The organism is Paenibacillus antarcticus (assembly GCF_001637225.1).
GTDB classification, from domain to species: Bacteria; Bacillota; Bacilli; order Paenibacillales; family Paenibacillaceae; genus Paenibacillus_AQ; species Paenibacillus_AQ antarcticus.
In genome coordinates this window covers 57672-115342 of sequence record NZ_LVJI01000048.1, presented here as the reverse complement: position 1 = coordinate 115342, position 57671 = coordinate 57672, and the positions used below count along the sequence as shown (strand labels likewise).

The following is a 57671-nucleotide window of genomic DNA, read 5'->3' as shown; positions in this document are numbered from 1 at the left end:
GACAATATTAGGGTTCTGAATAACGAGTAGCAACGAACATTTCACATTGATAGGATTGCGGAGGGAAAGGTCTATGTATAATGTGTTGTTGGTGGATGATGATGAACTTGATTTGGAAGGAATGAAGAGATTTATTCCGTGGTCTGAACTTGGTATGGAAGTGAAGGGTTGTGTGAATAACGCGTTGTCAGCTTGTGAAATACTTGATCAGCTTGCCATTGATATTCTTGTAAGTGATGTAAATATGCCTTATATGTCAGGACTCGAGTTGGCACGGGTCGCATTGCAGCGCAAGCCAAAGATAAGAATCATATTTGTAAGCGGTTTCCAAGAGTTCAGTTACGTCCAACAAGCGCTATCGCTTAAGGCCTATAGCTATGTGCTGAAGCCTTTGGAGGATCGCGAGCTTATCGCATCTCTAATGAAAGTCAAGCGAGACTTAGACGAGGAACTTAAATATCGTGAAGTAGAAGAAGCGTATCAGGATATGATTCCAATTGCCAAAAGCGATATGCTTCTGCGGCTCTTCGAAGGAGAAGATACGACAGATCGTGAATTTATGGATAAATTAATGAAAACCCATGAACTGAACCGCTTGAACTGGCCCGTTCGCGTTGCTGTCATGGAATTGGATCTGTTGTCGAGAGTAGATGATAATGCTACATCCAGGCTTGAAGGATCCAGAATATTTCTGAAGCAGCTTCATGAAGCTGCGAATCGAGGGGGGGGCGTTCCCTATTGTAAGCTGAGTCCTCAGCGAATCGCATTACTTCTGGAAGCGAATGGGATTGAAGATAAGATCACACAGCTGATCGATTCCGTACAGCGGAAACTGTCCGTTACGATCACGACTGGATTGGGATCACCTGTACATACTTCGGAACATCTGTATGAATCATATCGGCAGGCAATTCAGGCTGTTGAAGGCAAGATGTTCCTTGGGAAGGGCGGCATCATTAACTTTGAAGAAGTGAGTGTTGAACCAGCCATGGTGGATTATCGTTTGCTCGATAAACATATGAATGCATTGATGAAAGCTCTTAAAGACTATGAACTTGTTCAAATCTATGACGAACTTGATAATTTATTCTGTGCTGTTAAGAGCTTACGTTCTAAATTCACGGTTCACAACTTGAGCAGTTATATGATATGGAAGTTAGATCAATATTTAAGCGCGATGAACGAGGATCTCTTCCAACTGCTCGATATCGACATCCGCAAACTCGATATGTTGTTACAATTTGAGACGATCAATGATATCCGTAAATGGTTGTTGTATCACGTATTTCAAATATCAGAGAAGCTCCATCAGAAGAATAGTACGAATGACAGTCAATTTATCCGCAATGTGGTGAAGACGATCAAAGAACGGATGAGTGAAAATATTACGGTCAAGGATATCGCTCAGCATTTTTCATTCTCACCTAGCTATTTTGGATTTCTAGTTCGGGAGAAATCAGGACATACGTTCAACGAACTACTTGTGCAGCTGCGCATGGAGAAAGCCTGTGAACTTCTTGAATTACCAGGGATGAAAATTTACGAGATTTCGGATCAGGTAGGCTACCGTTACTTGCCTTATTTCAGCAGGCAATTCAAAGAGAAGTTCGGCATGACGCCACTTGAATATCGGAAGAAAGAGAAGTAGCAGTGGAGGTAAAGATGAGACTGGGCTGGAGAAAAGGAAAACATCTTGGTTATATTCCAATTGGATATAAGTTGATGATGTCCTATCTAGTATTTATTATTGTACTTGTAACTGTTAATGGATATGTTTCCCACTCCATGTACGATTCTTCTATGCGTAAGCAGACAAGTAGCAATATTCAAAGCACATTGGTCCAAATTCGAGACAATGTAGCCTATAAAAGCGATGATATGGTACGCATTTCATCAACTCTATATGACGATGAAAATTTTATAGAGAACTTGATGTTGAAAACCGATAATCGCATGGATACCAATTTGCGCTTCAAAAACGTGATCATACCGAAGATAGCGAGCGCATCGAAGTCGATCGGCATTGATTTAAGGCTTTTCTTGTATGTGAAGAATGAGACGATACCTGAGCATTATTATAATTATGAACGAAATAATTATATCTACGAACGGGAATCTTCTTACACTAGTCAACAAACATATAATATTTATCATATGACCCGTATTGAACAGCAGACGTGGTACGATTTGCTTCCAGATGAGGAATACGGCATTACGAAGTTATGGGCCGAAGTGGAGGATGATGAACATAGTAACCGTATTTCTATGATTCGCCGAATTGTAGATTTACAGAACCCGCTAAACGTAACGGAAGTGGGTGTGATGAGGTTCAGCGTGCGTAGAGATGAGTTTTTTGAAAGTGTGGATTATCAAAAGCTTGGCGAAGGAGCGATGCTGATCGTTAAAGACCGCACGGGACGTGTCATCTATGCCTCAGACGAAGAGCGGCATGATGCTAGGAATGATTTCGAACAGAATGCTACTTTATCCCAAGAGGATTTCCACCCAGAGGGGGAATACTTGACGCTAAAAGAGTATTTACCACAGCAAGATTGGACCATTGTCGCGTATGTTCCTTTAACGACGATTCAACAAGAAGCTCTACGTGTGCGAGCATACATTATAGGTATATGTATCTTGTGTTCTATTTTGTTTACTTTTATGGGCATATTTATGTCGGGTTATTTCTCCAAAAGGATTTCGAAATTCATTTCTGTTCTGAACGCTTTCCGGGAAGGAGATTTGCATAAACGCATATCGTATAAAGGAAAAGATGAATTCTCGCAAATTTCCACGGCGCTAAATAGTATGGGGGAAGATTTTGAAGCTTTGATCAATAAAGTATATTTAACCCAGCTAGAGAAGAAGGAAGCGGAGCTTGAGATGTTGCAGACGCAAATTAATCCTCACTTTCTCTACAACACACTCTCATCCATCAATCAGTTGGCCAAGTTCGGAGAAAATGAGAAGCTGCAGAAGATGGTCGTAGAGCTTGCGAAGTTCTATCGATTAACCCTGAATTCCGGTAGAACAGTAATTCCCGTCTCGTCAGAGGTTGAGCAAGCCAATGCGTATCTGAATATACAAAAGGTTAAATACGGACACCGGCTTGAAGTGACCTTAGATGTTGATGTTGAAGTATGGAAGTATGAGACGATCAAGCTTATTCTCCAACCCTTTATCGAGAATGTACTTAATCATGCTTGGAGTGGCGGTGATCGTATCCATATTCGAATTGTTGCTTTGCTTGAAGGGAACGATATCCTTTATCGCGTGATTGACGACGGTATGGGTATGAGGCAGGAACGTATTATAGAGATTCTAAATACTTCTAGTGAAAGCGAGACCGGATTTGGCATACGAAATATCCATCTGCGCGTACAACTTCAATATGGTGAGGAATACGGTGTGTCTATATTTAGCCGTAAGGGCGTAGGTACTTCTGTCAATATACGTATTCCAGCAAGGAAACGTAGGCTGTTTGTGGAGGAAACTCAAGCGAAGATCGATCATTAGAGAACAATATGCCACATGAGTATTGGAAATGTAAGTCTATTACCATTCGTTATTGCAGATGAAACTCTATAAGACATAGGATTCATCAGATAAACAATAAAAACCACTTCCTAATGAAGTGGTTTTTATTGTTTTGGCGGAGCCAGAGGTTACTTGGTTGCGCTTTGTTTACTTATTGAGTTTTCAGAAGTAATGCGAATACTCGCGAATAAACTCATGAGTATTAACACAAGGTTAAATCCCATGGTTACAATTAATGCTGATTGCATCGTCATTCCAGAAGCTTGACTAACAACTAGGATGGCACCGCCTATACCTATAACCACACCTGGTGTAAAAGAATCCGCAAATTGTAGATTTGCAGAAGTCTCGCCAGCTCCTTCTTCACGAGTATGAGCAAAAGCCACCGCACCGCTCGTTGGATGTGCTAATCCCATTCCGATCCCCGCAATGATTTGCCCAATAACCGCAATGGTAGACGTTACGGTTGGAATCCAAAATACAACTGAAGATCCCAATGTAAGTAGCAGCACACCTAGGACAATTCTTTTATTACGTCCAATACCCTGATCTGACGAATCCCAACGTCCTTGTAGATAAGCAAAGAGACACCAACTGAGTGCGGCACTGGCCACAATTAATCCGGCATTTGCTGGACTAATTCCTTTTACATTTATTAGAGCTAATACTAGGAAATTCTGCGTGCTGACATATGCTGCGAAGAACAGTCCCCTAGTTGCTAGAATAGCTGGCATACCTCTTTGGAATGTAAGAGTTCCCTTAGGTAGTAGCATGCGTAGTGGGTAAGACATTATCGTTAAACCAACAATGCTTAATACAACACCTGTAATCTTAGGTAGCATACCAAGGCCAACCAAGAAAATCCCTGTACCCATTGTTAACAACAAGGCTAACCATGTAGAGGTGGTTCCCTTTCCCTCTTGCGTGCTATGTACCTTTAATTTCCTGAAAGCTGGTAGGCTAAGTAGTGCTGATATAACTACGATTGGTAATATGCCCCAGAAAACAAACCTCCAAGACCACTGTTCAGCAATCAATCCGGCAACATATGGACCAAGCATGGATGGAAGAACATAGGCTGTCCCGAATGCACCGAGTATTTTGGCACGTAATTCATCGGGGTAACTTAAGGAAATGGCAGTGTACACGCAAGTCATCATGGCACCAGCGCCAAGGCCCTGCATCGCTCGTGCGAATATCATCATATACATGTCGCTTGCAGTCGCAGCCACGATCAGCCCCACGATAAACAAAACAAGTGCGTAAGTAAAGGGAGCTGCAGGTCCTAATTTATCAATGATACGACCCACTACCAAAGTGCCAACAATCTGAGCAAGCAGGTAAGTGCTAAATATCCATCCAAATAGTTGAATACCACTCAAATCACCTGCGATGGAAGGGGCGATCGTAGTTACTGCTAAACCTTCGAACCCTACCGCCATCACTGACAGAATAATGCCAATCGATAGTGCAACATAACGCGGACTAAAAATGCTTTGATTGTTAGACATCGGATGTAACCTCCAAGATTGTTTTTTATGTATACTCCATATCCGGATACTTAGTAAACATATTTCTTTATAAAGTTCAAACTACAGCTTGGCTTTGACTTTGTCAACTTTTTTATTTAAAATGTAGAGAGTGCTGTATAGATGTTGTTGTAAAAGGAGGGACCCCATGAGCGGAAATCAAACGAATAAGGATACCTCAACAAAAACACGAAGAGGGATCATTGATCTACTAAAGCAGCAGGGGCGAATGGATGTTAACGCACTTTCCTCAGAGTTTATGCTATCTGGAATGGCTATTCGTCAGCATTTAAATGCATTGAAAGAAGAAGGATTAGTTACTTATGAACAAGAAGCTCGCCCTATGGGGCGGCCAGCAAAGCTATGGAGATTAACTCCTGAGGCTAATCGTTACTTTCCAAGTGGGTATTCGGAATTGTCAGTCAGTCTGATTAATTCAATGAAAGAGGCTTTCGGTACCGAGGGGCTGGACAAGCTGCTGGCTGTTCGGAATAAGAATATGCTAGACCAATATCTTCTGCACACTAGTGACGCATCGGACTTAAGAGAGCAACTTGAGAAACTAGCAGATATTCGAACAAATGAAGGTTATATGGCTGAGGTAACGGATCAAGGTGATGGAAGCCTGTTGTTTATTGAGAAACATTGTCCGATATGTGAAGCTGCTGTTACCTGTGCTGGGTTATGTAAGAATGAGTTGAATCTCTTTCAAACCGTGCTTGGAAATAGTGTTCTTGTCGAACGGGTTGAGCATATTTTGGTGGGCGGAAGAAACTGTGTGTACAGGGTTAGTGAACGAATCAATTAGATACGAAATCTGGCTCTCATGTAGTCGATTCTGAACCGATCAAGTTCGGGTTATTACCACGTCATTGGACGTGTTTTTTTTGTTTATTATGGCATAAAAGCAAATCGTGACTTGTTTAATCTTTTACTATGACACGCAATCCGATTGTGATCTTTGTGCATGGCGGTCCAGGTTGTTCGGAAATTCCATATGTGAGGGAATACCAGGACTTGCTTGAGAAGAATTTTACAATTGTTCATTATGATCAACGCGGGAGCGGGAAGTCATATCATTTTTTTGAGGATTACTCTAATCTGTCAACTGGTCTGCTTGTAGATGACTTATTGGCTCTAACAGATTATGTTGCAGATAAATTCGGGCAAGATTAATTGATGATAATAAGGATTATTTGTTAGGGTTTCTCTTAAATCGGGAGTATAAATTACTTGATGTTATACGCTTTTTCAAAGGGGTTAGTATATCGCAAGATATCCTACTAGCGGAACTATTTGCAAATAATATTACAAGCATTGTAGAACGTTTGGAGATTCCTAGTTATGTTGTTATGGGGAAATATGATTATATGACCCCTGTAAATGCGGCAAAAGCTTACTTTGATGTACTGGAAGCTCCCGTGAAAGAGTTTGTTTTGTTTGAGAAATCGGCTCATTATCCTCAGTTCGAGGAAGAGGAGAAATTCGCTGAGTGGTTGAACGCAACTTGGAATCAAATTAATAAAGTGGGTTATCATAACCCAGCTTATTGTATGTTAACTGGTATATGTAATAATTCTGGAACGGTCACGAAGATATAACCTCTACTTCTTAGAATCTGAATAACTTCAGGTAGCGCTTGGATGGTACCAGTCAGATCTGATCCAACGCCTCCCCCTGCATGTTGAAGAATGATTGAACCTCGTCCGACAGAGGAAAGAATATTCTTTTTCACTTCATTTTTACGAAGTCCTTTCCAATCGAGTGAATCTACATTCCAGTTAACGATTTTGTAGCCTTGTTTCTTGGCCCATTTCAGCTGTTCTTCGGTAATATCTCCATAAGGTGGTCGTATGAGCCTCGGGTTGTAACCAACGATATTATGTATGATCGTATCTGTTGTTACAATCTGCTTCTGAAATTGGGATAAAGGTATCTTTGTGAATAGGGGGTGATCATAGGAATGGTTACCAATGGCATGCCCTTCTCGCTTCATACGAGAGACGAGACCAGGATATTCCTCTGCACGTTTACCAACGACAAAAAAAGTAGCTTTTATGTGATATTTAGAGAGCACATTTAACACAGCTGGAGTGAAGCGTGGATCTGGGACGTCATCGAACGTGAGTGCGATTTTCTTACTTCTGGGTCCTTTGGTAACAATCGTCTCCGGGAATTTACGATAAAGCTGTGATAAGGATAGACCTTTGTTCTTTTGTTGATTTCGATGGGTAGAGTTCACTTCTTTAGTGTGCTGTTTAGATTGTTGTTTATGTAGTACAGGATCGGACGCAACGCATAACTTCGTTAATGTGGGAATGGACGTTCCCAGTATTTCAGTATGAGCTTGGGGGATTCCTCCCAATAGAAGATAGAACATGAAACATAGGGCAATTTTTTTAAGCATGTAAGAGGGGCTCCCTTCGAATCGAAACTGCGATAAACAATCCTTGTTGTTATTTCCGTAGCGTGTTGAAATTATGCTTGCAAAGTTTATAATTTACACTAGAGAGTGTGAAAGGAGAAGATTGATAATGACGGATTTATTTACACCTTACGAACTTAAAGGAATGACGTTGAAAAATAGAATTGTAATGCCGCCGATGTGCCAATACTCGGTTCACGCGGAGGATGGAATTCCGAATTCGTGGCACAAAGTCCATTATGTTAGTCGTGCTGTTGGAGGCGTAGGTCTAATAATTGTTGAAATGACAGGGGTAGATGCCGAAGGTCGTATTACATTTCAAGATACAGGGTTGTGGAATGATGAACAAATCCCTGCACATCAAGAGTTGGTTCAAGATGTTCATCATTATGGCACCAAGATTGGAATTCAGTTAGGTCATGCGGGCAGGAAAGCGCAAGATGCACTTCCACCAGTTGCTCCTTCGTCTATTCCCTTTGACGAACGCTCAAAAACCCCAAGAGCACTTACGACATTAGAAGTGAAAGAACAAGTTCAACTTTTCCAAGATGCTGCTAGACGTGCTGTTGAAGCAGGGTATGACACGATAGAAATTCACGGTGCACACGGGTATTTGATCCATCAATTTCATTCACCACTTACAAATCAGAGAGAAGACGAATATGGAGACGATCTGGCTTTGTTCGGTGAGGAAGTTATAAGGGCTGTGAAGGAAGTAACACCGGGAGATATGCCTATTATTATGCGTGTATCTGCAATCGAGTATGTTGAAGGTGGCTATGATCTAGCGTACTGCGCTAAAGTATGTGAGCGATATCGTGACGCGGGAGTGGACATATTTCATGTATCATCAGGTGGAGAGGGACCTATCGGATCAAATGGTGGGCCTAATGCAGTTCAAGGATATCAAGTCGATTTAGCTGAAGAGTTGCGCTCATTACTTTATGTTCCTGTCATTGCGGTTGGAAGATTGGATTCTTTCGAAGATGCTAATCAAGTGATTGAAGATCATAGAGCGGAACTCGTCGGAATTGGCAGAGGGATGCTGAAAGATCCTTACTGGGCATTACATGCTGCACAGGCATTAAATATCTCAGGACAGATTCCTAAGCCGTATCTAAGAGGATTCTAGTTATTCGAATGCTGAGGTGGGTACAATTAAGTCGATAAGTTACCGATCCGATTAAAGAAATGGTAAATAAACATATTACTGATGTGGATGCGTATGATCCGACTAAAAATGAGCTAATTTTAAAAGAAATAGGGTTGACGGAATGGCTTAAAGTCTCGCCTTCCACTCTGTTGCTGAGCTAACATAATATAAAGTTTGCGATAGAACACCTAGACGCCAAAAAGAGCCTTAGAAGAGATTCTAAAGGCTCTTTTTCAAATTAACTATTAACGGGATTGAAAATTTATAGCTATTTGAAGATAGTATATATTAGTATTTCTCCTTCTTTGGGACCCTCAAGTCCAATGACTTTATCACACCCTGAGAGTATATATCTTGTCTTAATATTAACATCAACTTCTTGATCATCTAAGATTTCAAGTGCATCACAGTGCGTATTTGATTGTTTAGTCTTGTTTGAACCATATACCTCGTGCGTTGAGTAAGTATAACTTATTCTTTTCCCTTGGAACTCAAGATTAGCAATGTTAGGATCGCCTTCATCAGAATAACTAACAATACGTAGTGTACTTTTAATATTTGTATCTATGTCTTTCTTAAATATATCTAGTTTATCTATGTTTAATGGTCCTCCAGGACCTTCAACTACATCTCCATTCTTCTTCGCCTTATCCAGTGAGTATTGACTACATCCGCAAAGTAAGATAAGACACAGCATTATTAGTATTATTTGTCTCATATAATAACCTCCCAAATATAAATTACATGTTATGCATCTTCATCTTCATCTTTATATTAAACGTAAGAAATCAGTATAAGTTATAGTCACAATTACTCGTTAAAGACTCAGCCAGAATACTTACTCATTAACGCTTTGTGGAACTGATAACTATTTATCGTCCACCTTAATACATCCAATAAATGAAACGTCACGGTATAGAAAACCACATCCGTTACGTTTTTTTTGTTGTGCTGTGAAATAGATCACTTATTTTCATAAATTCATAAGCTATCTTTAAGTAACTGGATTGTGGTTGATAGAGGAGGCGTATTCCCATGGGGAAAGTAATATCTAATGAACGTGTAAGCGATCAAGTGTATTTGATGAAGGTAGAGAGCAACGATAAATGTCGTATGGGACAATTCTATATGTTACGTGCGTGGGGGAACTATCCGTTACTCTCACGTCCAATAAGTATATTCAACAAGAGTGATGAAGGCTTAGAGTTTCTTATTCAAGTGGTAGGGGAAGGGACAGCTCTTCTGGCTGCACTTCGTCCGGGAGATCAGGTTTCTGTGGAAGGCCCATTTGGGAATGGATTTCCTGAAACAGAAGGTAGAGTGGCTTTGATTGGTGGGGGAATCGGTATCGCACCACTATATTACTGCGCGCAACAAATCCCGAATGCGGATATCTATCTAGGGTTCAGTAAGGAGCCGTATTTATTAGATCGATTCAGTTCTGTAGCGGGTAACCTTCATACGAATGTGGGGGGGTATATCGTGGACGATGTTGATTTCCATCAGTACGATACGATTCTCACTTGTGGGCCCCATGGCATGATGAGAGCAGTCCAAACGAAACAACAATTAACAGATTGCTCCGCACGAGTCTATGTTTCATTAGAGAATCGCATGGCTTGTGGCATCGGGGCCTGTCTAGTATGTAGCGTATCTTGTATTGACCGTCGTAAAAAAGCTTGTACAGATGGGCCTGTGTTCGCGGCAGAGGAGGTTTTGTTCCATGTTTGATTTAACGTGTCGAGTAGGGAATATTGATTTTAAGAATCCGATCGTGATGGCATCCGGTACGTTTGGGTTCGGAAGAGAATACGGTCAGTTATATGATATTTCAAGGCTTGGTGGTATTAGTGGGAAAGGACTCACCTTACATCCCAAGTCGGGTAACGAAGGCCTTAGAGTATTTGAGACGCCATCTGGCATGTTAAACAGTGTAGGGTTAGAGAATCCAGGAATCCCTTATTTCTTAGAACATGAATGTGAGAATTGGGAGACGTTAGACACGGTAAGAATCGTTAACCTAGGTGGAAACAGTATAGATGAATATGTGCAGGGAGCTATATTGATTCAAGAAGATTATGATAGACGACAAGCAATAGGACGCCAAGCGGTGGATATGATTGAATTGAATATTTCCTGTCCTAACGTAAAAGAAGGCGGTATTGCTTATGGTGTAAAGACATGCGCTGCACGCGAAGTGGTTCGGCAAGTGAGACAAGCAACGACTCTTCCCCTAACGGTTAAGTTATCCCCGGGAGCTGAGAATCTCGTAGAAATGGCCATGATGTGTGAAGATGAAGGGGCAAATGCGCTTTCTCTTATCAATACCATTTCAGGTATGAAAATAGATGTACATCGTCGTTCTAGTGTGTTTCGTAACCTCTATGCAGGACTGTCTGGTCCGGCGATTAAACCGATCGCATTACGAATGGTACATCAAGTGGCTCAACATGTGAATATCCCCATTATGGGCATGGGTGGGATAGTCTGCGCAACGGATGTCATTGAATTCATCATGGCTGGCGCATCCGTAGTTCAAGTTGGAACGTATAATTTCATGAATCTTCGAGCTGGCCAAGATCTCATTGAGGGACTTGAGCAATTCATGCTTGAAGAGAATATAAAATCTTTGGACGAAATACGTGGAATATTATAGAATATAATATAGATCTTGCCGTATAAGAAAGGCTGAAGAAGGATGCACGAATACAATCCTGAAGATATTGTAATATCTGCTGTTCCAATCGGACGGGATGTGATGCTAATTGTCACAGGAGGAGCTGCACATATTGGTGCTGTATCTACGGCATATGTAGGTCCGAGCGGTGAGTTTGAGGTACAAACATCAGAGGTACCAGGGCACAAAGAGCATACCATAAGCGAAGAGTTAGCTCTCAAAGCTGCACGAATACTCGATCGAACTGTAACCGTGGCTATGGGAATTCATTATGATGATATTTCTAAAGAAGAAATCATAGATATCATTGCAATCGTGCACGGTAAGATGGATGATTTTTTAAGAATGAAATCCAAACTTTGAACTTAAATAAGGGAAAATATTTAAAAAAATGAAACATTATTTTTTTTGATGCGTAAACCTTATTATAAAAACAACATTTTCCTAGGAGGAAACAAATTATGTCTATGTTCAAAAGATTACGTGATTTAACGATGTCAAATATTAATAGTATTATCGATAAAGCAGAAGATCCAATTAAAATGACAGACCAGTACATTAGAGATATGCATGAAGATCTTGAGGATGCTGAGAAGGCTGTAGCAGCACAAATTGCGATTGAGAAGAAATTCAAATCACTTTATGAAGAACAAGAAGCACTAGTGGCTAAGCGTGGTCAACAAGCAGCTACGGCAGCGCAAGCTCAGAACATCGATCTTGCTCGTCGTGCTTTGGAAGAGAAGAAAGCAGCCGAAGTGAAAATGGGCGAATACAAGACGAACTATGATCAGAATAAAGCAGCTGCTGATAACTTGCGTGGTAAGCTAGATGAAATGCGCAAGCAATTAACAGAAATGAAAAATAAGCGTGAAACGTTAGTAGCACGTTATAATGCTGCTAAGGCACAGAATGAAATTAACAAAGCAATGACAGGATTCAGTACCGATTCTGCAGCAAGTGGACTTAAACGTATGGAAGATAAGATGATGCAAATGGAAGCACAAGCTGAAGCAAGTAATGAATTAGCTTCAAGTGAGAAATCATTGGATGCTGAGTTCGAAAGCTTAAATAAAGATCAAGCGGTAGAAGATGAATTAGCTGCTCTTATGAAACAATTCGAAAAGAAATAATCTTCTAATCCATTGTGTGAATATGAGGTTTCAACAGGCGAAGGAGCCAATTTATCAAATAGGCCTCCTTCGCTTTTATATGATTAAAATAGGTCTGATGTGTAATTTGATGCGAATGGAGTGGGAGTTTAATGGATTTTGAGTATGTTCTAAGAGTATTAGTCTGGACAGGTGTAGGATCGGTCTTATTGTTTGTACTACTCTATGTAGACTCCTTATTTACGAAATACAAAGATTTCGAAGAGGTTAAGGCAGGAAATATGGCAGTTACTTCACGGATGATGATGAAGCTACTAGCACAAGGATATATCTTATCCGTATCCATCTCTACCTCTAATGTACTATTAGAAGCGATTGTAGTGTCCATTATCTCTTTCCTTGTTCTTCTCGTATTGGAGAGCATCGTACGTGTAGGCTTAAGAGTATGGGCTAAACTCGATCTAGATCTAGGGACACAGCAAGGTAAACTAGGGTATGGTCTATTTGGTGGGATGCTTCACGTTGTAGGTGCTTTAATTATTACTGCTTGTTTGTAAAAGAATAATATAGGTGAGGAGTCATAAAAGATGAGTATGTTTAAACGTATTGGAAACTTATTTAATAAAACAGAACCTCCTATGAAGGAGAAAAGCATGTTAGGGCTTGCACCTGGTGATATATGTGAAGTATCTCTTGTGACATATGAAGTCGTAGGTAGAGTCCACAATCGAAGTCGTAATGCTGTTGTACTTACGTTACAGGATGGTCAGGACCTCGCTTATCTTCATATTGAAGAAAGAGAGAATTTACAGTATGCGTTGTATAAACCCATTGATGGACGGTTAGATAATCCAAATGAGGTTCCAAGTATTATTGATTTGGATGAAAGATCTTTTCATCTTGAGGAAGAATACGAAGGAAATGTGTTAGTGACTGGACGAGCGCCATTTATGCAGGGCGGGGAGCAGCATGTATGGCAGTATCAATCTGATGATAATTTTCTGCTTCGCATTGAATGGCAGAATGGGCGATTCATGATGTATGATGGAGAAAGTATAATATCAGCAGATGTTAAAGTCATCCGCGCAAGCTAGGAGTGGATCATGTGAAGAAACGTTCAGTTCTTTCGATGAAATTATTGATTGTTCTTAGTTTACTTATATCTTTATTGAGTGGTTGTGGATCATCGGGCGATCTATCGAAATCCTATCCGCTTGAATCTGTGAATAAAGAGGGTACAGCAACCTCATACGTATATAGAGCTGTAGGTCAGACGGTACCCGAAGTGGCGAAAGAACTTTCGGATGATCGTAAGCCGGATCAGATCTCACCTGAAGATCCTGAGCGAATGTTCCTTGTTTACGATAAAGAGTGGTATCACTTACAACAGGACCCGGATAAAAAAGAAGATACGCTCATCGAAGTGGATTCCAAAGAATATGTGCAGAAAAACTATGATTCGAGCTTCTTGCAAGGTTATATCGCAGCAAGTATCATTGGCAATCTTTTCGATTCCATAGGTAGAAGTGGCGGTTCTTATCGCGGATATTCCAGTAAAGATGTGTATCAGCCGAAACAGGGTTCGTACCGTCAAGCAACGGTGGATGATAAGAAAATCTCGCCTCCACTTACCGTTGAGAAAAAAGGAGCTATTACTCGACGTGGAACGAGCAATAGTACCACTTCTAATGGTAAAGACGACACCATTTTTAGTAGAGGTACGAACGATTCAACGACGAGTAAGGGTACAATAAAGAGAGGTAGTGATGGAGGCTCAAGTATCTTCGGATCTTCCAGCAGCTCTAATACTTCCAAGAAGTCTATCAGTAAGCCTAAGACAAGGTCTGGTTCAGGTAAGATAAGTAGGCGAAGTAAAAGAAGGTAAAGCGTGAAGACGTTATCAATTATTCTATAGACAGTATACGAAGTGCGTTTTCGTATACTGTCTTTTTTATCTTTTCGTAAAATGATATGTTATTAAAGACTTATATACTTATCGGAGGTTACGACATGACAGATTCTATATATGACTCTTCTAAATTTAAGCGAAAAGCACTTCAGGTAAGTGTCGCTCAATCCATGATTTCGCAATATATAAATGCAGGTGACATCGAAACAGTTAGACTGCAAGAGAGCCACGGAAGAACGTTAGCGCAAGAAATATCAGCACCTCATCCGTATCCGCATTTTCGCCGCTCTGGTATGGATGGGTATGCGATTCGATCTGCAGATACAGATGGATGTAACAGTGATCAACCGATATGGCTCGAAGTGATCGATGAAATTCCTTGTGGTAAGGTATCTGACAAAATAATTATTTCAGGTACAGCCTCACGTATTATGACAGGCGCTCAAGTTCCGGAAGGCGCTGACGCGGTCGTTATGTTTGAAATGACAGAGGTACGGGAAGAAAAGGGTAAATCTATTGTAGGACTGAAACGTAGTATTGAAGTCGGGAAGAATATAACACCCATTGGACTGGAACTTCAGGCAGGAGAATTAATTCTTAGTCCAGGAATTAAGATATCAGCAGGTGAAATATCGGTGTTAGCAACGTTTGGTATTCATCATGTGGCTGTATATCGGAGACCTCGGGTAGCCATTTTCTCAACAGGATCAGAGCTTTTATCGGTAGAGGAACCGCTTCAACCAGGTAAAATTCGTAACAGCAATACATGGATGTTAGCTTCTCAGGTCATCGAGGCAGGTGGAGAACCCGTTATTCTAGATGCCATTATGGATGATTTATCTTTAGCACGAGAGAAAGTGGAATATGCACTGAATCAGTATGATATGGTCGTTACAAGTGGCGGTGTATCGGTAGGTGATTATGATATTATGGGTGACCTCGTACGTGGTGACAGTGTTGAGATGTTGTATAACAAAGTGGCTATGCGTCCAGGTAGTGTGACGACAGCAGCGGTCAAAGAGGGTAAGTTATTATTCGCTCTTTCGGGTAATCCAGGTGCGTGTTTCGTTGGTTGTGAATTATTCGTTCGACCAAGCATAAGAGGAATGATGGGCGATCAGAACCCTTATTTACCGGAGTGGAGCGGGACGCTCGGAGCAGATTATCCTAAGATCAACAGCTTCACTCGTTACGTTCGTGCGAAAGTTGAGATCAGAGACGGCGTCATATATGCGATCCCAAAAGGTGTAGATGAATCAGGTGTGATGATAACCATTAAGGATAGTGATTGCCTCATTGTTGTTCCTCCAGCCCAAGAAGGATTGAAGAGTGGCGCTAAAGTTCGAATGTTAATGTTGAAATAAGCTATTTCCTTGAATTCTCGTAGTTACAATTGATCATGAAAGGGGGCTACCTTCAATCATATTGATAGGTAGCCTTCTTCTATTTGAAAAGGGAATATCTAAGCTTATACTGGGATGACAACAGCGGTATCAAGATTTAATATAGCAGTTCGTGATCCTGTACCGTTAACTCGAAATTCGAGCACGAAGCTTGAACTACCCCTTAACGCTGAACTAGGGAAAGTTAGTGTATAGTATTTATACTTAGATTTGGGAATGTCCTTTAGAGGAATTGTAATACCAGATACTAAGGTACCTAATAGACTAATCTGAAGAATACCTGAATTACTTTGAGAATTAACAGAGAATATTAATTTGTACGAATTGGTTGAGCCTGGTTTTGAAAGAAAAACAAGTTGTGATAATGAAGCACTTCTACCTGGTGGAACTTCATATCGAGCATGTTGTTTACCGAAGTTAGGTTGAATGGTTGATAGAAATACATCGCCAACATCATGCCAAGGGGAAAAACTACTATCTTCAAAACCTGGATTTTGTACTTGAGTGATTTTGGGTAGTGCTTTACGCTTTATTAACCTATTCATTCTATTATTTCTACTTAGCACTCCATCATCTCCCTATCTCTGAATTACTGTAATATATGCATTTATAGTAGGAGTGGTGTTGGTTTCTTATATCGATTTGGCTCAATAGTCTGATTTGAAAGAGTACATGATAATGGCACGAATGAATAAGCAATGTAGATAATCATTACGTTCATATTCCTAAATAGTTCAGCATTCGTCTACGTAATTGTGTATGTAGGCAGTAGGCATGTGGATCATTGGATATTGGATAGGTCAATATATGATCAGATCAAAAGCTATAATAATAATTAGACTTTTATATAAAGGGAGAACAGACGGTATCCTTATTCACTAGGAGATCCGTCTATTTCGTAGATCAATCGATATCGAGTTCTATCATTTTTCTTTCAAAAGGATTGGCATAAAAAATCTGGTTACCTACGATGTGTTGATTAAATGTTTTATCATCGCCCAGCTTTTCTGTTGTAAAGTCATTAAGGTTAATTCGATATAACTTCTTGCTGTATTCGGAATAATTGCTGTAATATAACCAATCGCCGTGCACATTAATATCTCGAGCATCGTGATCTGAGATACTAGTAAGTGACTTTCCGTTTGTGCCAAGTGTGTATAGCTTTTTATTATAATTGAAGTATAACGTATTATCTTTAACATCTACTGCAGTGGAGATAGGACCCTCCAGTATTTTCTTTCTGTTGTTTCCATCAATGTCCATGACAAATAGTTTGCTGAAATAGATCGTGTAATAGATTTTCCCATCTACCACTGCGATACTAGATACTTCATTCTTCTCAAGTAATTGGTTAGATGTTCCGTCTGTCTTCATGCGGTAGAGTGGCATAAACATAGAAGTGCCTTTTATGTAGTATATCCAGTCGCCAACAACAGACATCAAGCGTGGACCTCCCAATCCCATGTCTAACAGATGTACACGGTTAGTCCCGTCTATATCTGATTTATAAATGGTGTTTCCACTTATGTAGTATAACTTTCCGTTAATTATATTTAGGTTAGTAACAAATACATCATCGTTTATTTTGTGCCGATCAGTTCCATCTAACTTTTCCTTATAAAGGGTTCCTTGGTCAAGTGGATTGTTGAAAAATATCCAATCTTCGTAACCTGTATACCAGCCCCCATTATTAAGATTTCCGATAGAGTTACCAAGGATAGCAGGGGATAGAATCGGAGACTCATTCGTAACAATGGATACGTTATTATTGCTGTAATTAATGCTTGCACCAAATGCTTCGGAGATAAATCGAAGGGGCACCAACGTCCTGTTGTCTTTTACAATGGGTGCGGATGTAAGTGTGAATTGTTCTTGATTCTTCTGAACTATCTTAGAGCCTATAGTTAATGTAATCTTGGTGCTGCCCTTTGATAAGATCAACTGGTTATTATTCCTTGTGGCTATTGTGACTCCGAGTTCATCTACTACATATCTTAGAGGAACAAGAACTGTCCCATGATCATTCATTGGCTTTACATCGAATGTGATCATATGGTCATTTACCGCGACAGTGATGAGTGGCTTGTCAGCTGCATTAACGAAACTTGTGTCTGTACCTAACAGGTACAAAGAGGAAAGTAGAACCATGATCCATTTTTTCAAAAATGAGACCTTCTTTCTTAAATTTGTTATGTAATGTCATATTGGTGGTTACCTATGTTAATAAATTGAGGTAGTTGTCGATGTTGCACAATAGTTCAGGTAACAACCTAGATATTACTTTCTAGGCTATAGTAAGACGTTCCAACATATGAGGAAGTTGCATTTATGTATGGATTTCAGCGCAGTTTCAATCAGTTCAGCTAACGAAAGGCTGATGTACTATCATTATCTTTAAACGGACATAGGATAAGATTGTTATTAAATCTAAAGATCGCTAGGAGAGGATTAAATGAGAGTACTACAATCTTCAACCATCAAAAAAGTGGTGCGTAGTGTTAAGAGAATTACAAGATCCACTGCAATGGGTATGTATAGAAAGCAAGTATCCCGGTTCCATAAGAATAAAGCGGGTAATAACATTATCATCACTCAGCGTAATGTCGTTATTGGGACAGATGATACTTGGTTTAATGCAGTGCAAATAGATAGAAATCCGAGTTGGGTTGAGGTGCCTGATGCAAGGTATGTTTGGAGTTCGCGTGATCAGGGCGCTGAAGTTGCTGTGATCTCCAAACAGTTCACACTCTCATCAAGAAGAAGAGTTCGAAATGCTAACCTGTTACTGTCTGTAGATAATTACGCCATCGTGCTTATCAATGGACAATTCGTTGTATATGATACTCCGCAGGCTACGGTGTCTTTCTTTAATCCTGGACGTACTTTTGACGTACGGCGTCTCTTGCGAAGAGGGGAGAATAATATCGTTATTATTGCCTTTAACTTTGGTGGACGTAGAACGATAGATAACCCAGCGGGTGTCGCTGCACAGCTCTCCATTCGCCAATCCTAGCACTAAGTAGTTCAAAATATAGGTAACGATGATGTAGCAAATATAAAAATGGATAGAGCATCAGAACATTTCTGACGACTCTATCCATTTTGTACTTAATATATGATTTCTGTATAGATTAGCTTTATGTTGACTCGGCCCGACGCTCAATCGCTTCAGACATCGTCTTATCGGTTAGATGCGCATATACTTCGGTCGTCTCAGTGGACGCATGACCTAATTGTTCTTTCGTCTTATAGATATCATTCTGAAGATAATAGTCGGTTGCAAAAGAATGGCGTAGTTTATGAACGGTCAGAAAGGGCTTACCAAATCGTGTAGCATATTTGATAATCATAGCCTGAACGGCACGTTTGGTCATTCGTTTACCATCTTGTTGTCCATTCGGTACAGTGAGAAAGAGAGCCTTTTCTTTCTTAGGTGCATGATATCTAACATGTCTAAGACTAAGGTAAAGGGCTAAATCATCCTTCGCTTGTTCACGGAAATAGACGGGTGTTTTGTAAGTCTCATCATTATTACCTTTACGGAATATGTATATCATTTTGTTATTGAAATCTAGATCATCCATGTTCAGATTAATGACCTCAGAGACACGTAGACCTGAATTTAGGATAAGGCTAGCAATACAAGCATCTCGTTCTTTATTCAGCGCATAAGAGTACAAAGCTTGTTTGTTCTTAGCTACGTCTAACCCATACCCTTCAAGAATATATCCTATGAATTCAAGGAGCTCTTCATCTTCAAGAATTTTACCTTTTAGCTTGGCAGCTGTATCTTTGGGTTTGTGAATCCGTTTCACTTCTACTTTGGCCATGATATTTCGTTTCAATAGTGGGTAGAATTCCTCATCCTCCGCAATCTGGCTTAAGTAATGAAATAGCGAACGTAGGGAAGATAGCTTACGAGAGATGGTGACTTTAGCATTGGCACCTTCACGACGAGTTGTCAGATAAAGTCTGTAACTCACGATATTCTCCATACGTAACATTTCCAATTCCGTTAGAGTTATCTTTCTATTATGATCGGCTTCGGAGAGGAGTTCCCCTCTTAACCAATTGAAGAATGTTTCGTAATCTCGAATATATTCTAGTAACGTTGATGGCGACAGATCAGGCAACTTATAATCCATGAATTGCTGCACAAACCAAGGCATGTCAAGAACCTTTTCATCTAGTCGTTTGCGATCGCTTATCTTTTGAACATTCACTGACATTCCCCCTTGCTGGTTAGAACTCTAGTTACTATTTTACCATAGGAAAAGAGAGAAGTCTTAGTCGTATAAAGTGTAGGTTCAAGGGCATATTGCGAGGAGGGAGTAGAAAGTTATATAGTGTAGATATACAAGTATATGCCAATGGAGTGAACCTATGGAAATGAAGTTGGAATTGGTGCCACCAGACCGAAAGGAAGTTATCGACCACTTAATGCAGTTCTATCTATATGACTTCACGAGCTACTTGGATATGGATGTAGCACCCAATGGGAAATTTCATAATTATCCGGATTTGAATTCGTATTGGAATAACAGGGATGGCAGATATGCCTATCTGATTACGGTTACCAATGTACCGGCTGGATTCGCATTAATTGAACAACTTCAGAATTCTCTTGAGGGGGATTATTATATGACGGAATTTTTCATTATGAAAAAATATCGTCGAAGTGGATTAGGTACGTGGGCAGCAAATGAGTTGTTCTCACGTCACAGAGGAAATTGGAAAGTAACTCAAGTAAGTAATAACATCGCGGCGCAAGTGTTTTGGCAAAATGTGATTCGTGCTTACACCGGTGGTGACTTTAGACAAAAGACACGTTCAGACAATGGGCAAATCAGTCAGTATTTCAAATCTTAGTCCGCATGAATGAGATATAGCGTTCTGAAATTTAGCATAGCATTGGAGTGGTTAAATAGAGGTAGGAGCATATTTGGATTTTGGTCGCATAACCTACAAGAAGCTTAATATGTGGGTCATGGGATACTAGACGAATCATGCTAAGGAGGTTACTAGATGGAACAAAGGTTATTTGGACAGACAGGAATGAATGTAAGTACGCTTGGGTTGGGTGGAGCAGCATTTGGTCAGGAACAAGATTTCAAGAGAATAGAAAAGATGTTGCACAATGCATTAGATGTAGGTCTGAATGTGATTGATACCGCCGAATGTTACGCACAAAGTGAAGAATTCATTGGCAAAGCCTTGGCTTCCCGTCGAGATGATTTCTATTTATTTACGAAATGTGGACATGCAGCGGGGTTGGATTATCCTGATTGGGACCCTGTGCTTCTTGAGAAAAGTATTGATAGAAGCTTAAAGAGATTAAATACGGAATATGTCGATGTTATCCACTTACATAGTTGTTCGGAGGAAGTATTACGTCAAGGGGTTGTCATTGAAGTCCTAGAACGTGCTAAGGCTCAAGGTAAAACAAGATTTATTGGTTATAGCGGGGACACCACGGACGCATTATACGCAGTGCAAATGGAGGTTTTCGATAGCCTCATGATTTCTGTGAATATAGCAGATCAAGAGGCGATTGATCTCATCTTACCTGAGGCACAGCGACGTAACATGGGGATTATCGCAAAAAGACCCATTGCCAACGTAGCATGGAGGTATGATACATTACCTGAAACAGCGTATCCTTATGTATATTGGGAACGCCTTCGTGAATTGAATTATGATTTCCTTGACAATATGGAGGAAAGCATAGACATCGCGCTTCGTTTCGCCCTAAGCACTCCTGGTGTAGCTACAGCAATAGTAGGAACGAATCAACCGGATCGCTGGGCACAGAATGCAGAAATTCTTAAGAGTGGACCTCTCGCTCAAGATGTATACGAAGAGATTCGTGCGCGTTGGAAAGAGGTAGAACATGAAGATTGGGTTGGGAGAACGTAACTTAATACGAATAAAGAAAAGGTTGGCCTTTAAGTTTCTGAGGCCAACCTTTTTAACGATTATGTAGATAAAAATCATCATATGAAAAAATTGAATTAGGATGATTTTTTTATTGTTTCGATGTTTTGAATAGCGTCCTAGCTTTATCGAAATTCTTCTTTTGATCTTGGTTAGTAGAATCGGTGAATCCGAAAGTAACTTTTCCTTCGGCTGTTAAGATAATAATATCTTTGGTCTTCCCAGTGTTTTCCTTGGACTGGATTAGAACATAGGATCCTTTTTGACCCTTATCTTCGAAAGGAATAGACTCAACGACTTCTGGATTCACAAAACGGTTTTTTTCTTCGGTAATGAGGGACTGTGCCATTTGAAATAAGGGTTGCATATCAGCATAGATGTCTTCTTGTACGAACTTTTTCTTTTTCTCAATATCTGTCCCATTCAAATAGACCGTTACATACTTCAAGGCTAATGTTTCATCTGAATTTAATTTCTTTGTCTTTTTCTTTTCCTCTTTGATGGGCTGTTTTGTCTCTTTGAATTCTTTTTCTGTTTGTGTTGCTGGAATCGTAGTCGTTGGCTTGTCCACTTTAGATGTGTCTTCAACCTTAGTATTGTTAACTTGGGTCATTGTTTCCTCTGCCTTGTTAGAAGAACAACCGGTTATCAATAGTATTGCGATAAATATAGATGATGCTACTTTAGTATAAGATATCATATAGCCCTCCGTAAAACGTATTTTGACAAAAACTAGTCTATCAGAATTAGGGAAATATATCCATGATGGAATTCGACAATGTATACTACATTTTAAAGGATAGCTCTTATTAAACGCTGGATTGTAAATCTCAAATACCAACCTTTTTAACGACTTTGTTAATAAAAATACAGCATATGAAAAATTCACAACAATAGTACAAAGTTATATATTTAGTAACTCATTCACAGAGATTATCTTTCACATATATCTATCGCAACCTAATTAGAAAAAAGGTATGCTAAATTCGCCAGTCATTCTGGTCAATAGAAAAGTAGTCTCTCATCCGAGGTTCTGATATGACATTAATTGACACTTGAAGGTAAGAACTCTATATTAAATACCACATACAACAAGTAAAGGAGACAGATCATGGGGAAGTGCTGGTGGAACGGAACCATCTATACGATGGAATACGAAGGTCATACGGTAGAAGCGGTATATACTGAGCATGGCTTAGTCGTAGCTACAGGCAGTAAAGAAGAAATCGACGTGATATTTCAAGATCAAATAGATGAAGTCGTTGATCTACAAGGGGGCACGATGTTCCCAGGTTTTGTGGATAGTCATATGCATCTAATCGGACATGGAGAAACCTTTCTTAAGCTTGACCTATCCACAATGAATAGTAGAGTTGAGGTGCTTCAAGCTGTCGCGAAGCGGGTTGCAGTGACGCCAAAAGGTTCTTGGATTATAGCTGAAGGATGGAATGAGAACCGTTGGACAGATAAGAGCCTTATAACGAGAAAACTACTAGATAAAGTTGCCCCCGATCATCCAGTCATGTTAAGACGAATTTGTCGACATGTATTAGTAGTGAATACACGGACCATGGAAGCGGTACAAATAGAGGGAATGCAGTTTATAGATGTAGTGGATGCTTCTTTGGATGATACGGAATTAGGAACAGAGCACGATGGGATTTATAAAGAGAATGATCAAGATCTTATCCTTCATGCTGTTCCCACCGTAACGGAAGCATATCTCCAAGAAGCATTGATTTTGGCCATTCAACATGCCTGGAGTCAGGGATTAGTCGGAGGTCATACCGAAGATTTAAGTTACTATGGGAGTTGCACAAGAACGATACGTGCATTCAATCACGTTATACATGAGAGGTCTATGAAATTCAGAGCACATTTACTTATACATCATATGATTATAGACGAGTGGAGGAAGGATGAATTAGCAGTAAGCATGAAATCGTCATTGTTGGAATTTGGAGCGATGAAGATTTTTGCGGATGGCTCACTAGGAGGTCGGACCGCCCTACTTAGCCGTAACTATGCGGATGACCCTAACACCAATGGAATAGCCATTCATACTGACGAGGAACTTAGTGCATTGGTTCAACAAGCACGAATATATGGATTGCCGATTGCAGTTCATGCCATTGGCGATTTAGCTGCGGAGAAGGTGCTAGATGTTATGGAGCGCTATCCAACATCAGAAGGTACAAGAGATCGATTAATTCATGGACAAGTATTAAGTCAGAATTCGATTGAACGAATTAAGACTTTACCTATCGTGATCGATATTCAACCCACATTCGTCGCATCGGATTACCCATGGGTGATGGATCGTGTAGGGGTAGGGACGGACCTACATATATACGCATGGCAATCGATGCTTGATAATGGTCTGCACTGTGCAGGGGGATCTGATGCACCGATTGAACATATCTCACCGCTTCTAGGAATGTATACAGCTGTAACTAGGACGAGTTCAGAAGATCCAACGCAGACGATCTATCAACCAGATGAGCGTTTAAGTGTGTATGACGCTATTTCCTTGTATACGACAGGGAGTGCTTATGCGAGCGCTCATGAACATGACCGGGGGTTAATACGAGCAGGGTATTGTGCGGATTTCACTGTTATGACAATGGATCCTTTTATGAATACGTCAGCTAAGTGGTTAGAAGAGGGAATAGCTATGACCATAATAGATGAGACTGTCGTGTATAAGAGGGATTAATGTAGCTATGTATTTTCGATCAATTAACTGATTTGAACCAATCGAAATACCAATCGAAATATCCTAAAGAGAACCAAACTCTATAAAATGAACCTAAATAGACGTGTATTCGAAGGTGAAATCTCTAGATTCAGCTGTCAGCTGATCTTGGTTTTTTATGGAACTAACAATATAATTTCATCATATGAAAAATTCACAACAGTAAATTGAAAAAAATATTATCTAGGTCATCTTCATATATCCATCATATTCTGGTATCTATTTGAACAAAGAAAATCATCTTAGATCCACTTCCAAATAACAAGAGGCAGACCCGATTTTATATAGATTAATAAAAATGGAACCCATGAGTATAACAACCTTAGCTACTTCGTCTTTAAATCAAATAGTTCTCTGTCGGCAAATCTAATGAAAGTGGTACTCTTAGATCATTTTCTTATAAACAACCTCAAGACAGGAGAACTCAGAGTTACATGCGGCACGAAATAGATAATATTCAAAAACCACTATGGTAAGTTCTCCATAGTGGTTTTTGAATGATACTATTTCGCCGATCCCGCTACCGACTTCTTCACCTTATTAATCTCTACGTTGAAATACTCTTGTAATTCCGTGAGTTTTCTTGGATCTTCAAGAGAGGCCTTATTCAAAAGAAAACGTTCAAAGAGGTTATCCCATGTAAGAGGTATCTTTTGCAATGTCATCGAACGAATGGAGTTCTTAACCAATCTCCGTTCTTTCGCATTGGAGTATACATCTACGAACTGTTGCGTGTGTGCGAAGTCTAACTTATCGAATATAGCTCGGAATACCTCAGAAGTCATCTTGGCGTCATCTAACGCACGATGTGCAGACCCTGAGGGAGCAATATTAAGATCTAGCAGAGCTCCTTCGACACTAACATCATTTGTGATATTCTTATAGCGTACGAATCCCTTCAATAAATCGAAGTAGTTGGCTGACATCCAGAAAGCGTCGTCCATCTTGTGCATACGCGTATCATATATGATTCTTTTTAAATCCTCGCCACCCCATGTGAAGAGTAGGAAGGATTCGCTCCGATTTAACCAGTTCATAAAGTCAGTGATAACTTTTCGGAATCCAGCAGCTTGATCAATATCTTCTTGAGGAATTCCAGTTTTCTTCTTAATAAAGGAATTTAATTTAGAGAAATATACGGGTTTTATTAATGCAGAGAATTCATCCACATATCGCAATTGTGAGTCCAATCGAACAGCACCGATCTCGATCACTTCCATGGGTAGGTCGCTTGCAAACTTTCGACCATTGAATTCAATATCCAAAATAACATAATCCACAATGGTGCCTCCGTTCTGTAACTTGTTCTATTTTATCAGGGACAATTGGTAGTGTCTATGGTTAATCAGTTATAATCATGAATTGAATGAATAGTAGAAGATACCCCATAACTAATATCATGAATTTAATATGCTCCAATAAATAAACTTGTAAAAGAATTGGATATGTGATAATTTAATAAAGTAACGAATGTAACCGGTTACACATGGAGATGATAAATCTAATGACAACGATTAAAGATATCGCAAGAATAGCTGGCGTATCCGTGGCTACTGTGTCACGAGTTATTAATGAGTCAGGTTATGTCAACACCGATACGCGGAAAAAGGTAGAAGAAGCGATTAAGTTGATGAATTATTCACCTAATGAAGTAGCTCGTTCTTTATACAAAAAAAAATCTAAATTAATCGGCTTGCTATTGCCAGATATAACGAATCCATTCTTTCCCCAATTAGCACGAGGCGTAGAAGATCGGTTACAAGAACATGGCTATCGATTGATATTTGGGAATAGTGATGAGAATGAAGATAAAGAATTGGATTACATTCGAACTTTTGTACAAAATAATGTAATCGGTGTCATTTCATCGACCAATTTCCCAGATAGTGATACTTACCTTAATTTGAACATCCCGATCGTGTTCCTAGATCGTACTTCTAATGAAAGTCCTTCAGTATATGCTGATGGTAGAGAAGGCGGACGTATCGCTGCGCAAGAGATCATAGCGCGTGGAAGTAAACATATTACGATTTTACAGGGACCGGCACACATCAAACCTGCTCAAGATCGTTTTCAGGGAGCGGTAGAAGTATTTGAAGAGTTGGGTATGACATACCATGTGATTCAGACCTCATCCTTTTCCTATATAGAAGCTGGATATTGGGCCAAAATATTGTTCGAACAACATTTAGAAACAGATGGCGTTATTGCAAGTAATGATATTGTGGCGACGGCAGTACTTCAAGAAGCACATCGTCTAGGTAAGTCAGTTCCACAAGATGTGCAAATTATAGGATATGATGATATCCCGCTAAGTAGCCTATTATCACCTTCATTATCTACGATTCGCCAACCAGCGTATGATATGGGTCGAGAAGCAGGTGGGTTACTTATTAAGCTAATTGAACAAGATAAGGTAGACGAGAAGATTATTCAACTACCTGTTAGCTTCGTAGAGCGGGAAACGACTAGAAGAAAGTAGTGGAAAGATTGAACTAAAGTATGCGCTCACCTGTATAATCGGTTTCGTCTTTAGTTCATTCTATCTAGATGAATAGTATAAATATTATGTGATGAAAGGTTGATAATGATGGCTAAGATTTGTGTAATTGGAAGTACTTCAATGGATTTAGTGGTGACTTCATCGAAGCGCCCTTCCGCTGGCGAGACAGTGCTTGGAGAAAACTTTGCAACAGTTCCTGGAGGTAAGGGAGCCAATCAAGCGGTTGCAGCTGCTCGTCTCGGTGCTGAAGTGACCATGATCGGTTGCATAGGCGACGATTATTATGGTAAAGCTATGATGGATAATTTCAGATCAAATGGCGTTCTTATTGAATATGTGGAACCGGTTACAGGTGTTGAAAGTGGCACGGCGCATATCATTTTAGCCGAAGGCGATAACAGTATTATCGTCGTAAAAGGCGCAAATGATCATGTTACTCCTGCTTTTGTAGAGAAGGCGCTTGATACGATCCGTAGTGCGGATATGGTACTCATCCAACAAGAGATACCTGAAGAAACAGTATCCTATGTAAGTGACATTTGTCGTGAATTCAATGTGCCTATGTTGCTTAATCCCGCTCCTGCACGTCCAATCAGTGATTCAATTATAGAGAATGCTAGCTATTTAACTCCAAATGAACATGAATGTTCCGTTCTTTTTACTGGAATGAGTACAACAGAGGCGTTACGGAAATACCCTAACAAGCTATTTATTACGGAAGGCAGCAATGGCGTACGCTTTTATGATGGAGAGACAGAAGTACTAGTTCCTGCTTATAAAGTAAATGCTATAGATACTACTGGAGCAGGTGATACTTTTAATGCAGCATTTGCCGTCGCACTGGCTGAAGGGAAGTCAATGCAAGATAGTGTGAAGTTCGGTAATCGAGCAGCTTCTTTATCCGTAACCAAATTTGGTGCTCAAGGCGGTATGCCAACACGGGCAGAAGTAGAGGGGAGCCTCTAGTTATGAAGAAATTCGGAACATTAAATAGTCATATCACCAAAATCCTAGCTGACTTAGGTCATACTGACACTATTGTCATTGCCGATGTTGGACTTCCTGTTCCAACAGGTGTTCTCAAGATTGATCTATCAATTAGGCTCGGCGTTCCTAGTTTTCAGGATGTCGTGGATATGTTGGCAGAAGACATGGTTATTGAACAAATAATTGTGGCGAAGGAGTTAGCTTCTGCCAATGAAGAAACAGCGCGATATATAAATGATAAATTTAAGGAAATACCTATAGATGAGGTTTCACACGAGCGATTCAAGTTACTAACCCACAATGCTAAAGTTATCATTCGTACGGGCGAGGCTAAACCATACGCGAACTGCATATTACAAGCCGGTGTCTTTTTCGGTTAATGAGGGGGTTCTACAATTATGCACATTACAATGCAAGGTATTCATAAATCTTTCGGTGCGAACCGTGTACTGACAGGTGTGGATTTCGATCTTCAAGCGGGTGAGGTTCATGCCCTGATGGGTGAGAATGGTGCTGGTAAATCAACGCTGATGAACATTCTAATTGGGCTTCACCAACGTGATCAAGGAACGATAGTGATAGATGGTCAGGAAACTTACTTCGCGAATCCGAAAGAGGCGGAACGAAGCGGCATTGCTTTTATCCATCAAGAACTGAATGTATGGCCAGATATGACGGTTCTCGACAATCTGTTCATTGGTAAGGAACGCACATCTAAATTTGGAATATTGAATATGAGTGAGATGAAAGCATTAGCAAATGAGCAATTTCGTAAACTCTCGGTCACGATTCCCTTGAACCGTGATGCAGGCGAATGTTCTGTCGGTGAGAAACAAATGATTGAGATTGCCAAAGCATTAATGACCCATGCCAAAGTAATTGTAATGGACGAGCCGACAGCTGCATTAACAGAACGAGAAATACAGAAGTTATTCGAAGTCATCGCCTCATTAAAAAAAGAAGGTGTCTCAATCGTCTATATTTCACATCGGATGGAAGAGATCTTTGCGATATGTGACCGTATTACCGTGATGCGTGATGGGAAGACAGTAGACACGAAGGCTATACCGGATACGAATTTTGATGATGTGGTTAGAAAAATGGTTGGTCGAGAAATCACGGATCGTTACCCTGAACGCAATTCAAATCCTGGAGAAGTCGTACTTGAAGTCAAGAACGCTTCGAAGAAGGGCCAATTCAAAGATGTTAATTTCTCAGTACGATCGGGTGAAATTGTTGGTTTCTCTGGCCTAATGGGATCAGGACGTACCGAAATTATGAGAACTTTATTCGGACTAGATACATTAGACAAGGGTGACATTTGGGTGCGAGGCAAGCAAGTTTCGATCCGCAACCCCGATGATGCGATGAAAGCTGGAATTGGATTCGTAACGGAAGACCGGAAAGACGAAGGGTTAGTGCTAGATTTCTCCATTCGAGACAATATGGTTCTTACGAACTTATACAGTTTTGCATCCAAAGGATTAATTAACGCTAAGAAAGAACAAGAATTTGTAGACGTGCTTATTCAGCGGTTACAGATCAAGACACAGTCTTCCGCAACTTTAGTTCGTAATCTATCTGGGGGTAACCAACAGAAAGTAGTTATTGCTAAATGGATTGGCATTGGTCTAAGTGTCCTGATCTTAGATGAACCCACGCGTGGGGTTGATGTTGGGGCTAAGCGGGAAATATATCAACTCATGAACGAATTAACGGAACGTGGTGTTGCGATTATTATGGTATCTTCCGAGCTACCTGAAGTGTTAGGGATGAGTGACCGAATCATCGTCGTTCATGAAGGGAACATCACTGGAGAAGTTTCGCAACAAGAAGCTACGCAAGAGAACATTATGACGTTAGCTACAGGGGGGCAATAGTTATGACGACTATTAAAGACGAACAAGTAAAAAAGGGATTTCAGATCGGACAAATCACACAGAAACTCGGTCCTTTACTAGGGCTTCTAATCTTGATTATTATCGTAACCATATTAAATCCAAGTTTTTTGGAACCGCTTAATATATTGAACCTGTTAAGACAGGTAGCCATTAATGCATTGATCGCGTTCGGTATGACCTTTGTTATTTTGACAGGGGGGATCGATTTATCAGTAGGTTCTATTCTTGCTCTTTCTAGTGCGATTATGGCAAACCTTATGCTCTCGGGGTTAGATCCAATATTAGCAATTGTAATTGGTTGTTTGCTTGGTGGTGTTATGGGGATGGTCAACGGACTCATGATAACCAAGGGTAAAATGGCTCCATTTATCGCAACGTTAGCGACGATGACTATTTTCAGAGGATTAACGCTTGTCTATACGAACGGTAATCCAATCACAGGTCTAGGCGACAGCATGATGTTCCAGTTGTTTGGTCGTGGGTATTTCTTGGGTATTCCAGTTCCAGCAATCACGATGATTATCGTATTCTTCGTCTTATGGGTAGTATTACACAAAACACCATTTGGTCGTAAAACGTATGCCATTGGTGGTAATGAGAAAGCATCCATCATTTCAGGTATCAAAGTAGATCGTGTCAAAATCATGATTTATTCCCTAATAGGTATGTTATCTGCGCTGGCTGGAGCAATCTTGACATCAAGACTGAACTCCGCACAACCAACTGCCGGTACATCGTATGAATTAGATGCCATTGCAGCAGTTGTATTAGGCGGCACGAGCTTAACGGGTGGACGTGGACGTATTATAGGTACATTAATAGGTGCCTTGATTATCGGAATATTGAACAACGGATTGAATTTGCTCGGTGTATCGTCTTTCTATCAAATGGTAGTTAAAGGTGTCGTTATCGCGATTGCTGTCTTAATAGATCGTAAGAAAGCTGCATAAGAGGGGGATTCCAACATGAAAAAAGTTAACTTAATTCTTATATCCATGGTTTTAGTACTGATGACAGGATGTTCATTAGAGCCACCCGAGTGGGCTAAGCCGAACAAAAGTGGTGATTTGAATAATATAAAAATTGGACTATCGATATCAACGTTGAACAATCCCTTCTTTGTCTCATTGAAAGATGGCGTTGTGGCAGAAGCGAAGAAACAAGGTATGGAAGTTATCGTAATCGATGCGCAGAATGATTCTGCCAAACAAAGTAATGACGTGGAGGATTTAATGCAACAAGGTGTGAATGCCCTGTTAATCAATCCAACCGATTCATCTGCCATCTCTACGGCGGTTCAGACAGCTAATAGTTTAGGTATTCCTGTCATCGCATTAGATCGTTCAGCAGAAAAAGGGAAAGTTGAATCACTCGTTGCCTCAGATAATGTAAAAGGTGGTATATTGGCAGCAGAGTATATCGTAGAACAACTGGGTAAAGATGCTAAAGTCATCGAGCTAGAAGGAGTGCCTGGTGCTTCAGCGACTCGTGAACGCGGTAAAGGATTCCACGAAATAGCGGACGCTCAGCTTAAGGTGATTGCGAAACAATCAGCAGATTTCGATCGAACCAAAGGACTAACCGTAATGGAAAACCTGTTGCAAGGAAACCCTGGTGTCCAAGCTGTCTTCGCTCACAATGATGAAATGGCACTGGGTGCGATTGAAGCGATTCAAAGTTCAGGTAAAAGAATAGCTGTTATTGGGTTCGATGGAAATATAGATGCACTGAATTCAATTACAGCAGGTAAGTTAACTGCGACCGTTGCTCAACAGCCTGAATTAATAGGACAACTCTCCGTTAAAGCGGCTAAAGATGTTCTTCAAGGGAAAACGGTGGAAAAGTCAATTCCGGCACCTCTTAAGTTGGTTGTGAAAAAGTAAATGTAGTTATCATTAAGATAAATCGTTTTTCATTAAAAAAAACTGCTCTCTCCTTAAACTTGAGGGCAGTGTTTTTTTTGATTTTCGCGTAACCATATCCCCCTATATTCTAATATGTTGCATAGCTTCCATCGTACCTTTGGACTCACTTCGCATGCGCAGTTTGAATTCCCTAGGTGAGCATTGATTATGTCGTTTGAACAGTTTATAGAACTGAGCCATGTTCGAGATACCGACCTCATAGCTAACTTCCATAATGGTAAGTTCACTCGTTAGTAATAACAGCTCAGATCTTTTGATTCGTTTGTAGTTGATGTATTCCACAAAAGAAATGCCCATCGTTTTCTTGAAATATTTAATAAAATAATGATAACTCAAATTAAGTAAATTACATGCATCTTCGACGCAGAGTTTATCATTCAAATGTTCATCGATATAATCCAGAACGGGTCTTAACCGACTTAATTCGGATTCCCTTGCATAGTTCAAGACGTTACGACTATCGTTTCTCAATAGTAATAGGATCATTCTCTTGATTGTAGAGCTCACAGCGATTTCGTAGCCTCTCGTGCGTGTTTGAGATTCTTTAAAGATATCCATAATAAAAGAATGGGTTTCACGTTTCGCTGACTCGTTGTCGTTGAAAATATAATTTAAGATATCGAGCGGTTGAGTCAATTCAGAGAAGCAATATAAATATGGCATGGTGCTCTGGTCGAAATGTTTACTCAGATCGATTTGAAGTACCACATAGTGTAATACGTCTGTAAGAGGTTTATGAGAACGATGCGGTTGCGAGGCCCCTAATACCATAACATCACCCGGTCCGAGAACAACATAATCGTGCTTAGTTTGTACACCTAAGTGGCCTTGAATGACAGCAATAAACTCTACCTCTTTATGGTAATGCCATGGGTATTTTTCCACGGCGTTGCAATAGTGAGGCTCTAAGGAAATCTCCCATATTTTTAGAAACAGTAGTGGATTCTGATAAATGACTTCTTCATTGATAGCATCGGAATGCGTATCGAAATTGGTTTCAAATAAGGACATGTGCATTCCCTCCTTTTTGGAGTATAACACTTTTGAATATAAAATTGGCATGATTAAGTATTTCATTAACACAATGAATTATCTATACTGAGAACAGTGTTAATACAAGAAGGAGTGTTCATACAAATGGTAAGAGTAACAGTATGGAATGAAAACCGTCATGAGAAAAAGAACCCGCTTGTTGCTGAAATATATCCGGATGGAATTCACGGTGCTATTGCAGGTTTTTTAACAGAAGCAGGGTATGAAGTAGGAACTGCTACGCTTGATGAACCAGAACATGGTTTAACAGATGATATATTACATAATACGGATGTGCTCATTTGGTGGGGACACCTAGCCCACGGGGAAGTAACAGATGAAGTTGTTCAAAAAGTACAGCAGCGTGTCCTTGATGGCATGGGCTTGATTGTCCTTCACTCGGGTCATTTCTCTAAGATTTTCAAAGTATTAATGGGTACCAGTTGTGATTTGAAATGGCGTGAAGTGGGTGAAACGGAACGTCTTTGGGTTGTAGCGCCAAGTCATCCGATCGTAGAAGGCATTGGGGAATTCATCGAACTTGATAAAGAAGAGATGTATGGCGAGCATTTTGATATCCCTGCACCAGATGAGCTTATCTTTACAAGTTGGTTTGAAGGCGGAGAAGTGTTCAGAAGCGGGTGTACCTTTACACGTGGAAACGGTAAGGTGTTTTATTTCAGACCGGGACATGAAACGTATCCAACATATTATAATAAAGACATTCAGCGTGTCATTGTGAATGCCGTGAAATGGGCGCAGCCAGTAGATCGCATACGTCCGGTCTATGGGAATGCACAGCCATTAGAAACAATACGTATGAAATAAACGACTCATAGTTATAGCTCTATAGAAACACTGCGCTCACCCATGTAGGTGAGTGCAGTGTTTTTTGATATTGTAGATGAACGTGTATCATGGGATTGTGAATAAATGATGGAAGCTGATTTCAGGGTCAGAACAATGAAATTAGTGAAGTAATATTTTACAACATTTAATTGGAATGTATTGACAAACAAACTGTATTACAAGCATAATACATCTATAACGTATGAACTACTTAGTACACACACTACAACAGAATGCGAGGTGCAGGATGAAAATGAATGAAGGCTGGACGGACGTCACTTTCAACGGCCGGGATCCGGTATATTTGCAGGTTGTCCGACATTTCAAAGAACAACTTGCAACCGGTCGGCTGGAAGCCGGGCAAATCATACCTTCACGGAGGGAATTGGGCGCTATGCTAAAGATAAACCCTAACACGGCACAGAAGGCTTATAAGGAAATGGAGGAACAACAATTGATCGTAACCGAAGGTAATTCACCAAGTCGAATCACGCTTGATGACAATTTACTACGTAGTATTCGTTCTGAATTAATTAGCGAAGCTGTTGATGCCTTTGTGGTATCGGTCCGTAAAATTGACGTTCCCGTAGAAGAACTATTGGATATCGTAAAACAGAAGTATCTTGAAAGAAATGAGATAGAAAGACAAGTACAGGAAGGAGGAGACCATGCATGATTAAGGTTGTAGACATTCATAAGCGATATCGTGGTCGGTCCGTGTTAAACGGCGCCTCCTTCACGGTGGAAAAAGGACAAATAACATGTCTTATTGGCATTAACGGAGCGGGTAAGTCAACGGTTCTAAAGGCAATTATGGGCTTAACACCTCTGAAATCAGGATCGATCCTGATTGACGGTCAACCCATAGATAAGAACCTATATGAGCAGGTAGCATTTGTCCCCGATCATTTAACTATGCCTCCTGGAATGAAGCTGTCTGAGGGACTACAGTTCATGCAAGACTTTTATCAGAGCTGGAATGCGAATAGAGCCGAGGAGCTCATGACATTCTTTAGCTTGGATCGGACAGAGAGAATTGGCAATCTTTCAAAGGGAACAGCAGCTAAATTTAATCTAGTGCTTGGTCTTTCACAGGATACAGCGTATGTCTTAATGGATGAACCATTCTCGGGCATAGATATGTTCAGTCGAGGTCTGATTGCAGAGGTATTCTCTAGCCACTTGATCGAAGATCGCGGCGTACTTCTAACTACACACGAAATAGGTGAGGTAGAGCATTTGATCGATCGAGCTTTACTCATGAAAGATGGAGCCATCTGTCGGGACTTTCAATGTGAACAAATTCGTAGCGAGGAAGGTAAATCCATCGTTGACGTTATGAGGGAGGTATACCAAGGGTGAATAGATATTTAAAGCTTGTACATATGGAAGTCGATCGCTTTAAATACATATTGGCTGGCTTAATGAGTCTAACGCTTATTTGTCAGTTTGGAGGCGTAATCTGGTGGACTAAAAGTGCTGTATCCAATCGAGAAAGTGGAGCTTGGATGAATGGAGGTTCAATGGGTTATATCTTGAATTCTTCAACTAGCGGCAACCTGTCGTTTACGCATGTGCTATTTAATACACAATTCATATTTATGATTCCCATTCTGATGAGTATTGGTGTAATTGCGATATATGTATTTCTAATCTGGTACCGGGATTGGTTGGGTCGAAATACATTTATATATCGTTTGTTGACACTACCTACTGCAAGACGGCATATTTATTTCGCTAAATTAACGGCCATTCTAATATTCATATTTGGGCTTGTATCTTTTCAGTTGGCATTATTACCAGTTGAAAAATTGATTTTCAATCTGATTGTCCCATCCGACATGAGAGATCCTTCTAATATCTCCAATATTATTTATGCAAATCCAGCGTTAGAGATGCTCATACCATGGCAGTTCGATTCATTTCTCGTCTATTACGTAATAGGAATAATAGCGGTGCTAGTAATATTTGCGGCCATTCTGATCGAACGAAGTTATGGTCGTCTAGGCATTCTATATGCCATTCTATATTTAGGGATAAGTGTGTTCTTACTCTTATTTCCTATGGCCGGTCTAGGATTGGATAATGTGAATGGATATTTATATCCTAATGAAATATTTGCTATCGAACTCGTCATGTGTGTTGTGGTTATGACTGTGTCGGTATGGATTGGTTGTCGACTTATTTCCAAAAAGATAACAGTGTAAGGAGGATGATCATGAGACGTTATTGGATTTCTATCGTATTTAGTGTTTTCATTATTGTTGGATTGGGTACGTATTATGTATATGGTGCAGTGGTAGATTTTCCGGAATATAAGATATTGAAAGTATCGGGAGATGTTAACGAGGGAAGCAAGATTAGTGTTCAAGGAAACTTTTCGAATGGGGGAGGAAATCAGTTATTAATTGCGACTTCTGAGGGTGGCGAATATCCAAATAGGCGCTCTATAATTAGCCAATTGTTCTCGGGTTCACGTTCATGGATGAACGACCAAATTGATATCCGTCAGATGCTCAACGATCATCGCTCTTTTATGAGGGGCAAAGGTACTATTAGTAGCTTCTATAAAGATGATGAATGGATTATATATGCGGATGCTGTTCTCAATAATGCTCTTGGTGTCAAGCCGGAGATTGTTCTAAGTATAGACTCTCTAAATCAGACAACCGGTGCAGTTAAGCATTTTGAAACCATTGTGGATGATTCATTGGGCTATTCTTATATTTATGTAGAGGATGTGCAGTTGATTGGTGAGCAGGTTCACATGCTAATCAATCAACGTAGTAAGGGGAATTTGAATGGTGCAGCGGTCGAGTATCATGATTATGTTGTGGATATGAACAATGGAACATTAATCAATAAAGAAAGACTTGTCTTAGGAGATAACACGAAGGACAATGTTGAGCTATTTGATCGGAGTATTTTGAACGCAATTCATTCTGCTCCTAGTGATCATGCTGTATTAATTGTTACGGATGAACAAAAACGAGTAAACGACTACATGGGCATAATTGATCAGCATCTCTACTCCTATGCGTATAAGACTGGTGTATTAACAGATATGTCAGATAACCTGAAGAGCGCAGGTATCGATGATAATGGAGAACTTCGGTTAGACGGTAATGTTCTTTCTATCCTGAATTATGAGGAAGACTCTATTAAATTATCACATTACAACATAGAAACAGAGAAGATGGAAAATGAAATCATCTCCTTAACTGACAAGCAACTGGATGCTGATACCATCATAATGGGCACAACGAAGAATAATAAGTTATATATTCTATATTACAAAAGTGACATTCCCAAGGTTGCTGTATTAGATGCCACGAATGGAGCGATTCTATATACAGGCCAGGTTGTGTATGAAGGAGAGCCATCAGAAAGTAAGTGGACCATGAATTACGGTGGAAGACTGTATATGCAAATTGCTGACTAAAGCTCCTATATATATTGTAAATGGTTAAATCAACGTCACAACGTACAGGCGAGGTAGATATTGTGAGATCATCAGATTATTTTAATAGAACAGTAGAAGTATTAAGACGGTTGGAAACGTATGGCTATCAAGTGGCGTATTATATCCTTCAAGATGAAGATCTAGCGATGGATGCAACGAAAATAGTCCTGTTAGCCTTAGCACAGGAAGACACACTCTATAATCTACCCGTAGCTGTACAACGTGATTTGATGAAAAAAAAGATTATTAAACAATCCATATTGCTCAAATACGAAGTCCTAAGCGCATAGAGAGCAACATTGGATGATACTTGAATCAAAGCCTTTGGAGCGCAACTCCAGAGGTTTTTTGATGGTTCCAACTAACTCAATACAGGGAAAATATAACTTTTAACGAATATATATGTAAAAGCTGATAATCTATTATATTGGAGGTTTCTTACTTGAAGTTAAAAGAACTTGTTGAGCAGTTAACGGTTGTATCCGTTCAAGGAGAGTTAGACGTTGATATCACGGGGATCACAATAAATTCTCGCGAAGTGAAACAAGGGAATTTATTTGTATGTATAGCAGGTATTCCAGGACTTCAAGAAGATCGTCACCTATATATTGATCATGCGATAGAAGCGGGAGCTGTGGCATTAATTGTTGAACGGGATATCGTCGCACAAGTACCTACTATAAAAGTGCCGAATGCTAGATTCGCTTTAGCCATGTTATCTACGCATTTCTTCGGTTACCCAAGTCATGATCTGAAGTTAATAGGCGTGACCGGGACCAACGGAAAGACAACGACGAGTCACATGATTGAAGCGATTCTAGCTCATGCTAATTATCAGACAGGACTTATGGGTAATATCGGTACAAAGATAGGTAACAAGATCGTCAAAAGTAATATTAATACACAAGAACCACATAAGCTTCAAGCGAATTTGGCGAAAATGAAGAATTGTTCAACAGACTACTGTGTGATGGAAGTGACTTCGCAAGGTTTAGATATGGGACGTGTTATAGGATGTGATTTTCGTACAGCTGTCTTCACAAATTTAACAGATGATCACCTCGATTATCATGGGACAATGGACAAGTATCTGATGGCAAAAGGAACTTTGTTCTCAAGAATGGGAAATTCATACTCGTATGAACATTCCAAACACAAATTCGCTATTCTTAACGCAGATGATCCAGCATCTGAATTATTTCATGGTCTAACAACCGCAGAAGTGATTACATACGGTATTAACAATCCAGCAGATGTGATGGCTGAAGATATTCAACTTACGGTAAGTGGAACAACGTTTAGACTCGTCACATTTGTAGGAACGATAACAATTGAATGTAGCATGGTGGGCGCCTTTAATGTCTATAATGCGCTTGCTTCTATAGCAACGGCTCTAGCCGAACAAATCCCGCTTCAACTCATACAACAAGCATTGTCTGAATTCAAGAATACGAGTGGGAGAATGGAGATTATGGAAGGGTCTCAGGACTTTATTGTCATTGTTGATTACGCTCACACACCTGATGCAGTTAACAACGCGTTGTCAATGTTATGTGAACTTACCAATCAGAGAGTGATTACGGTGTTTAGTTGTGAGGATGATCATAATGAGGGAACCACATTTTCACGGATAAGGGATATCGCAGCTAAGCATAGTGATGTCGTTATCCTTTCTGCGGAACATTTATCTAATGAAGCTATGAATAGCATGATACAGGAAATAGCAAACGGGCAAGGTATATACACTTCTTCGAATAATATAACTTTCGAATTGATGCCAAATGGGCATCAAGCAGCAACAAGAGCGATTGAACTGGCTACAACAGGGGACATTGTGTTCATTGCAGGTGTTGACCATAAGACAGAAGTTCAGCAAATTTTAAAAGAATACCAGACCCGCAATCGTGATGAAGTAGGGGATATTGTTCGAACCGAGGATATTCCTATACGTGCTTGATAGATATCATTGGGAGACGATTCGTATGCAAGAACTTGTTGGCTACTGTAAAACATGTAAACGAAAAATGTACTGTAATGATGGATTTATTAACGGTATAGTATTAGAGGATAAATCATTAATATGTTTCGATTGTGCTGAGGAAGAACAATAATTGATGTGAAATAATCTTGAATAGGGGTTGGAGATGGATATTCATTCGGAAACGATATTGATTTCGATAGTTGTGTTTGGGCTAGTTGTGGGACTCTTAATACTATTCATTTATAGCCTTATCCGCTTTATAAGAAATAGGAATATTCAGCAACAATCAACTCTTGAGACATTGAGAAACTTAGAACAGAAGATGGATACGTTAATCGAGCACAATAAATCTGTACCATGAAATATAATTATGTTTGTTTCTAGTGCCATATGATAGAGGCTTTGGGTGAACTATCTTCATTCCATGCCTCTTTCTTGTCTCTAGCAAATGTAATGCATCGAAAGATCAGTAAACAAGAAGTATAGTTATTTAATAGGAGATTGGAATTCTTGATGAATAGATAACATTATATTGGATCGCATGTTATTATATGGATGATGGATTTAAACATATGGGGTGAAATAATTACGATGCAACAAATAATGTTTCCTAACAGTAAATTCAATATCAGATATCCTTCAGTGATTGGACCCATCATATCGATGATCATTTTGACGATATTACACGTTAGGATGTTAGTCTTTTTTATGCATAGCGACAATCTTCCTTGGATCTTTTTTTATTTCGAGTGCATTATACTTGTATTATTCAGATTAAGATTGTGATGGTCATGGGATACTTCAAACCAGTTCTAGGAATTAAACCAATTAACAAAATAAATGTACCGTTCCATTTGTGTTTTCGGTTCATGGAGGAAGAAGATAAGGGAATGAAAGAATTGAAGAACTGGGCAGAGCAGAATCAAGTTCCATTTGTCCATAAACGGTTTGGAAGGTGGGTGTAATACTGACTTGATGATCAGAAAGAGGTGATTGAAGATGGCTCAAGGCTATTCTATTGTTCGTAAAAAAGGGAATAGAGAACAGTTCATTCAAGCATATGATGAAACCATGCAGTTATGGCCTGTTCCATTTGAGGATTTAATGATATCTACGCAATTCGGTGAGACACACATTATTGCATCGGGTTCGATTGAGGCTCCCGCGATACTTCTGTTTCATGGGATGACGTTCAGCGCGACGATGTGGTATCCGAATATTGAATCCCTGTCTAAACATTATAGAGTGTATGCGGTGGATACATTAGGTGACTTAGGTAAAAGCACGATTACATCTCTTATAGGAACACGAGAAGAAGCAGCTCTTTGGATTTCCGATGTTCTTATTGGACTTCAACTTCAATCAGCGATATTCATGGGACATTCTATGGGTGGCTGGCTCACTTTAAATTTCGCGCTTCAATTTCCTGAGAAGGTACAGAAAATGATCTTATTAGCACCTGCTGCTGGAATTCACAAAATCACTCCCAAATTCTTATTAAAAGTATACCCTGCCATCATGTTACCGACAGTGTCTCGTATTCGCAAGGAGCTATCGTGGTTCATGAGCAGATCCTATCAACCAGATGCTAAAGCTGAGGTGCTTATACGTCAGTTCATCATTTCAGGAATGAATTGTGTACCGCAGTTGCGAGTGACACCTATTGTATTCAGAGATCAAGAGTTACAAAGTCTTACTATGGAAATTTTACTAATAGTTGGTGATAAGGAAGTCATCTATGATTATGGCCAAATGTTATCTAAAGCAACACGACTTCTACCTAACGTACATACGAGTGTTATACACGATGCGGGTCATGCACTAGCGATCGAGAAACAAGAGATTGTTAATGATACGATTATCAATTTTTTAATATAAGGGTTATCAATTGTTCAAGGGAACGGCTATTGAGTTCCACAACTTGAGATTAGAAAGGATTACATCATGACAAAGCTAGTTAGAGAGCTTCAAATAGAAGGTACTATAATAAACTTACGCCTCGCGCGTGAGTCGGATTTTCAGTCATATTATGCTTTTCTGTTGGACCCTGAGAGCAATCGCTTAACCGGGACACAAAGAGATTTCACACAAGATGAAATAACTGATTGGATTAAGAAGATTAGTAACATACATGAGGATCGTGTTGACTTCATGATCATATCGAAAGATACGGATGAATTTATAGGAGAAGTTGTGTTAAGTGAAATTGATTCTATAAACCGAAATGCACATATTCGTATTGCTATTGGAACACAGCATAGCGGGAAAGGTTATGGCACGGAAGCTATGAATCTTTTGCTTGGATATGGGTTTGAAACATTGAACCTACACCGTATTGCCCTAGAAGTGTATGCATTTAATCCGAGAGCTATCCATGTTTATGAGAAAATTGGATTTCAGCATGAGGGCATTCAAAGAGATTCGCTCTATTCAGAAGGGGAATTTCATGACTTGATTATGATGTCTATTCTCGAGGATGAGTTCCAGCGCATATGTGAATAACGAAATGTAAGCCCGTTTTGGGTAATTCAAGGTGCAAGGAGTGAGTTCATTAGAATGCAGCACATGATGTTACAGAACAGTAAATTTAAGATCCAACACCCTTCCGGGAATTCACCAATATTAGGTATTAGTATGATACTAATCATATCAATGACGTGGTTAATAAGAAAGATTCAGAGCGACTATACGCCTCAGAGCATTCTGTATCTGGGTGGTGCCCAGATACTTATATATACCATCTTTCTTGTAATCTTTATCTATAGGAAATCTATGAAACCAACTGTCTTATTGATTAGTCAGGATACCTTATTCATTAATGATCGCATTGTTGAAGCTAATGAAATCAAGATGCTATTGGTCACGGGTTATTTCAGACCCATTCTAGGAATTAAACCAAATGATAAGAAATACGTTCCTACCGATTTGTGTTTTCGGTTTCTTGAGGAAGAAGATAAGGGGATGAAAGAATTGAAGAACTGGGCAGAGCAGAATCAAATTCCTTTTCGCCAAAAAGGGTTCACAAGATGGATATAACGGCGAATCCTAGTTTAGATAGTTTATGATAGGAGATGGCATAACAAGATGGAACAGAAGATACTCCAAGATAGTTCCTTCAAGATCGAAAATCCATCAGGTATCTTTGATTTCATAGTCATTAGCTTCTACACAGGTTTGATATTGAATGGTTTCCTTCGACATATCGGAAGGTTTGATATAGATTGGATCTTATTTTATATAGAAACTGGATTACTGTTAATTTTCATATTCTTGTTAGGGATCATCATATTTAGGTCATTGAAGAAGCCATGGGATCTCTTCATCCATTCGGAATCCGTATCTATTCGCGGTCGAACACTTGAACCTAACCAGATTAAGAGCTTGATGGTGATGAAGAGCATAAGAGGAAAGAAATACATTCTTGGAATTAAACCGACGAATAAAATAATGGTGCCGATCCACTGGTGTTTTCAATTTCATGTCAATGAAGACAAGGGAATGGAAGAACTTACGAGGTGGGCGCAGTATAATCACATTCCTGTAATTCATAAAAAGAAGTTTGGTAGATGGTTCTAGCTTCTGTCGGATGTATTATAAGTAGTTCTTACTTTCTTCTCATTAGATGACAATACAATATTAGTTGAAGGTGTACCATATTTCATGGATTCATCGATAAATATTTCTAAACTCTCCACTGAATGCGTAGCTACTTTTGCAATATAGCTAATTTCCCCAGCCACCCGATAACATTCCAATACGTCAGGATGATGATTACAAAAGTGTGCAAGAGCTTTGCAGTCCTTTGATTCAAATAATATAAGTGCTACGATGTTCCGACCTAATTGTTGTAGGGAGACACTCGCATGATATCCTTCAATCGTATCATTATCTTCTAACTTTCTTACTCGTTCAATGACAGCCGGTGAAGACAAATGAACAATCTCAGCCAAATCTTTCATTGAAATCTTAGCATTTTTCTGTAATTCGGTTAGAATTCTCTCATCAATCATATCCATCTATACACAACCTTTTTTTATTAAGAATACTAGATCATTCTCCTGAGTTAGTAAAGATATATGGTAGTTTAATCGTTCCTAGCTTATATTATTAGCCTTTATTTCTGTCTAATATAATAACAAAGGAGGATGAACAATGAAAAAAATATTGTTATTATTAGCAGATGGCTTCGAAGCAGCGGAAGCTAGTGTTTTCACAGACGTTTTTGGTTGGAATAGGTGGGAAGGTGATGGGAATACAGAATTAGTTACTGTTGGATTGCGAGAACAAATAAAGTGCACTTGGAACTTCACAATCATTCCTGAAAAAGTGATTTCAGATATAGTTTTAGAAGAATATGATGCCCTAGCTATCCCTGGCGGATTTGAAGAAGCTGGCTTTTACAATGACGCTTTTGATGAAAGGTTTCTTGGCGTTATTAGGTACTTTCATGCTAAGCAAAAACCAATTGCTAGTATTTGCGTAGCCTCTTTAGCCTTGGGCAAAAGTGGGATATTACAAGATAGAAAGGCAACGACCTATAACCATCCAACAAGTCATCGACAAGATCAATTAAGATTATATGGTGCAAATGTTCAGAATGAACTTATTGTAATTGATGGACATATTATAACTTCATCGAATCCAGCGACTGGATTTGAGGTTGCTTTTCTCTTACTTGAACAGTTAACATCAGAAACAAATGTCAACCGTGTTAAAGAATTAATGGGGTTTGAAATTTAATATTTGAAAAAGAGTTTATAATGCTGGGAAGCTAGCATTGTAAGCTCTTTTTTCGTTGAAGGTACCTTCATTCGTTTAGGTTGATGGTGATGCGGTCATACTCGTTTATGATAGTATTTATAATCATCTAAGTCAGATTATAGATAGGTGTGGCATAGTAGGAAGCGGGAAGAGTGCGTATGCTAAGAAATTAAAAGAACTTCATCAAGCGATGATATTATACTATGATGATTTAATGCTTTCATTGTTTGATGAACATTTGGGCGATCAACAACATTATATCGTAAAAGTACTACTTATTATATCATCTTGCAGAAGAACTAATATCCATAGGTGCGAACGTGTTTCTGGATTTTGGTTATTGGCGTAGGGCTGAAACGAAGCAACAATCACAGAGGAGAAATCAAGTTATAGCAAATGGAATATCGAACTCCTGCCGTATTGTTTTTCATGTGCAGCCAAGAATATGTTATATTAATGACTTAGGTAGCAGTGACCACTCAGCAAGAAAGAGGAGTATATATGATGAAAGTTAAACCATATCGGATTGGCATTGTCGACATAGGTTCCAATTCCATTCGGTTGGTCATTTATGATACAACCCCCGATGGAGGATACAAGATTATTAAGGAATATAAACATTCCGCCCGTTTGAGTGCGAAGATTAATGAACAGGGAAGTCTGGACAAGAACGAGATGTACAGGATTGTACCCATTCTTAAACAATTCAGACAGGTTTGTAACACCTTTGGAGTGGATACGATCCGTGCAGGAGCGACTGCGGCGATTCGTAATGCTACTAATTCTCAAGAAATTATCGAGTTCTTGTCTAAGGAATCTTCTATAGATATTACACTTGTTTCAGGAGAAGAAGAGGCTTATTTCGGATTTCTAGGTGTCATTAATTCCTTTGATATCGAGGATGGGTTCATTGTCGACATCGGCGGAGGAAGTACTGAGATCACACTATTTGAGAACCGTAATTTTAAGAAAAGTGTATCCTTACCCTTTGGCGCTGTGAACACGAACGTCGAGTTTGGCAACGATGGGAATTGGAATGAAGAAGAAATACTCAATTTACGTCAATATGTGCTTAGCATGCTTGAAGAGCATGAATGGATGCAATCAAGACCTCAGTTACCTTTATTTGGTCTAGGTGGAACGATACGTTCTCTCGGTAAAATAGATCAGAAAGACACACGGTACTCCATGCCAATCTCACATGGATACACTCTGACGACAGATAGTGTAGATCAGCTCTATAATATACTCCCAAGCCTTCCTTTAGAGAAGCGTAAACAGATTAATGGACTATCGAAGAGTCGGGCCGATATTATTGTTTCTGGACTCATTATTGTCCATACGGTCTATCATTATATCCAAGCTAAACATTGTCTTATCAGTGGTGAAGGTTTACGAGAAGGGATGTTGCATGATCTCATCAATCCGGCACAGTCGGTTAAACCAAGTACGCTTGATTATAGTATCAATACATTACTTACCTTTGAAGCTGAAGGTTCACGAGCGCATTTAGATCATGTTTACAAACTATCTGATACATTATACGAAACGTTGAGAAGTGATGGAGATAGCGAGGAGCACAAGAAGCTTTTATACGTGTCAATCATGTTGTATCATATCGGGAGTCATATTAATTACTATCAATATAATCGACATACTCATTATTGGATCATGAATTCATCTATTCGGGGACTTACGCATAGGGAGATCATTCTGTGTGCCTTAATAGCCTCCTATAATACAAAAAGCCGGAAGCAGAAATTATCCCAAGAACATCAGGATATTATCTTTGCTTCCGACGAAGAATGGATTCATAAGTTAGGATCGTTGGTACAGTTGTGTATCGCTCTTGATCAAAGTGAGACGCAGGCTGTTAAAGCTATTGACACAGAGACTGCTAATAAGACGCTGCATCTTACCGTCCTGAGCGATGTTGAGACATGGATCGAACAAGAAGAAATGGACAGTGTGGCTAAAGTATTCAAGAGTGCTTGGGACCTCAAGTTGAAGATTAACTTCGCTTCCATTTCTTAACCTGCATCGCTTCATACTGGCTCCTAAATGGGGCCTCTTTGTCGTTTGAGAATTCATAACTGCCACTCGACTGAAGGAATCTAGATTTAACATTATCTTTAAGTGTTAATTGCAATATTTTGGAGACTAGATTCAAGATATTAGGATCATATACAGGACACATGAGTTCGATACGTCTGTTTAGGTTCCGAGTCATCCAATCCGCACTGGAGATCCATACCTCAGGTGTACCCCCATTTTCGAAATAATAGATACGTGAATGTTCCAAGAAACGGTCAACAATACTTCGTACTGTAATATGCTCACTTAAACCAGGTACTCCTGGTCTTAGGCAACATACGCCCCGCACAATCAGGTCTATTTGAACTCCCGCTTGGGACGCGGTATATAATTCGTCTATCATTTCCTTATTCGATAAGGAATTCATCTTCGCAATAATGCGTGCAGGTCTGCCAGCGATTGCGTGTTCAGCTTCTCGACGTATAAGTTTGAAGAGGGACTGGCTCATATTGGACGGAGCAACGGTAATCGCATCCCATTCATAATTGTTAGAGTAACCTGTCATCTGGTTGAATAACTCTGAAGCATCTATACCAATGTCGTGGTTGGAAGTGAATAGACTCAAATCCGTATATACTTTGGCGGTGCTATCATTGTAATTCCCTGTACCTACGTGAACGTAACGCTGTAAGCCATGATCTTCTTGTCTTACGACGAGTGTGATTTTGGCGTGTGTTTTTAAACCAATAAGACCATACACCACGTGGCAACCTGATTTCTCGAGTTTACGTGCCCATGCAATATTACGTTCCTCATCAAATCTCGCCTTTAATTCCACCACAACGGTAACCTGTTTACCCGACTCTGCGGCTGTAGCTAAAGCTTGAATAAGCGGAGAGTTACCACTCACGCGATATAACGTCATCTTAATCGCCATGACATGTTCATCTTCAGAGGCTTGAATGATAAAGTCTGTCACAGCCTCGAAAGACTCGTAAGGATGATACACTAGTACATCGCGTTCTCTTAAGACCTCGAAAAAGTCCTCATTTTCATCGAATTCCATAGGGTATACAGGTTCTATAGGACCGTGACTTAAATGAGAGAACCCCTTCAATGACCCTGCGAATCTATGTAGAAAGCTAAGGTCAAGTGGTCCGTCAATTTCAAAGATGAAGTCGGTAATTTCAAATTCCGATTGTAGCTGACTTAGGGCATACGGGTGAATACCTTTCTCAACTTCTAAACAAACAGGAGCTCCCCATCTGCGTTTACGCAATTCCTTCTCAATCTCTTCCAATAAATCTTCGGCGCCTTCTTCATTAATCGTTAGATCTGAGTTACGCGTGATGCGGAATTCATGAACTGCAATGGGCGAATATCCGCTAAATAGCGTATGAATATGCTGTTTGATCAGATCCTCAATAAATATAAATTGACGTTTCTTACTGTTACTGCGATGAGGAAGAGCGATACAACGGGCTAGATTAGAAGGTATTTGTAAAATAGCGAAATAAGGCTCCTCCCCCTCGTTTCCTACTCGACTTAGCACTACAGACAAATAAACATATTGGCTATGAACAAGTGGGAAAGGGCGGCTTTGATCCACGGCCATAGGTGTTAATACAGGGAAAATAATATCTTGATAATACTGATCCATCACTTCTTGTTGAACAGTATTCAATTCGTCATACGTGGAAAAGACGATTCCCTCTTTAGCGAGTAATTTAGAGATATCTCGAAATGTACGATACTGTTCACTGATCATTTTGGAAACTTTTTTTAACAGACGTTTGTACAGTCCTAATGGGGTGTAGCCAGTGAAATCTTTCTTAGTATAACCGGCTCTAATCTGGTCTTGAATACCTGCTACACGAACACTCATGAATTCCTCTAGATTAGTAGAAACAATGGCTAGAAAGTGCGCCCGTTCTAAGAGTAGATTATCAGTATCTTGAGCTTCCTGAAGGACCCGCCAGTTAAATTCAATCCAACTGAGATCACGGTTTAGATATACGGATGGTAAGGTGCGATTTAATACTGCTTTTTCTTCTGAGATCATAATTCCTCCACCATACTTTGTTATAATCGTCTTTGTTCTCTATAAGCTTACAATATAAATGTAAACGCTGTGTAAAAATATTCAATAAAATAAGAAATAATTAGTAGTTTGAGTAAAGATAGTGACATTAAGGTTACATAATAAAAGTTATGTAACCTTAATTAATAGAAACATTTGTATTAATTATATGTATTTGTTTATTTAGTATTTTTTCTTTTTAAATGGGTGATAGTGACTCTTAAAAGAGTATTTTACAATATTCTTATGAAAAAGGCTGGCAAAGCACTTAAGCAACCAATTCATAAAAAATTAGCTATTTTGGATGGAGAAACCATCAAATTAAATACATTGAACCATGATCACAGGCAAAGTATGGGCGTCACAGGATGCAGTATAATCGATTGAATAATGCATTAATGGCTAGGATGCTCATATGTTCTTTACAATAGTCATTTAGATACAAAAAAAAGCAGCCAGCGTGTTACCGAAACTTTATCGGAATACGCTGGCTGCTTCTATATATATTGATACTTGCGGTCATCTTCTTATCCGCTAAGTTCCTTATCTTTGGGTAGAAAGATAGCTAAAATCCCGAGTAAAGGTAAGTAAGAAGAAATATTCATTATGAAAGGGATGCTTGTGAAATCCGCAATATTACCCATAACAGCTGAACCTAATCCACCTAGACCAAAGGCTAGACCGAAGAATAATCCAGATATTAATCCAATTTTACCTGGTACAAGCTCTTGTGCATACACAACAATGATGGAGAAGGCTGAGGATAGTATGAAACCTGCACATATACTTAGAACAGCCGCTAATCCCAATGAAACATGAGGGAGGAGGATAGAGAATGGGGCTGTACCTAAGATAGACAACCATATGATATTTCTCCGTCCAAATCGGTCAGATAAAGGACCTCCAAAGAAGGTACCTACAGCCGCAGCAGCAAGGAAAGCAAATAGAAAGTACTGTGCTTGCTGTACTGTTACGCCATGCGTTTCGATTAAAAAGAATGTGTAATAAGACGTGATGCTGGACATGTAAACATTTTTCGAAAATACGAGAAATACCAATATAACAATCGTCCATATGACATGGGTACGACTTAATCCGTGACTACGAACTTCCGCCGACGCCTTGTTCTTCTTAACAGGTCGTACATGAAGTGGGAGCTTACCGTACCACTGTGCTACTCTGTATTGAATGGCAATCGCAATGACAGCCGCTATTGAGAACCAGATGACGCCAAACTGACCAATTCTTACGAATATGAGTGCCGTCATGATCGGACCAAGTGCACTCCCAATATTTCCACCAACTTGGAAAATCGATTGTGAAAGACCTCGTTTACCTCCACTAGCAAGGAAAGCAACACGTGATGATTCGGGATGAAATACCGCTGATCCTATGCCGATCGAGATCACGGACAGTAATACAAATGCGAAATTCGGAGCTATTGACAACATAACAACACCCAACAAAGTGAAACAAACACCTAATGGCAGTATGTAAGGTCGGGGTTTAATGTCGGAGAACCTGCCAACCAAAGGTTGAAGAAGAGACGCCGTAATGTTCATAGCAAAAGCAATCAGACCGATCTGGCTGAAGGTTAAGTTCATGGAATCTTTAAGAATTGGGAATAGAGCAGAGACGGTTGACTGCATCGTGTCATTCAAGAGGTGAACAATGCTGATCGCAAAAAGTATTGGATATACTGTATTTGCGGTTGATGCTATGGGTGACGATTGTGACTTAGAACTTGCCAAAAATAATAACCTCCTATGTATCGTGCTGTTTTTCTGAAAATTATTTAGCGATTTTCATTATTACATTATTATGCTCAATTTGATTTAGTTTGTCACGAAGTATATAGAATGATGTGGAATGAAACAAAATAATTATATATACTCTTACATACATAGCCTGAGCAAATCCGATAAACAAGTTATATAGAAAAGGAGGGGGAATCAAGTGTCTGAGCGAAATATTTATTATCCAATGGTAAACATCCCAGGTGGAGAATTAGAGTTGAGAGACGATAGAACACAGAGGAAATGGAAGGCTGATATAAACCCCTTCATTCTTGCACCTTATGCTGTGACTGCGGAACTATATTATGCTATCACAAAGAATTCTCCTATATCTGATGATGGAAATCTCAAGCCCGTCGTGAATATATCTTGGCATGATGCTATTGCTTTTTGTAATCTATTTTCTCAACAGGCAGGCTTGAAAGAATGTTATTCATTGAGTGTTGATGGTGAAGATATCATCTGTGATTGGGAATCAGATGGCTATCGCCTTCCTTCAGAAGCGGAATGGCAATATGCGTGTAAAGCGGGTACGACAGGATATAGATATGGAGAGATAGATAAGGTTGCTTGGTATAATGAGAATTCTGGTGGGAATAGCCATGAAGTCGGAGGAAAGGAACCGAATGCGTGGGGCTTGTATGATATGTTAGGAAATGTGTGGGAATGGTGTTGGGATGTATATGATGAGAACGTATATGGAACATACCGAATTTTTCGAGGGGGTAGTTGGGCCGAAGAGGAAAGAGGTTGTGGGGCAACGTGTCGGCGGCGCAGCCATCCAACGTTTGGTATTGATGATCTTGGATTTCGTCTTGCTAGGACTTTTAAAAGTGAAGAATTATATGGAAGCAATTGAATATTCCCTAACAACAACCCCCACAATGACTAATCGATTGTGGGGGTTGTTGTTAGGGAAATGCGTGAAAACATAAGGGAAACCGTATCAAGCCATCATTCAACGTGGTTTTGATTCATTACATAATAACTTCGTGAGTAGATGAAATCACTCTAAAATAGCCTCTAAAAAACAGCGTATAACACAAATTATACGCTGTTTTGTTTTTAACGGACTTTATAAATTAATAATGGGTAAGGAGAGGGTGAATTAATTAACAAAAACTATAATATCTTTATATTAAATGACATTTAGTTGTCAGGCCCCACTTTTAATGAATCTTAATGTAAATGATTCTCTCGATGCTCGTCTCAGTTAATGTAATAATTATCTCTCATGATTCATAAATCACTAAAGAGAATATTTGGTTTAAATTGTAAAGGGTCGTTCTCGAAAAAGATTACTATAAAAATAAAAATAATCGGACACCGATTTAGTAAGGGTGTCCGATTATTTCCTAAGCGTCTTGCGATATGCATTTAATGGAATCTTGCTCTATCGAATGTTAAAGGTTTCTTATTAGAATCCTTCTCTAATCCACGTTGTCGTTAGTTTGAGTGCAGCTTTTTTTGCATTAGTATCTGCGAGGGCGTTCAGCATGACGAAATCATGAATAATGCCCTGGAAGCGAACTGCTGTGACAGTGACTCCTGCTTCCCGTAACTTGTTGGCATATGCTTCGCCCTCATCGCGTAGCACATCGGCTTCGCCTGTAATAATCAGAGCTTCGGGCAGATCGCGTAGTTGTTCAATCGTTGCACGAAGAGGGGAGGCTGTAATTTGCTCGCGATCTTTAGGGTCGTCCGTATATTGTTCCCAGAACCATTTCATACCGTCGCGTTGTAGGAAGTAACCTTCCGCAAATTGATGATAGGAGTCCGTATTAAAGGAAGCATCGGTAACAGGATAGAATAACAACTGTTTGTTAATTTTCGGTCCTTTGCGTTCTTTGCACATTAGTGTAATGGCCGCGGTCATATTACCGCCCACGCTGTCACCAGCTACAACTAATGAATTAATATCGAAGCCTTGTTCGGTACCTTCTTCAGCCACCCATTTCACAACGGCATAAATTTCTTCGATTGCGGTCGGATATTTGGATTCTGGAGATAGGCTATAATTCGGGAATACAACTGCTGCCTGTGCTCCGATGGATATTTCTCTGATTAGTCTGTCGTGTGTATGTTTGTTACCGAACACCCAGCCAGCGCCGTGAATGTACACGATGACGGGTAATGTCGCAGGAGCATGTACAGGTCGTATTACTCTAACAGATACTGGACCATTGGGACCGCCAGGAATATCCAGATCCGTTATAAGTACTTCTGGTTTCTCAACTTCCCCTGATTGAACATCATCTACAGTATCGCGTCCTTTTTCTGGACCGAGGTCAGAAAGGAATGGAGGCTTAGCATTATCGTCAGCAAATTTCTGTGCAGCGGGTTCAAGGATTACTTTTTTTGCTTCGCTCATGAGCTATCGTCTCCTCTTTTTTTCATCTCATAGTCAAGTTCATACTCTTAAAAGCTTAACCATCTAACACCTTTCTGAAACGATTACTAAGTTAGAAAATGGGTTTGAACGAGCGCTAAAGAAGCTAGAAAAGAAAGAAGTTATAAGGTGGATCAACATTTCATTCAGGGATTCAGCTTTTATAAAAAGATTACCTCCTCAGAAGTTGATCTATGTTAGAATAGGTTGTTGTAATGATATGGGAGGTGGAGAAGGCGTGAATGAATATAGTGAAGACTACGAAGAAGCGCTGGATGCCTTTTTAATTTGGATGAAGGACGCCGGTTACACAACCTATACACAGAGGTCATATCTAGGAGATGTGAACGAATTCTTGGAGGCACTTGGAGGTAAGTCATTGGAGAGTGTGAAGAAGTTCCATGTTGTGTCTTATTTATCATCTGTTCGCGAACGCGGTGTTAGCGATGCTACACGTAACCGCAAGCATGCTTCGGTATCTTGTTTTTTTAAAGCTTTAATCGAATTGGAACTACATAACATAAATCCGGCAATAGATATAAAGAAGTCCAAGACAGATAAGAACCGAGCACCGGTATATTTAGAGGAATCTGAAATGATACGGTTCTTTAGTGCAGTGGAAGGGAAACATCGAGACCGAAATCTTGCTATTTTCTTATTAATGGCTTATATGGGACTGCGGGTAGGAGAAGTTCACACGCTGAATTTAAGTGATTTCAATGCAGAACGACGATCACTCAGCGTATTCGGGAAAGGCCGTAAGTGGCGAACTGTTCCCGTCCCTGAAGCGGTATGCCCTATGTTGGAGCGAGCGGTGAACGGACGCCTTGAGCCTAAACGCAATAAAGAGGAAGCGATGTTCATCTCACAAAAAGGGCGTCGTTTATCGATACGTTCGATTCAACAGGCTGCATCTGAAACGTTTGATCGTTTTCAAATGGATGTCCCTCCATTGCAGCGAATTCCATACTCTAGCCACAAGTTACGCCATTCATTTGCAACTATGATATTACGTAAAGGCGCAGATCTACGTACTGTTCAGGAGCTATTGGGACATTCTTCGATTCAGACGACTACAGTCTACACGCATATTACGAGTCGTGAGAAAGAGGAAGCGATGTCGAGGTTGACATTGGAATTGCCTAGTATAGGTGGTTGATAGATTTTAATTAGAACAAGGTTAACATAATAATAATTATGTTAACCTTGTTTATTTATCTGAAGTATATCGTGAAAATACGACGCATTATTGTATCCACTCTGAACAGAATTTTCAGAGGGTCTTGATACCTCATAAATTGGACTTGTATGTGTGATAGATTTGAAATCACAAAGGTTAACATAAAATATATTATGTTAACCTTTATGAAATGGAGAAGTAATATACCAATAAAATTGTCTTGCCATGATGACTGATATGCAATATATTGGTTTGATGGATAACAACACTCATATTCAAAAATTAAAAAGATCTACGCTACGTGATCAGATTTATGATTCACTCAAGAGTGGGATCGTGACGTTGCAATTCTCTCCAGGTCAGAAACTCAGTGACGCAGAATTAGCAGTGCAATTTGGCGTGAGTAGAACGCCAGTTCGGGAGGCTCTCAAACGGTTAGAAGATGAAGGGCTTATTCAGTCATTTCCGGGTTCAATTACCCGTGTGGCGCCGCTAAATGAGACACAAGCTGCACAAGCACTTGTAGTAGTTGCTTCATTACATGTATTGACTGTGAGATCATCAGTTCTCAGTCTTACAAATGAGCATATTTCGAGACTAGAAGAGACTAATTTACGACTTCAACAAGCTTTAGAAACGCAGAATTTAGAACAAGTCATCCAAGAGGATGACGCATTTCATGCCATTTTTGTAAAAGTAGCAGCTAATCCGGAGATTGAAGCTGTTTTGGAACGCATTACACCTAAGCTACGTCGACTTGAATTAGCTAAATTAGGTTCACAGAGTGAATTGAACTCAGTTAGTGAGCATAAGGACATTATTGCTGCTTGCCGTGAAGGCAATACGGATGCCGCATCTGCTCTGACGGAACTAAATTGGCTTAGTCTTGGACGAATTTTTTCAGTATAAGTAGCTTTCGATATTATGTCCTTACCTATTATATGTAATAGCTATCACTTTTATCAGATTACCAGATTACCCAATATGATCATTCGAATAGACAATAACATTCATACTAAAAAGGAGTTCATCATGCGATTTAATGTACAGTACTTATCTTTTTTTGTCATACAGGTAGAAAGTCGTGAAGGACAAGCTGTAAAAAGTTATAAACACTTTCAAACACTAGATGAACAAGAGTATGTCGATAGTGAAATCAGTAAGTTTCTCGATGGAGAATTTGCTCGAACTGCCAAACGTAAGGTGGAGAAGAACCCGAATAGTGAGCAACCACCTACCAAAATCGGACGTTTTATTGTAGAACCAGGACATGATCTAGATAGTAATCCCAATTTTAATTTGTTCCTAAGACTTCGTACTACAGATAATAAAGAAGATTACAAAAATGCCTGTGATGATCTTCTTCGTAGCTACTTGGATACCAGCGCAGTTCGTGGTGGGGCCTTAATTATCGTTCAGGCTGTACTTGCGACACATTTGGATGATCCATTTATTTTCGTCTTCAAATGTGATTTCGAACAGAAAATCGCTCGAATTTCCGATGAGAAAAGCTTGGTAAGTCAAGTGGAAATGGCTATTAATGCCAAGAACATGAAATCAATTCAATACCCATATATGCCAGAAGAGGGCATTGTGGAAGATTGGGAACTCAAAATCCATCAATCTTCACATGCTCGATATTTCGAAGACTTCTTGAAGTTCGTAACCTATGAGCAATCTATCCCTGAAATCGTGAATGAACATGTTATGGAATTTGTTCAAACCTATGTAGAGAACAAATGGCCTGATTCAAGCCACGAGGAACGTCATCAGGAAGAGCGGGAGTTGGAACTTTGGGCTGCAAGTGATAAGCGTAATTTACAAGAGAAGTGGGAACCAGAGCAAGTGGTGGAAGCCGCGAAAAGTATTATCGAGATCAAGCCAGAGATAGAGATTAAATTCAAACTTGGAGAGACTTTTATTAAAGGTTTCCTCGCTGATTATGGTGATAAAATCCATCTGACGAAGTTGCGTGAGGGGTATGCAGTTATTATTGAAGGGGACGCGTTTACTTTTGATAAAAGTTATTCGCCAGTTGAATTACTTCAACCCGAAAGCTTCCGGGCGGTGGCAGATCGGTTGCTACAATCTCAGAATGAACTACCAGATGATATGGAAGAGGAATAATGAGAGCACATTTAGCATACATTTAATTACATTAATTATATAGGATGAACTACAGGGTAATTCTTTAGTTCATCCTATGTCGTTACAGAAGAAAGGACGTTATATGTTTACCTTATCATCTTTCTTGTTATTTATTGGGACATCCATCGTATTAATTCTTATTCCAGGTCCAGATTTAATATTTGCGATCACACAAGGCATGACGAATGGAAGGAAAGCGGGATTTTATACAGCAATTGGACTAAGTCTTGGGAATATCGTTCATACGTTAGCTGCAGCACTTGGGCTTTCAATTATAATAACGACATCAGTAACGGCTTTCTCGATATTCAAATGGGCTGGAGCACTGTATTTATTCTATTTATCATATAAGGCCATTAAATACCGGAAGAATCCAATTCAGATAAATGTGGCAGAGCCTAAGAGTCAACGAAGCTTATTGCTTAAAGGACTTACGATGAATATTCTGAATCCGAAGGTCGCTATATTCTTTCTTACATTTTTACCGCAATTTGTTCAATACAAGCATGGATATGTACCTCTTCAAATGATTATTTTAGGTCTTATCTTTCTCATTTTATCTGGTATTATTTTCGCTCTTCTTGCCTATTTTGCAGGAACATTCAGTCAACGCTTATTAGAAAAACCAAAATTTGCGGAATATGCAAATGTGACAGCCGCTATCATATATATAGGTTTAGGTTTGAAATTACTGACAACGCAACCCTAGTAGGTTTAAGATAATTTTGTAAAAATGCTAGAATACATGTATAATTGTTTCTTGTATCTATTAAAATCGTAATTTTTTAAAGGAGAAGATGAAGTAGTGGAAAGTGGCAGGCCGGGGTTAAATCTAATATTAATCGCTATATTAATCGCATTAACAGCTTTTTTCGTAGCGGTAGAATTCGCAATGGTACGTCTTCGTTCTAGTCGAGTGGATCAAATGATCAGTGAAGGCCGAAAGAATGCAGGTGCTGTAAAGAAAGTATTAAACAATTTGGACGGATACTTATCCGCTTGTCAATTGGGTATTACGATTACGTCACTCGGATTAGGTTGGTTGGGTGAACCGACGGTAGAGAGTCTTCTACATCCTTTATTCGCAAAAATGCAGCTTTCTCAGGGTTTAAATGATATCATTTCGTTCATTATTGCATTCGTTGCTATTACGTACTTGCATGTCGTAGTAGGTGAATTGGCACCTAAGACGATTGCTATTCGAAAGACGGAGTTTATTGCATTATTAACTGCCCATCCTATCATTTGGTTTGACAAAATGATGAGACCTTTTATATGGACATTAAATGGCTCTGCCAATCAATTAGTTAAAATGATCGGTATCAAGCCGGCATCAGAACATGAAGAAGCACATTCTGAGGAAGAGCTTCAGATTATAATAAATGAAAGTTACGAAAGTGGTAAAATTAACAAGAATGAATTAGGTTATGTGAATCGTATTTTCGCTTTTGACAACATGCTTGCGAAGGATATTCTTGTTCCTCGTACAGATATGGTGTGCTTATATACAGATATGTCTCAGCAGGAAAATATGGAGATCATTAAGAGAGAGCAATATACTCGCTTTCCTGTAGCACATGAGAACAAGGATAACATTATTGGTATTATCAATACAAAGCGATTCTTCTTAGCCTATGATGATAATCCGGACGTTGAAGTATCAACGTTAATGCAACCTGTTATGTCTGTTCCAGAGACGGCTTCTGTAGATGCATTGTTAAAGAAAATGCAAAGAGAAAGCACACATATTGCGATTCTAGTGGATGAATATGGTGGTACATCAGGTATGGTTACCATTGAAGATATATTGGAACAGATTGTCGGCGAAATTCGAGATGAATTCGATAGTGAAGAAGAACAGGAAATCACAAAAGTCGGTGACAATCATATTATTGCTGACGGTAAGGCTTCCTTAACACTTATCAATAATTTACTTCCAACAGAGTTTGAAACCGAAGAGTGGGATTCCATTGGTGGATGGCTATATGGTCATCAATCGGAACTAGAAGAAGGAGATCAATGGCAACATGAGAATGTAACCTTTACCCTTCTAGAGAAAGATAAACATCGTTACTGTAAAGTTGAACTCATGGTTGTATCTTAATAGTATGGATACGAAAGCAGCCCTCGTGGCTGCTTTTTTTCTGCGTATAGCTGTATAAGTTGAATAGCCATTGGACAAGATAATATATTGACTCTATATAGAACGAA

The 57671-nt window shown here is 39.6% G+C and carries 57 protein-coding genes and 1 pseudogene (1 of these 58 only partly in view); 45 read left to right on the top strand and 13 right to left on the bottom strand.

Features of this window, described 5'->3' with window-relative positions; genetic code table 11:
* The 3 genes in view from PBAT_RS21505 to PBAT_RS21495 are tightly spaced (at most 43 nt apart) and all read left to right on the top strand, a layout consistent with a single transcriptional unit that may run on beyond the window.
* Positions 1–30, top strand: the end of a protein-coding gene (locus PBAT_RS21505) for an extracellular solute-binding protein (protein WP_246168254.1). 1647 nt of this gene lie to the left of the window's left edge; the window shows 30 of its 1677 coding nt (coding positions 1648–1677); its start codon lies off the left edge, out of view; its stop codon occupies positions 28–30.
* Positions 31–73: 43 nt separating this feature from the next.
* Positions 74–1648 carry a response regulator gene (locus PBAT_RS21500; RefSeq protein ID WP_068652739.1) on the top strand — a complete coding sequence of 525 codons (1575 nt, stop codon included), beginning with the start codon at positions 74–76 and terminating at the stop codon, positions 1646–1648.
* A gap of 14 nt (positions 1649–1662) precedes the next feature.
* The gene (locus PBAT_RS21495; protein WP_068652738.1) at positions 1663–3516 is read left to right on the top strand and encodes a cache domain-containing sensor histidine kinase; all 1854 of its coding nucleotides are present in this window, start codon (positions 1663–1665) and stop codon (positions 3514–3516) included.
* Positions 3517–3665: 149 nt separating this feature from the next.
* Here the strand turns inward: PBAT_RS21495 and PBAT_RS21490 are convergent, their stop codons facing one another.
* The gene (locus PBAT_RS21490) at positions 3666–5048 is read right to left on the bottom strand and encodes an MFS transporter (protein WP_068652737.1); all 1383 of its coding nucleotides are present in this window, start codon (positions 5046–5048) and stop codon (positions 3666–3668) included.
* A 166-nt stretch (positions 5049–5214) separates the two neighbouring features.
* Here PBAT_RS21490 and PBAT_RS21485 point away from each other — a divergent pair, with 166 nt between their 5' ends.
* Positions 5215–5874, top strand: a complete 660-nt coding sequence (locus tag PBAT_RS21485) for a helix-turn-helix transcriptional regulator (protein WP_068652736.1) — start codon at positions 5215–5217, stop codon at positions 5872–5874.
* A gap of 128 nt (positions 5875–6002) precedes the next feature.
* Positions 6003–6583: pseudogene (locus PBAT_RS26440) on the top strand (alpha/beta fold hydrolase); the annotation flags it as partial.
* Between the two features lie 29 nt (positions 6584–6612).
* Here the strand turns inward: PBAT_RS26440 and PBAT_RS21475 are convergent.
* Positions 6613–7473, bottom strand: a complete 861-nt coding sequence (locus PBAT_RS21475; protein ID WP_068652734.1) for a polysaccharide deacetylase family protein — start codon at positions 7471–7473, stop codon at positions 6613–6615.
* A 127-nt stretch (positions 7474–7600) separates the two neighbouring features.
* On the opposite strand from PBAT_RS21475, the gene PBAT_RS21470 reads away from it, so the two are divergent.
* Positions 7601–8623 (top strand): NADH:flavin oxidoreductase/NADH oxidase, encoded by a 1023-nt coding sequence (locus tag PBAT_RS21470; protein ID WP_068652733.1) that lies wholly within the window; start codon positions 7601–7603, stop codon positions 8621–8623.
* A 289-nt stretch (positions 8624–8912) separates the two neighbouring features.
* Here PBAT_RS21470 and PBAT_RS21465 read toward each other — a convergent pair whose 3' ends face one another.
* Positions 8913–9362 carry a DUF4362 domain-containing protein gene (locus PBAT_RS21465; protein WP_068652732.1) on the bottom strand — a complete coding sequence of 150 codons (450 nt, stop codon included), beginning with the start codon at positions 9360–9362 and terminating at the stop codon, positions 8913–8915.
* Between the two features lie 317 nt (positions 9363–9679).
* Between PBAT_RS21465 and PBAT_RS21460 the strand changes: the two genes are divergently transcribed.
* The 8 genes from PBAT_RS21460 to PBAT_RS21425 all read left to right on the top strand — a co-directional run bounded on the left by PBAT_RS21460 (position 9680) and on the right by PBAT_RS21425 (position 15703).
* Entirely contained in the window at positions 9680–10375 is a 696-nt protein-coding gene (locus PBAT_RS21460; protein WP_068652731.1) for a dihydroorotate dehydrogenase electron transfer subunit, read from the top strand.
* Positions 10368–11300, top strand: a complete 933-nt coding sequence (locus PBAT_RS21455) for a dihydroorotate dehydrogenase (protein WP_068652730.1) — start codon at positions 10368–10370, stop codon at positions 11298–11300. Before PBAT_RS21460 ends, PBAT_RS21455 begins: the two co-directional genes overlap by 8 nt.
* Positions 11301–11342: 42 nt before the next feature.
* On the top strand, positions 11343–11684 hold the full coding sequence (gene lpdD, locus PBAT_RS21450) for a prenylated flavin chaperone LpdD (RefSeq protein ID WP_068652729.1): 342 nt from the start codon (positions 11343–11345) through the stop codon (positions 11682–11684).
* A gap of 98 nt (positions 11685–11782) precedes the next feature.
* Complete coding sequence (locus PBAT_RS21445) at positions 11783–12451, top strand: PspA/IM30 family protein (RefSeq protein WP_068586390.1); 669 nt, start codon at positions 11783–11785, stop codon at positions 12449–12451.
* 131 nt (positions 12452–12582) lie between these two features.
* Positions 12583–12987 (top strand): DUF350 domain-containing protein, encoded by a 405-nt coding sequence (locus PBAT_RS21440; protein ID WP_068652728.1) that lies wholly within the window; start codon positions 12583–12585, stop codon positions 12985–12987.
* 30 nt (positions 12988–13017) lie between these two features.
* Positions 13018–13524: a DUF4178 domain-containing protein gene (locus tag PBAT_RS21435; protein ID WP_068652727.1), complete on the top strand. Its 507-nt coding sequence runs from the start codon at positions 13018–13020 to the stop codon at positions 13522–13524.
* Positions 13525–13535: 11 nt separating this feature from the next.
* Positions 13536–14315, top strand: coding sequence for a DUF4247 domain-containing protein (locus tag PBAT_RS21430; RefSeq protein ID WP_068652726.1), 780 nt, complete (start codon positions 13536–13538; stop codon positions 14313–14315).
* A 125-nt stretch (positions 14316–14440) separates the two neighbouring features.
* Positions 14441–15703, top strand: a complete 1263-nt coding sequence (locus tag PBAT_RS21425) for a molybdopterin molybdotransferase MoeA (RefSeq protein ID WP_068652725.1) — start codon at positions 14441–14443, stop codon at positions 15701–15703.
* 104 nt (positions 15704–15807) lie between these two features.
* On the opposite strand, the gene PBAT_RS21420 is transcribed toward PBAT_RS21425, so the two are convergent.
* Together PBAT_RS21420 and PBAT_RS21415 are read right to left on the bottom strand one after the other, a co-directional pair.
* Entirely contained in the window at positions 15808–16287 is a 480-nt protein-coding gene (locus PBAT_RS21420) for a hypothetical protein (protein ID WP_149466348.1), read from the bottom strand.
* 358 nt (positions 16288–16645) lie between these two features.
* Entirely contained in the window at positions 16646–17905 is a 1260-nt protein-coding gene (locus PBAT_RS21415; RefSeq protein ID WP_068652723.1) for a DUF5050 domain-containing protein, read from the bottom strand.
* Positions 17906–18194: 289 nt separating this feature from the next.
* Here PBAT_RS21415 and PBAT_RS21410 point away from each other — a divergent pair, with 289 nt between their 5' ends.
* Positions 18195–18755 carry a hypothetical protein gene (locus tag PBAT_RS21410; RefSeq protein WP_068652722.1) on the top strand — a complete coding sequence of 187 codons (561 nt, stop codon included), beginning with the start codon at positions 18195–18197 and terminating at the stop codon, positions 18753–18755.
* Between the two features lie 124 nt (positions 18756–18879).
* On the opposite strand, the gene xerS is transcribed toward PBAT_RS21410, so the two are convergent.
* A complete protein-coding gene (xerS, locus tag PBAT_RS21405; RefSeq protein WP_068652721.1) occupies positions 18880–19965 on the bottom strand; it encodes a tyrosine recombinase XerS in 1086 nt (361 codons plus the stop codon).
* Between the two features lie 160 nt (positions 19966–20125).
* Here xerS and PBAT_RS21400 point away from each other — a divergent pair, with 160 nt between their 5' ends.
* Together PBAT_RS21400 and PBAT_RS21395 are read left to right on the top strand one after the other, a co-directional pair.
* Positions 20126–20611: a GNAT family N-acetyltransferase gene (locus tag PBAT_RS21400; protein WP_068652720.1), complete on the top strand. Its 486-nt coding sequence runs from the start codon at positions 20126–20128 to the stop codon at positions 20609–20611.
* Between the two features lie 156 nt (positions 20612–20767).
* Positions 20768–21658: an aldo/keto reductase gene (locus PBAT_RS21395; RefSeq protein WP_068652719.1), complete on the top strand. Its 891-nt coding sequence runs from the start codon at positions 20768–20770 to the stop codon at positions 21656–21658.
* Positions 21659–21767: 109 nt separating this feature from the next.
* Here the strand turns inward: PBAT_RS21395 and PBAT_RS21390 are convergent, their stop codons facing one another.
* Positions 21768–22376, bottom strand: coding sequence for a hypothetical protein (locus PBAT_RS21390; protein ID WP_068652718.1), 609 nt, complete (start codon positions 22374–22376; stop codon positions 21768–21770).
* Positions 22377–22787: 411 nt separating this feature from the next.
* Here PBAT_RS21390 and PBAT_RS21385 point away from each other — a divergent pair, with 411 nt between their 5' ends.
* Positions 22788–24392: an amidohydrolase gene (locus PBAT_RS21385; RefSeq protein WP_068652717.1), complete on the top strand. Its 1605-nt coding sequence runs from the start codon at positions 22788–22790 to the stop codon at positions 24390–24392.
* Positions 24393–24934: 542 nt separating this feature from the next.
* Here the strand turns inward: PBAT_RS21385 and PBAT_RS21380 are convergent.
* Positions 24935–25711 carry a 3'-5' exonuclease gene (locus PBAT_RS21380; RefSeq protein WP_068652716.1) on the bottom strand — a complete coding sequence of 259 codons (777 nt, stop codon included), beginning with the start codon at positions 25709–25711 and terminating at the stop codon, positions 24935–24937.
* 224 nt (positions 25712–25935) lie between these two features.
* Between PBAT_RS21380 and PBAT_RS21375 the strand changes: the two genes are divergently transcribed.
* The 6 genes from PBAT_RS21375 (at position 25936) to rbsB (ending at position 31705) form a co-directional block, all read left to right on the top strand.
* Positions 25936–26913 carry a LacI family DNA-binding transcriptional regulator gene (locus tag PBAT_RS21375; RefSeq protein WP_068652715.1) on the top strand — a complete coding sequence of 326 codons (978 nt, stop codon included), beginning with the start codon at positions 25936–25938 and terminating at the stop codon, positions 26911–26913.
* Between the two features lie 108 nt (positions 26914–27021).
* Positions 27022–27900, top strand: coding sequence for a ribokinase (gene rbsK / locus PBAT_RS21370; protein ID WP_068652714.1), 879 nt, complete (start codon positions 27022–27024; stop codon positions 27898–27900).
* A 2-nt stretch (positions 27901–27902) separates the two neighbouring features.
* Entirely contained in the window at positions 27903–28301 is a 399-nt protein-coding gene (rbsD, locus tag PBAT_RS21365; RefSeq protein ID WP_068652713.1) for a D-ribose pyranase, read from the top strand.
* 18 nt (positions 28302–28319) lie between these two features.
* The gene (locus PBAT_RS21360; RefSeq protein WP_068652712.1) at positions 28320–29801 is read left to right on the top strand and encodes a sugar ABC transporter ATP-binding protein; all 1482 of its coding nucleotides are present in this window, start codon (positions 28320–28322) and stop codon (positions 29799–29801) included.
* Positions 29802–29803: 2 nt separating this feature from the next.
* Complete coding sequence (locus PBAT_RS21355; RefSeq protein WP_068652711.1) at positions 29804–30772, top strand: ABC transporter permease subunit; 969 nt, start codon at positions 29804–29806, stop codon at positions 30770–30772.
* A 15-nt stretch (positions 30773–30787) separates the two neighbouring features.
* Positions 30788–31705 (top strand): ribose ABC transporter substrate-binding protein RbsB, encoded by a 918-nt coding sequence (gene rbsB / locus PBAT_RS21350; protein WP_068652710.1) that lies wholly within the window; start codon positions 30788–30790, stop codon positions 31703–31705.
* Positions 31706–31807: 102 nt separating this feature from the next.
* Here rbsB and PBAT_RS21345 read toward each other — a convergent pair whose 3' ends face one another.
* Positions 31808–32758: a helix-turn-helix domain-containing protein gene (locus tag PBAT_RS21345; protein ID WP_068652709.1), complete on the bottom strand. Its 951-nt coding sequence runs from the start codon at positions 32756–32758 to the stop codon at positions 31808–31810.
* A gap of 126 nt (positions 32759–32884) precedes the next feature.
* On the opposite strand from PBAT_RS21345, the gene PBAT_RS21340 reads away from it, so the two are divergent.
* From PBAT_RS21340 to PBAT_RS21280, 12 genes are all read left to right on the top strand, one after another.
* Positions 32885–33607, top strand: a complete 723-nt coding sequence (locus tag PBAT_RS21340; RefSeq protein ID WP_068652708.1) for a ThuA domain-containing protein — start codon at positions 32885–32887, stop codon at positions 33605–33607.
* 268 nt (positions 33608–33875) lie between these two features.
* Complete coding sequence (locus PBAT_RS21335; RefSeq protein WP_246168253.1) at positions 33876–34304, top strand: GntR family transcriptional regulator; 429 nt, start codon at positions 33876–33878, stop codon at positions 34302–34304.
* A complete protein-coding gene (locus PBAT_RS21330; protein ID WP_068652706.1) occupies positions 34301–34990 on the top strand; it encodes an ATP-binding cassette domain-containing protein in 690 nt (229 codons plus the stop codon). The genes PBAT_RS21335 and PBAT_RS21330 overlap by 4 nt, the downstream gene beginning before the upstream one ends.
* Positions 34987–35835 carry a hypothetical protein gene (locus PBAT_RS21325; protein ID WP_084403300.1) on the top strand — a complete coding sequence of 283 codons (849 nt, stop codon included), beginning with the start codon at positions 34987–34989 and terminating at the stop codon, positions 35833–35835. The genes PBAT_RS21330 and PBAT_RS21325 overlap by 4 nt, the downstream gene beginning before the upstream one ends.
* A gap of 11 nt (positions 35836–35846) precedes the next feature.
* Positions 35847–37070, top strand: coding sequence for a hypothetical protein (locus PBAT_RS21320; RefSeq protein ID WP_068652705.1), 1224 nt, complete (start codon positions 35847–35849; stop codon positions 37068–37070).
* A 20-nt stretch (positions 37071–37090) separates the two neighbouring features.
* Entirely contained in the window at positions 37091–37381 is a 291-nt protein-coding gene (locus PBAT_RS21315) for a hypothetical protein (protein WP_149466347.1), read from the top strand.
* 152 nt (positions 37382–37533) lie between these two features.
* The gene (locus tag PBAT_RS21310) at positions 37534–39048 is read left to right on the top strand and encodes a UDP-N-acetylmuramoyl-L-alanyl-D-glutamate--2,6-diaminopimelate ligase (RefSeq protein WP_068652703.1); all 1515 of its coding nucleotides are present in this window, start codon (positions 37534–37536) and stop codon (positions 39046–39048) included.
* On the top strand, positions 39041–39202 hold the full coding sequence (locus PBAT_RS25420; protein ID WP_157091344.1) for a hypothetical protein: 162 nt from the start codon (positions 39041–39043) through the stop codon (positions 39200–39202). The genes PBAT_RS21310 and PBAT_RS25420 overlap by 8 nt, the downstream gene beginning before the upstream one ends.
* Positions 39203–40071: 869 nt before the next feature.
* Positions 40072–40950 carry an alpha/beta fold hydrolase gene (locus tag PBAT_RS21295; protein WP_068652700.1) on the top strand — a complete coding sequence of 293 codons (879 nt, stop codon included), beginning with the start codon at positions 40072–40074 and terminating at the stop codon, positions 40948–40950.
* 66 nt (positions 40951–41016) lie between these two features.
* A complete protein-coding gene (locus PBAT_RS21290; RefSeq protein ID WP_068652699.1) occupies positions 41017–41574 on the top strand; it encodes a GNAT family N-acetyltransferase in 558 nt (185 codons plus the stop codon).
* Between the two features lie 150 nt (positions 41575–41724).
* Entirely contained in the window at positions 41725–42108 is a 384-nt protein-coding gene (locus PBAT_RS21285; protein WP_149466346.1) for a hypothetical protein, read from the top strand.
* Positions 42109–42156: 48 nt separating this feature from the next.
* On the top strand, positions 42157–42648 hold the full coding sequence (locus tag PBAT_RS21280; protein WP_068652697.1) for a hypothetical protein: 492 nt from the start codon (positions 42157–42159) through the stop codon (positions 42646–42648).
* On the opposite strand, the gene PBAT_RS21275 is transcribed toward PBAT_RS21280, so the two are convergent.
* Positions 42645–43088, bottom strand: coding sequence for an Lrp/AsnC family transcriptional regulator (locus PBAT_RS21275; RefSeq protein WP_068652695.1), 444 nt, complete (start codon positions 43086–43088; stop codon positions 42645–42647). The two genes, PBAT_RS21280 and PBAT_RS21275, sit on opposite strands and share 4 nt — an antisense overlap.
* 136 nt (positions 43089–43224) lie before the next feature.
* On the opposite strand from PBAT_RS21275, the gene PBAT_RS21270 reads away from it, so the two are divergent.
* Complete coding sequence (locus tag PBAT_RS21270) at positions 43225–43812, top strand: DJ-1/PfpI family protein (protein ID WP_068652693.1); 588 nt, start codon at positions 43225–43227, stop codon at positions 43810–43812.
* A 525-nt stretch (positions 43813–44337) separates the two neighbouring features.
* Positions 44338–45867, top strand: coding sequence for a Ppx/GppA phosphatase family protein (locus PBAT_RS21265; RefSeq protein ID WP_068652880.1), 1530 nt, complete (start codon positions 44338–44340; stop codon positions 45865–45867).
* On the opposite strand, the gene ppk1 is transcribed toward PBAT_RS21265, so the two are convergent.
* On the bottom strand, positions 45845–47929 hold the full coding sequence (ppk1, locus tag PBAT_RS21260; protein ID WP_068652691.1) for a polyphosphate kinase 1: 2085 nt from the start codon (positions 47927–47929) through the stop codon (positions 45845–45847). The genes PBAT_RS21265 and ppk1 overlap by 23 nt on opposite strands.
* A gap of 264 nt (positions 47930–48193) precedes the next feature.
* On the opposite strand from ppk1, the gene PBAT_RS25685 reads away from it, so the two are divergent.
* Entirely contained in the window at positions 48194–48334 is a 141-nt protein-coding gene (locus PBAT_RS25685; RefSeq protein WP_169810154.1) for a hypothetical protein, read from the top strand.
* 140 nt (positions 48335–48474) lie between these two features.
* Here PBAT_RS25685 and PBAT_RS21255 read toward each other — a convergent pair whose 3' ends face one another.
* Positions 48475–49698, bottom strand: a complete 1224-nt coding sequence (locus PBAT_RS21255) for an MFS transporter (RefSeq protein WP_068652689.1) — start codon at positions 49696–49698, stop codon at positions 48475–48477.
* Positions 49699–49930: 232 nt separating this feature from the next.
* Here PBAT_RS21255 and PBAT_RS21250 point away from each other — a divergent pair, with 232 nt between their 5' ends.
* Positions 49931–50602, top strand: a complete 672-nt coding sequence (locus tag PBAT_RS21250) for a formylglycine-generating enzyme family protein (RefSeq protein WP_068652879.1) — start codon at positions 49931–49933, stop codon at positions 50600–50602.
* Between the two features lie 558 nt (positions 50603–51160).
* Here the strand turns inward: PBAT_RS21250 and PBAT_RS21245 are convergent.
* The gene (locus PBAT_RS21245) at positions 51161–52114 is read right to left on the bottom strand and encodes an alpha/beta hydrolase (RefSeq protein WP_068652687.1); all 954 of its coding nucleotides are present in this window, start codon (positions 52112–52114) and stop codon (positions 51161–51163) included.
* Between the two features lie 238 nt (positions 52115–52352).
* Here PBAT_RS21245 and PBAT_RS21240 point away from each other — a divergent pair, with 238 nt between their 5' ends.
* The 5 genes from PBAT_RS21240 (at position 52353) to PBAT_RS21220 (ending at position 57564) form a co-directional block, all read left to right on the top strand.
* Positions 52353–53291 (top strand): tyrosine-type recombinase/integrase, encoded by a 939-nt coding sequence (locus PBAT_RS21240; RefSeq protein ID WP_068652685.1) that lies wholly within the window; start codon positions 52353–52355, stop codon positions 53289–53291.
* Between the two features lie 276 nt (positions 53292–53567).
* A complete protein-coding gene (locus PBAT_RS21235) occupies positions 53568–54221 on the top strand; it encodes a GntR family transcriptional regulator (RefSeq protein WP_248912451.1) in 654 nt (217 codons plus the stop codon).
* Between the two features lie 123 nt (positions 54222–54344).
* A complete protein-coding gene (locus PBAT_RS21230; protein WP_068652683.1) occupies positions 54345–55439 on the top strand; it encodes a DUF3900 domain-containing protein in 1095 nt (364 codons plus the stop codon).
* A 76-nt stretch (positions 55440–55515) separates the two neighbouring features.
* Positions 55516–56169, top strand: a complete 654-nt coding sequence (locus PBAT_RS21225) for a LysE family translocator (RefSeq protein WP_248912450.1) — start codon at positions 55516–55518, stop codon at positions 56167–56169.
* A gap of 96 nt (positions 56170–56265) precedes the next feature.
* Complete coding sequence (locus PBAT_RS21220; RefSeq protein WP_068652681.1) at positions 56266–57564, top strand: hemolysin family protein; 1299 nt, start codon at positions 56266–56268, stop codon at positions 57562–57564.
* Positions 57565–57671 lie beyond the last annotated feature (107 nt).

Excerpts from the sequence above, each read along its gene's own strand:
- PBAT_RS21470 (WP_068652733.1), top strand. The coding sequence starts at position 7,601 with ATGACGGATTTATTTACACCTTACGAACTTAAAGGAATGACGTTGAAA.
- PBAT_RS21275 (WP_068652695.1), bottom strand. The coding sequence starts at position 43,088 with ATGGATATGATTGATGAGAGAATTCTAACCGAATTACAGAAAAATGCT.
- PBAT_RS21295 (WP_068652700.1), top strand. The coding sequence starts at position 40,072 with ATGGCTCAAGGCTATTCTATTGTTCGTAAAAAAGGGAATAGAGAACAG.
- rbsD (WP_068652713.1), top strand. The coding sequence starts at position 27,903 with ATGAAGAAATTCGGAACATTAAATAGTCATATCACCAAAATCCTAGCT.
- PBAT_RS21315 (WP_149466347.1), top strand. The coding sequence starts at position 37,091 with ATGGTTAAATCAACGTCACAACGTACAGGCGAGGTAGATATTGTGAGA.
- PBAT_RS21425 (WP_068652725.1), top strand. The coding sequence starts at position 14,441 with ATGACAGATTCTATATATGACTCTTCTAAATTTAAGCGAAAAGCACTT.
- PBAT_RS21345 (WP_068652709.1), bottom strand. The coding sequence starts at position 32,758 with ATGTCCTTATTTGAAACCAATTTCGATACGCATTCCGATGCTATCAAT.
- lpdD (WP_068652729.1), top strand. The coding sequence starts at position 11,343 with ATGCACGAATACAATCCTGAAGATATTGTAATATCTGCTGTTCCAATC.
- PBAT_RS21455 (WP_068652730.1), top strand. The coding sequence starts at position 10,368 with ATGTTTGATTTAACGTGTCGAGTAGGGAATATTGATTTTAAGAATCCG.
- PBAT_RS21385 (WP_068652717.1), top strand. The coding sequence starts at position 22,788 with ATGGGGAAGTGCTGGTGGAACGGAACCATCTATACGATGGAATACGAA.
- PBAT_RS21395 (WP_068652719.1), top strand. The coding sequence starts at position 20,768 with ATGGAACAAAGGTTATTTGGACAGACAGGAATGAATGTAAGTACGCTT.
- rbsK (WP_068652714.1), top strand. The coding sequence starts at position 27,022 with ATGGCTAAGATTTGTGTAATTGGAAGTACTTCAATGGATTTAGTGGTG.
- PBAT_RS25685 (WP_169810154.1), top strand. The coding sequence starts at position 48,194 with ATGAAAAAGGCTGGCAAAGCACTTAAGCAACCAATTCATAAAAAATTA.
- PBAT_RS21230 (WP_068652683.1), top strand. The coding sequence starts at position 54,345 with ATGCGATTTAATGTACAGTACTTATCTTTTTTTGTCATACAGGTAGAA.
- PBAT_RS21500 (WP_068652739.1), top strand. The coding sequence starts at position 74 with ATGTATAATGTGTTGTTGGTGGATGATGATGAACTTGATTTGGAAGGA.
- PBAT_RS21250 (WP_068652879.1), top strand. The coding sequence starts at position 49,931 with ATGGTAAACATCCCAGGTGGAGAATTAGAGTTGAGAGACGATAGAACA.
- PBAT_RS21290 (WP_068652699.1), top strand. The coding sequence starts at position 41,017 with ATGACAAAGCTAGTTAGAGAGCTTCAAATAGAAGGTACTATAATAAAC.
- PBAT_RS21440 (WP_068652728.1), top strand. The coding sequence starts at position 12,583 with ATGGATTTTGAGTATGTTCTAAGAGTATTAGTCTGGACAGGTGTAGGA.
- PBAT_RS21335 (WP_246168253.1), top strand. The coding sequence starts at position 33,876 with ATGAAAATGAATGAAGGCTGGACGGACGTCACTTTCAACGGCCGGGAT.
- PBAT_RS21225 (WP_248912450.1), top strand. The coding sequence starts at position 55,516 with ATGTCGTTACAGAAGAAAGGACGTTATATGTTTACCTTATCATCTTTC.
- PBAT_RS21410 (WP_068652722.1), top strand. The coding sequence starts at position 18,195 with ATGAGAGTACTACAATCTTCAACCATCAAAAAAGTGGTGCGTAGTGTT.
- PBAT_RS21245 (WP_068652687.1), bottom strand. The coding sequence starts at position 52,114 with ATGAGCGAAGCAAAAAAAGTAATCCTTGAACCCGCTGCACAGAAATTT.
- PBAT_RS21340 (WP_068652708.1), top strand. The coding sequence starts at position 32,885 with ATGGTAAGAGTAACAGTATGGAATGAAAACCGTCATGAGAAAAAGAAC.
- PBAT_RS21320 (WP_068652705.1), top strand. The coding sequence starts at position 35,847 with ATGAGACGTTATTGGATTTCTATCGTATTTAGTGTTTTCATTATTGTT.
- PBAT_RS21420 (WP_149466348.1), bottom strand. The coding sequence starts at position 16,287 with ATGAATAGGTTAATAAAGCGTAAAGCACTACCCAAAATCACTCAAGTA.
- PBAT_RS21445 (WP_068586390.1), top strand. The coding sequence starts at position 11,783 with ATGTCTATGTTCAAAAGATTACGTGATTTAACGATGTCAAATATTAAT.
- PBAT_RS21285 (WP_149466346.1), top strand. The coding sequence starts at position 41,725 with ATGACGTGGTTAATAAGAAAGATTCAGAGCGACTATACGCCTCAGAGC.
- PBAT_RS21240 (WP_068652685.1), top strand. The coding sequence starts at position 52,353 with ATGGGAGGTGGAGAAGGCGTGAATGAATATAGTGAAGACTACGAAGAA.
- PBAT_RS21330 (WP_068652706.1), top strand. The coding sequence starts at position 34,301 with ATGATTAAGGTTGTAGACATTCATAAGCGATATCGTGGTCGGTCCGTG.
- ppk1 (WP_068652691.1), bottom strand. The coding sequence starts at position 47,929 with ATGATCTCAGAAGAAAAAGCAGTATTAAATCGCACCTTACCATCCGTA.
- PBAT_RS21360 (WP_068652712.1), top strand. The coding sequence starts at position 28,320 with ATGCACATTACAATGCAAGGTATTCATAAATCTTTCGGTGCGAACCGT.
- PBAT_RS21280 (WP_068652697.1), top strand. The coding sequence starts at position 42,157 with ATGGAACAGAAGATACTCCAAGATAGTTCCTTCAAGATCGAAAATCCA.
- PBAT_RS21435 (WP_068652727.1), top strand. The coding sequence starts at position 13,018 with ATGAGTATGTTTAAACGTATTGGAAACTTATTTAATAAAACAGAACCT.
- PBAT_RS21270 (WP_068652693.1), top strand. The coding sequence starts at position 43,225 with ATGAAAAAAATATTGTTATTATTAGCAGATGGCTTCGAAGCAGCGGAA.
- PBAT_RS21475 (WP_068652734.1), bottom strand. The coding sequence starts at position 7,473 with ATGCTTAAAAAAATTGCCCTATGTTTCATGTTCTATCTTCTATTGGGA.
- PBAT_RS21375 (WP_068652715.1), top strand. The coding sequence starts at position 25,936 with ATGACAACGATTAAAGATATCGCAAGAATAGCTGGCGTATCCGTGGCT.
- PBAT_RS21390 (WP_068652718.1), bottom strand. The coding sequence starts at position 22,376 with ATGATATCTTATACTAAAGTAGCATCATCTATATTTATCGCAATACTA.
- rbsB (WP_068652710.1), top strand. The coding sequence starts at position 30,788 with ATGAAAAAAGTTAACTTAATTCTTATATCCATGGTTTTAGTACTGATG.
- PBAT_RS21355 (WP_068652711.1), top strand. The coding sequence starts at position 29,804 with ATGACGACTATTAAAGACGAACAAGTAAAAAAGGGATTTCAGATCGGA.
- PBAT_RS21460 (WP_068652731.1), top strand. The coding sequence starts at position 9,680 with ATGGGGAAAGTAATATCTAATGAACGTGTAAGCGATCAAGTGTATTTG.
- PBAT_RS21490 (WP_068652737.1), bottom strand. The coding sequence starts at position 5,048 with ATGTCTAACAATCAAAGCATTTTTAGTCCGCGTTATGTTGCACTATCG.
- PBAT_RS21485 (WP_068652736.1), top strand. The coding sequence starts at position 5,215 with ATGAGCGGAAATCAAACGAATAAGGATACCTCAACAAAAACACGAAGA.
- PBAT_RS21265 (WP_068652880.1), top strand. The coding sequence starts at position 44,338 with ATGAAAGTTAAACCATATCGGATTGGCATTGTCGACATAGGTTCCAAT.
- PBAT_RS21465 (WP_068652732.1), bottom strand. The coding sequence starts at position 9,362 with ATGAGACAAATAATACTAATAATGCTGTGTCTTATCTTACTTTGCGGA.
- PBAT_RS21235 (WP_248912451.1), top strand. The coding sequence starts at position 53,568 with ATGGATAACAACACTCATATTCAAAAATTAAAAAGATCTACGCTACGT.
- PBAT_RS21400 (WP_068652720.1), top strand. The coding sequence starts at position 20,126 with ATGGAAATGAAGTTGGAATTGGTGCCACCAGACCGAAAGGAAGTTATC.
- PBAT_RS21495 (WP_068652738.1), top strand. The coding sequence starts at position 1,663 with ATGAGACTGGGCTGGAGAAAAGGAAAACATCTTGGTTATATTCCAATT.